Origin of the sequence: Clostridium celatum DSM 1785 (genome assembly GCF_000320405.1) — a bacterium.
Lineage (GTDB): Bacteria > Bacillota > Clostridia > Clostridiales > Clostridiaceae > Clostridium > Clostridium celatum.
On sequence record NZ_KB291615.1, the window covers coordinates 1 to 57671 of the forward strand.

At 27.5% G+C, this 57671-nt stretch carries 61 protein-coding genes, 1 pseudogene and 2 riboswitches (1 of these 64 running past the window's edge); of the genes and pseudogenes, 11 read left to right on the forward strand and 51 right to left on the reverse strand.

Annotated features, from left to right (window positions below):
* Positions 1-315: 315 nt before the first annotated feature.
* The 16 genes from HMPREF0216_RS16225 to HMPREF0216_RS02925 all read right to left on the reverse strand — a co-directional run bounded on the left by HMPREF0216_RS16225 (position 316) and on the right by HMPREF0216_RS02925 (position 15561).
* A complete protein-coding gene (locus HMPREF0216_RS16225) occupies positions 316-1395 on the reverse strand; it encodes a M28 family metallopeptidase (RefSeq protein WP_005210918.1) in 1080 nt (359 codons plus the stop codon).
* A gap of 256 nt (positions 1396-1651) precedes the next feature.
* The gene (locus tag HMPREF0216_RS02860; protein WP_005210924.1) at positions 1652-2578 is read right to left on the reverse strand and encodes a DNA-3-methyladenine glycosylase family protein; all 927 of its coding nucleotides are present in this window, start codon (positions 2576-2578) and stop codon (positions 1652-1654) included.
* Between the two features lie 171 nt (positions 2579-2749).
* On the reverse strand, positions 2750-3421 hold the full coding sequence (locus tag HMPREF0216_RS02865) for an MSCRAMM family protein (protein ID WP_005210925.1): 672 nt from the start codon (positions 3419-3421) through the stop codon (positions 2750-2752).
* A 48-nt stretch (positions 3422-3469) separates the two neighbouring features.
* Complete coding sequence (locus HMPREF0216_RS02870; RefSeq protein ID WP_005210927.1) at positions 3470-3661, reverse strand: hypothetical protein; 192 nt, start codon at positions 3659-3661, stop codon at positions 3470-3472.
* A gap of 130 nt (positions 3662-3791) precedes the next feature.
* A complete protein-coding gene (locus HMPREF0216_RS17870; RefSeq protein WP_005210929.1) occupies positions 3792-3926 on the reverse strand; it encodes a hypothetical protein in 135 nt (44 codons plus the stop codon).
* 210 nt (positions 3927-4136) lie between these two features.
* Complete coding sequence (locus HMPREF0216_RS02875) at positions 4137-4484, reverse strand: carbohydrate binding domain-containing protein (RefSeq protein ID WP_005210931.1); 348 nt, start codon at positions 4482-4484, stop codon at positions 4137-4139.
* A gap of 358 nt (positions 4485-4842) precedes the next feature.
* Positions 4843-5268 (reverse strand): C-GCAxxG-C-C family (seleno)protein, encoded by a 426-nt coding sequence (locus tag HMPREF0216_RS02880; protein ID WP_005210933.1) that lies wholly within the window; start codon positions 5266-5268, stop codon positions 4843-4845.
* 45 nt (positions 5269-5313) lie between these two features.
* Positions 5314-5697: a PH domain-containing protein gene (locus HMPREF0216_RS02885; protein ID WP_005210935.1), complete on the reverse strand. Its 384-nt coding sequence runs from the start codon at positions 5695-5697 to the stop codon at positions 5314-5316.
* 414 nt (positions 5698-6111) lie between these two features.
* Positions 6112-6960 carry a 3-hydroxybutyryl-CoA dehydrogenase gene (locus HMPREF0216_RS02890; protein WP_005210937.1) on the reverse strand — a complete coding sequence of 283 codons (849 nt, stop codon included), beginning with the start codon at positions 6958-6960 and terminating at the stop codon, positions 6112-6114.
* 323 nt (positions 6961-7283) lie between these two features.
* Positions 7284-8306: an electron transfer flavoprotein subunit alpha/FixB family protein gene (locus HMPREF0216_RS02895; protein WP_005210942.1), complete on the reverse strand. Its 1023-nt coding sequence runs from the start codon at positions 8304-8306 to the stop codon at positions 7284-7286.
* A gap of 22 nt (positions 8307-8328) precedes the next feature.
* Entirely contained in the window at positions 8329-9108 is a 780-nt protein-coding gene (locus HMPREF0216_RS02900; RefSeq protein ID WP_005210943.1) for an electron transfer flavoprotein subunit beta/FixA family protein, read from the reverse strand.
* A gap of 16 nt (positions 9109-9124) precedes the next feature.
* Positions 9125-10264: an acyl-CoA dehydrogenase gene (locus tag HMPREF0216_RS02905; protein WP_040418685.1), complete on the reverse strand. Its 1140-nt coding sequence runs from the start codon at positions 10262-10264 to the stop codon at positions 9125-9127.
* 158 nt (positions 10265-10422) lie between these two features.
* On the reverse strand, positions 10423-11232 hold the full coding sequence (locus HMPREF0216_RS02910) for a short-chain-enoyl-CoA hydratase (protein WP_005210946.1): 810 nt from the start codon (positions 11230-11232) through the stop codon (positions 10423-10425).
* A gap of 372 nt (positions 11233-11604) precedes the next feature.
* Positions 11605-12240, reverse strand: coding sequence for a redox-sensing transcriptional repressor Rex (locus HMPREF0216_RS02915; RefSeq protein WP_005210947.1), 636 nt, complete (start codon positions 12238-12240; stop codon positions 11605-11607).
* A 438-nt stretch (positions 12241-12678) separates the two neighbouring features.
* Positions 12679-15162 carry a heavy metal translocating P-type ATPase gene (locus HMPREF0216_RS02920; protein ID WP_005210949.1) on the reverse strand — a complete coding sequence of 828 codons (2484 nt, stop codon included), beginning with the start codon at positions 15160-15162 and terminating at the stop codon, positions 12679-12681.
* A 39-nt stretch (positions 15163-15201) separates the two neighbouring features.
* Entirely contained in the window at positions 15202-15561 is a 360-nt protein-coding gene (locus HMPREF0216_RS02925) for an ArsR/SmtB family transcription factor (RefSeq protein ID WP_005210952.1), read from the reverse strand.
* A 459-nt stretch (positions 15562-16020) separates the two neighbouring features.
* On the opposite strand from HMPREF0216_RS02925, the gene HMPREF0216_RS02930 reads away from it, so the two are divergent.
* The gene (locus tag HMPREF0216_RS02930) at positions 16021-16323 is read left to right on the forward strand and encodes a hypothetical protein (protein WP_005210954.1); all 303 of its coding nucleotides are present in this window, start codon (positions 16021-16023) and stop codon (positions 16321-16323) included.
* A gap of 93 nt (positions 16324-16416) precedes the next feature.
* Here HMPREF0216_RS02930 and HMPREF0216_RS02935 read toward each other — a convergent pair whose 3' ends face one another.
* The 13 genes from HMPREF0216_RS02935 to HMPREF0216_RS02990 all read right to left on the reverse strand — a co-directional run bounded on the left by HMPREF0216_RS02935 (position 16417) and on the right by HMPREF0216_RS02990 (position 28292).
* Entirely contained in the window at positions 16417-16761 is a 345-nt protein-coding gene (locus tag HMPREF0216_RS02935) for a hypothetical protein (protein WP_005210956.1), read from the reverse strand.
* A gap of 74 nt (positions 16762-16835) precedes the next feature.
* The gene (locus HMPREF0216_RS02940; RefSeq protein ID WP_005210957.1) at positions 16836-17804 is read right to left on the reverse strand and encodes an ABC transporter ATP-binding protein; all 969 of its coding nucleotides are present in this window, start codon (positions 17802-17804) and stop codon (positions 16836-16838) included.
* Positions 17797-18858 (reverse strand): ABC transporter ATP-binding protein, encoded by a 1062-nt coding sequence (locus HMPREF0216_RS02945; RefSeq protein WP_005210960.1) that lies wholly within the window; start codon positions 18856-18858, stop codon positions 17797-17799. The genes HMPREF0216_RS02940 and HMPREF0216_RS02945 overlap by 8 nt, the downstream gene beginning before the upstream one ends.
* Positions 18859-18871: 13 nt before the next feature.
* Complete coding sequence (locus HMPREF0216_RS02950) at positions 18872-19789, reverse strand: ABC transporter permease (protein ID WP_005210961.1); 918 nt, start codon at positions 19787-19789, stop codon at positions 18872-18874.
* A gap of 17 nt (positions 19790-19806) precedes the next feature.
* Complete coding sequence (locus tag HMPREF0216_RS02955; RefSeq protein WP_005210964.1) at positions 19807-20766, reverse strand: ABC transporter permease; 960 nt, start codon at positions 20764-20766, stop codon at positions 19807-19809.
* Between the two features lie 112 nt (positions 20767-20878).
* Entirely contained in the window at positions 20879-22591 is a 1713-nt protein-coding gene (locus HMPREF0216_RS02960) for a peptide ABC transporter substrate-binding protein (RefSeq protein WP_005210966.1), read from the reverse strand.
* A 340-nt stretch (positions 22592-22931) separates the two neighbouring features.
* On the reverse strand, positions 22932-24695 hold the full coding sequence (locus HMPREF0216_RS02965) for an aminopeptidase P family protein (protein WP_040418690.1): 1764 nt from the start codon (positions 24693-24695) through the stop codon (positions 22932-22934).
* A gap of 217 nt (positions 24696-24912) precedes the next feature.
* Positions 24913-25479: a YeeE/YedE thiosulfate transporter family protein gene (locus HMPREF0216_RS02970; RefSeq protein ID WP_005210969.1), complete on the reverse strand. Its 567-nt coding sequence runs from the start codon at positions 25477-25479 to the stop codon at positions 24913-24915.
* A gap of 4 nt (positions 25480-25483) precedes the next feature.
* Entirely contained in the window at positions 25484-25903 is a 420-nt protein-coding gene (locus HMPREF0216_RS17465) for a YeeE/YedE thiosulfate transporter family protein (RefSeq protein WP_083875372.1), read from the reverse strand.
* The gene (locus tag HMPREF0216_RS17470; protein ID WP_005210972.1) at positions 25900-26061 is read right to left on the reverse strand and encodes a hypothetical protein; all 162 of its coding nucleotides are present in this window, start codon (positions 26059-26061) and stop codon (positions 25900-25902) included. The genes HMPREF0216_RS17465 and HMPREF0216_RS17470 overlap by 4 nt, the downstream gene beginning before the upstream one ends.
* 289 nt (positions 26062-26350) lie before the next feature.
* On the reverse strand, positions 26351-26920 hold the full coding sequence (locus HMPREF0216_RS02980; protein ID WP_005210974.1) for a xanthine phosphoribosyltransferase: 570 nt from the start codon (positions 26918-26920) through the stop codon (positions 26351-26353).
* Positions 26921-27038: 118 nt separating this feature from the next.
* A riboswitch (purine riboswitch) is annotated at positions 27039-27139 on the reverse strand.
* A gap of 104 nt (positions 27140-27243) precedes the next feature.
* Entirely contained in the window at positions 27244-27747 is a 504-nt protein-coding gene (locus HMPREF0216_RS02985; protein WP_005210976.1) for a DedA family protein, read from the reverse strand.
* A gap of 14 nt (positions 27748-27761) precedes the next feature.
* Entirely contained in the window at positions 27762-28292 is a 531-nt protein-coding gene (locus tag HMPREF0216_RS02990; RefSeq protein WP_005210977.1) for a phosphatase PAP2 family protein, read from the reverse strand.
* Positions 28293-28457: 165 nt separating this feature from the next.
* A riboswitch (Fluoride riboswitch) is annotated at positions 28458-28530 on the forward strand.
* Positions 28531-28578: 48 nt separating this feature from the next.
* Between HMPREF0216_RS02990 and HMPREF0216_RS02995 the strand changes: the two genes are divergently transcribed.
* Complete coding sequence (locus HMPREF0216_RS02995) at positions 28579-29811, forward strand: cation:proton antiporter domain-containing protein (RefSeq protein ID WP_005210983.1); 1233 nt, start codon at positions 28579-28581, stop codon at positions 29809-29811.
* Between the two features lie 95 nt (positions 29812-29906).
* On the opposite strand, the gene HMPREF0216_RS16235 is transcribed toward HMPREF0216_RS02995, so the two are convergent.
* The 13 genes and pseudogenes from HMPREF0216_RS16235 to HMPREF0216_RS03060 all read right to left on the reverse strand — a co-directional run.
* On the reverse strand, positions 29907-31193 hold the full coding sequence (locus tag HMPREF0216_RS16235; RefSeq protein WP_005210986.1) for a murein hydrolase activator EnvC family protein: 1287 nt from the start codon (positions 31191-31193) through the stop codon (positions 29907-29909).
* Positions 31194-31468: 275 nt separating this feature from the next.
* Positions 31469-31843 carry a hypothetical protein gene (locus HMPREF0216_RS03005; RefSeq protein ID WP_005210988.1) on the reverse strand — a complete coding sequence of 125 codons (375 nt, stop codon included), beginning with the start codon at positions 31841-31843 and terminating at the stop codon, positions 31469-31471.
* Between the two features lie 193 nt (positions 31844-32036).
* Entirely contained in the window at positions 32037-32993 is a 957-nt protein-coding gene (locus HMPREF0216_RS03010; protein ID WP_005210990.1) for an N-acetylglucosamine kinase, read from the reverse strand.
* 11 nt (positions 32994-33004) lie between these two features.
* Entirely contained in the window at positions 33005-34099 is a 1095-nt protein-coding gene (locus HMPREF0216_RS03015) for a DUF871 domain-containing protein (protein ID WP_005210992.1), read from the reverse strand.
* A gap of 176 nt (positions 34100-34275) precedes the next feature.
* Positions 34276-34584 carry a PTS sugar transporter subunit IIB gene (locus HMPREF0216_RS03020; protein ID WP_005210993.1) on the reverse strand — a complete coding sequence of 103 codons (309 nt, stop codon included), beginning with the start codon at positions 34582-34584 and terminating at the stop codon, positions 34276-34278.
* Positions 34585-34739: 155 nt separating this feature from the next.
* Positions 34740-35441, reverse strand: a complete 702-nt coding sequence (locus HMPREF0216_RS16240) for an alpha/beta hydrolase (RefSeq protein WP_005210994.1) — start codon at positions 35439-35441, stop codon at positions 34740-34742.
* 96 nt (positions 35442-35537) lie between these two features.
* Positions 35538-36815, reverse strand: a complete 1278-nt coding sequence (locus HMPREF0216_RS03030; RefSeq protein WP_005210995.1) for a PTS sugar transporter subunit IIC — start codon at positions 36813-36815, stop codon at positions 35538-35540.
* Positions 36816-36974: 159 nt separating this feature from the next.
* Positions 36975-37358 (reverse strand): hypothetical protein, encoded by a 384-nt coding sequence (locus HMPREF0216_RS03035; RefSeq protein ID WP_005210996.1) that lies wholly within the window; start codon positions 37356-37358, stop codon positions 36975-36977.
* Between the two features lie 2 nt (positions 37359-37360).
* Positions 37361-38512, reverse strand: coding sequence for an anhydro-N-acetylmuramic acid kinase AnmK (gene anmK, locus HMPREF0216_RS03040; RefSeq protein WP_005210997.1), 1152 nt, complete (start codon positions 38510-38512; stop codon positions 37361-37363).
* A gap of 94 nt (positions 38513-38606) precedes the next feature.
* On the reverse strand, positions 38607-38939 hold the full coding sequence (locus HMPREF0216_RS03045) for a PTS lactose/cellobiose transporter subunit IIA (protein WP_005211000.1): 333 nt from the start codon (positions 38937-38939) through the stop codon (positions 38607-38609).
* Positions 38940-38951: 12 nt separating this feature from the next.
* Complete coding sequence (murQ, locus tag HMPREF0216_RS03050) at positions 38952-39860, reverse strand: N-acetylmuramic acid 6-phosphate etherase (protein ID WP_005211002.1); 909 nt, start codon at positions 39858-39860, stop codon at positions 38952-38954.
* A 211-nt stretch (positions 39861-40071) separates the two neighbouring features.
* Complete coding sequence (locus tag HMPREF0216_RS03055; protein ID WP_040418692.1) at positions 40072-40908, reverse strand: MurR/RpiR family transcriptional regulator; 837 nt, start codon at positions 40906-40908, stop codon at positions 40072-40074.
* 220 nt (positions 40909-41128) lie between these two features.
* A pseudogene (locus tag HMPREF0216_RS03060) lies at positions 41129-41599 on the reverse strand (mannose-6-phosphate isomerase); the annotation flags it as partial.
* Between the two features lie 81 nt (positions 41600-41680).
* Between HMPREF0216_RS03060 and HMPREF0216_RS03065 the strand changes: the two are divergent.
* From HMPREF0216_RS03065 to HMPREF0216_RS17010, 3 genes are read left to right on the forward strand one after another with little or no spacing between them, the layout of a single operon-like run.
* A complete protein-coding gene (locus HMPREF0216_RS03065) occupies positions 41681-42043 on the forward strand; it encodes a helix-turn-helix domain-containing protein (RefSeq protein ID WP_040418694.1) in 363 nt (120 codons plus the stop codon).
* A gap of 4 nt (positions 42044-42047) precedes the next feature.
* Positions 42048-42371, forward strand: a complete 324-nt coding sequence (locus HMPREF0216_RS03070) for a hypothetical protein (protein ID WP_005211010.1) — start codon at positions 42048-42050, stop codon at positions 42369-42371.
* Between the two features lie 48 nt (positions 42372-42419).
* Positions 42420-42557: a hypothetical protein gene (locus HMPREF0216_RS17010; protein WP_005211011.1), complete on the forward strand. Its 138-nt coding sequence runs from the start codon at positions 42420-42422 to the stop codon at positions 42555-42557.
* A gap of 100 nt (positions 42558-42657) precedes the next feature.
* Here HMPREF0216_RS17010 and HMPREF0216_RS03075 read toward each other — a convergent pair whose 3' ends face one another.
* The 9 genes from HMPREF0216_RS03075 to HMPREF0216_RS03110 all read right to left on the reverse strand — a co-directional run bounded on the left by HMPREF0216_RS03075 (position 42658) and on the right by HMPREF0216_RS03110 (position 52184).
* Positions 42658-43563, reverse strand: a complete 906-nt coding sequence (locus HMPREF0216_RS03075) for a hypothetical protein (protein ID WP_005211014.1) — start codon at positions 43561-43563, stop codon at positions 42658-42660.
* A gap of 294 nt (positions 43564-43857) precedes the next feature.
* A complete protein-coding gene (locus HMPREF0216_RS03080) occupies positions 43858-44058 on the reverse strand; it encodes a hypothetical protein (protein ID WP_005211016.1) in 201 nt (66 codons plus the stop codon).
* 1 nt (position 44059) lies between these two features.
* Positions 44060-44704 (reverse strand): hypothetical protein, encoded by a 645-nt coding sequence (locus tag HMPREF0216_RS03085; RefSeq protein ID WP_005211018.1) that lies wholly within the window; start codon positions 44702-44704, stop codon positions 44060-44062.
* 20 nt (positions 44705-44724) lie between these two features.
* The gene (locus HMPREF0216_RS03090) at positions 44725-48066 is read right to left on the reverse strand and encodes a DEAD/DEAH box helicase family protein (RefSeq protein WP_005211020.1); all 3342 of its coding nucleotides are present in this window, start codon (positions 48064-48066) and stop codon (positions 44725-44727) included.
* Between the two features lie 109 nt (positions 48067-48175).
* A complete protein-coding gene (locus HMPREF0216_RS03095; protein ID WP_040418696.1) occupies positions 48176-48817 on the reverse strand; it encodes a coiled-coil domain-containing protein in 642 nt (213 codons plus the stop codon).
* A 79-nt stretch (positions 48818-48896) separates the two neighbouring features.
* Positions 48897-49073: a hypothetical protein gene (locus HMPREF0216_RS17015; RefSeq protein ID WP_005211030.1), complete on the reverse strand. Its 177-nt coding sequence runs from the start codon at positions 49071-49073 to the stop codon at positions 48897-48899.
* Positions 49074-49147: 74 nt separating this feature from the next.
* Positions 49148-49426, reverse strand: coding sequence for a hypothetical protein (locus HMPREF0216_RS03100; RefSeq protein ID WP_005211032.1), 279 nt, complete (start codon positions 49424-49426; stop codon positions 49148-49150).
* Positions 49427-49511: 85 nt separating this feature from the next.
* Complete coding sequence (locus HMPREF0216_RS16245; RefSeq protein ID WP_005211033.1) at positions 49512-50720, reverse strand: restriction endonuclease subunit S; 1209 nt, start codon at positions 50718-50720, stop codon at positions 49512-49514.
* Positions 50721-50723: 3 nt separating this feature from the next.
* Positions 50724-52184, reverse strand: a complete 1461-nt coding sequence (locus HMPREF0216_RS03110) for a type I restriction-modification system subunit M (RefSeq protein WP_040418698.1) — start codon at positions 52182-52184, stop codon at positions 50724-50726.
* 365 nt (positions 52185-52549) lie between these two features.
* Here HMPREF0216_RS03110 and HMPREF0216_RS03115 point away from each other — a divergent pair, with 365 nt between their 5' ends.
* The 6 genes from HMPREF0216_RS03115 to HMPREF0216_RS03140 form a co-directional block, all read left to right on the forward strand.
* Positions 52550-53035 carry a hypothetical protein gene (locus HMPREF0216_RS03115; RefSeq protein WP_005211035.1) on the forward strand — a complete coding sequence of 162 codons (486 nt, stop codon included), beginning with the start codon at positions 52550-52552 and terminating at the stop codon, positions 53033-53035.
* A gap of 341 nt (positions 53036-53376) precedes the next feature.
* Complete coding sequence (locus tag HMPREF0216_RS16250; protein WP_051040655.1) at positions 53377-53775, forward strand: helix-turn-helix domain-containing protein; 399 nt, start codon at positions 53377-53379, stop codon at positions 53773-53775.
* A 317-nt stretch (positions 53776-54092) separates the two neighbouring features.
* Positions 54093-55826: a recombinase family protein gene (locus HMPREF0216_RS03130; RefSeq protein WP_005211043.1), complete on the forward strand. Its 1734-nt coding sequence runs from the start codon at positions 54093-54095 to the stop codon at positions 55824-55826.
* On the forward strand, positions 55726-57399 hold the full coding sequence (locus HMPREF0216_RS03135) for a recombinase family protein (RefSeq protein WP_005211045.1): 1674 nt from the start codon (positions 55726-55728) through the stop codon (positions 57397-57399). Before HMPREF0216_RS03130 ends, HMPREF0216_RS03135 begins: the two co-directional genes overlap by 101 nt.
* A 66-nt stretch (positions 57400-57465) precedes the next feature.
* The gene (locus tag HMPREF0216_RS17020) at positions 57466-57639 is read left to right on the forward strand and encodes a hypothetical protein (protein ID WP_005211047.1); all 174 of its coding nucleotides are present in this window, start codon (positions 57466-57468) and stop codon (positions 57637-57639) included.
* A gap of 19 nt (positions 57640-57658) precedes the next feature.
* Positions 57659-57671, forward strand: partial view of a recombinase family protein gene (locus tag HMPREF0216_RS03140; RefSeq protein WP_005211049.1) — the 5' end (the start) only. 1595 nt of this gene lie beyond the right edge of the window; 13 of the gene's 1608 nt are visible here — the first part of the coding sequence; the start codon lies at positions 57659-57661; the stop codon falls past the right edge of the window.

Consider the following 57671-nt stretch of genomic DNA (forward strand, 5'->3'; position numbering starts at 1 on the left):
TATTTTTTCATATCAGCTTAACAGATTCTATTAAATATAATTTTTATTATGTATTACCAAATCAAGATTTTAATTAAGATAATACTAGCACTCTTTTATTTTATAACGTATTTGCAGTTATTGTCAATTTATTACATTTTTATCATAATTACTTTTTTTGCAATAACAAAGTTGTCATTAAATATAATTTTCTTGGTTAAATTAACAATACCTAATAAGAATTGCTATATGAATTTTTATCTTTATATATTGAAATTAATAAAATCCTAATGTATAAAAAAAAATTTAAATACATTAGGATTTTTACCTATAAATTTAATATATTTTTGAATCTGATTCTATTATAAATTCTACTAAAACATCTTTTATTTCATTTATTAATTCAACATCAATAATTTCCATACTATCATTGGTAGTATGAACTACATCTGAAATTCCACATTGACCTATTATTAATGATGCGCTATCATACTTGCTAAATACTGCATGATCACTAGTTCCTACTATTCTTCCATCTTCATTCATTGCATATGGCACCATTTCATAATTAACATCATTTTTATCTAAAACATCAATAAAATCATTATATAATTCTTGTGATCGTTCAACATTATTTTCAACGGCCAAACCACCTTCATCTTTAATGCCAATACAATCAATATTTATGTTATACCATTTATCATAATTATCCTTAAATTCTTGAACAAATGCCATACTCCCTATTAGTCCTAACTCTTCTGCATTAAATGCTGCAAATATAATATCATGAGCTGGCTTTTTATTTTTATAGTATTTAGCCAAATCCTTTGCACTTTCAAGTAGTGTAGATACTCCAGATGCATTATCTACAGCACCTTGAAGCTTAGTATTTTGAGCATTATTTAATATTATATGGTCAAAATGAGCTGATATTACTACTGCATTTTTATTATCTTCACCCTTTATAACGCCTATTACATTCTTAACATCTGTATTATTAGGAACTCCTAGCTGATTTAACAACTCTCCTCTCATTCCTCTAACATCATGATAATAGTCACCATTGTTAAAAGGTTGTAATCCAATAGCTTCAAAGTAATTTTTTATAAATTTCATAGCCTTTATATTTTCTTCTGTTCCTACTTTTCTTGATAAATATGTATCACAAGTAAGTTGCTCCATAATTCCCTCAATATTTAATTCATATGCATTAGCGCCATCCTTAAAAGTTGTGGAATCTTCGTCTAAAGATTCTATCTCTTCACTTATTACTTCTTCAGCTACTAATTTATTTTCACTCTCTATATTACTATTCTTTCCTAATTTATCTTTATCATAAAACTTATATCCTGATAAAATTAAACTTAAAACTAATATACTTGATAAAATACTTATTATTTTATTTTTAATATTCATGCTTACCTCCTATTCTAAATTGCTTTTATACCATTAATTTACATTATAGATGTTTGATTATACTCCGTCTATATAATTTGAATTATTATCCAAACTACTATAATCTAACTATTTTTATATTATGTAATATAGTTAGAATTTATTTAATTATTGATTAAATAAAAAATGTGAGATTATTAAACCTCACATTTTTAAATATTTAAACTTATATCAAATTTTCTAATTCATATATTAATTAAATTATATTCAAGTCTTTTTACTCTTCAATCTTTATATTGTTTTCTCTTGCATAATAAAAAAGATATTGCTGAGCAAGTCCTGATAGTTCTCCAAATTTTTCTCTACCAAAAACTCTAATTTTATTTAAAGAAACATCAGGTGCTAAGTAAAAATGAATCATTGCTCTTTTTATCCAAACATCAACCGGAAATGCTGAATGTTTGCCCATTGAAAATAACATTATACAATCTGCAACTTTAGCTCCTACACCCATAAAGTTTTGAAGCGCCTTGTGGCATTCAGCACTTGGTAATGATTTTATATAATCAAGATCAAACTGTCTTAATTCTTCTGTTAATTCTCCTTTTTGCTTTGCTTCAATAGCTGCATTTACATTTCCAATAGTATCAACTATATATTTACTTCTAAAAGATGCTCCTGTTTCTTTAATTTCATCTAATGTAGCTTTTTTTAATTGTTCAGGAGTTGGAAAAGCGTAATATATATTTCCCTTATACTCTAACTTATCTCCCCATTTTTCTGAAATCTTTTTAATAGTCTTCATTATTGATGGAATACTGTTTCTAGCAGATATTATAAAACTTATTAATATTTCAAAAGGATCTTGATTTAATATTCTGATTCCATAACCAAATTCCACACTCTTTCTTAGCAATTCATCTTTTGATAATTCTTCTTTAATTACTCCATAATCTCTATCTAAATCAAAATAAGATTTCCATATTTCATTAAAATCTTTCATGTTTGTGTTATATATTATAACTTTGTTTCCTTCTTGAACTACTTCTATTACTCTTCTAAACGCAACTATTATGTAATTTGTATCAGTTATTCTTTCCCATCTAAAGCATTGTCCACACTCAAGAATTTGTTTTATATTAAAGTCTTTTACATCCTCTATTATTATTGAATTTTGTTGTTCTACTACATTTGTGTAATTCATTTTTCACCTCTCCTATATAATAAAAGTATAGCTATAATATTATAACCATACTTTTACTATATATTATTATTTATTTGTGTATTCATTATACCTATTAATTATTTTTAATTAATAATTATTATCTTTAATTTTATATTAAACAATCATTCTTTTCAATATTATAATAAGTTATTAATAACTTTTATTAGATATATTTTTAGGTCTATAAAAACCAACAAATGCCGTTTCAATATCTTTATTCTTTAGATTTATTTTTATACTATTACTTATAGGATTTGCCTTAGATCCATAATAAGTTTTCCTAGGTTTGCAAACCTTTAATCCTTCTATACATTCAAATTCTATTCTATATCTTCCCGGAGCTAAATTATCAAATTCAAAATATCCATTAAAAAATTTATTCTTACCTGTTACTGTTAAATCAATAAGCTCATTTTTTTCATTATAGATTTTCATTATTATATTATTTATCCCACTATCAACATTTTCATAACTACAGTTCCTATTGTAATCCCAAAATACTACCCCTAATATTTTAAATAACTTTCTAAGACCTACAATAATATTTATTCCTTCCTTATTATTATAAATTCTATCAGATATAAGTGTTTTAGGACTAATATTTGAATACTCTCCCTTTTCTAATAAACCATATCCATTTGGAACCTTTATTCTTATATAATATTTATTTAATTCTATATCCTTAAACTCATAATATCCATTGGAATCTGTTAATTGTATTCTAAATGGTTTTTTTAAATTATCATAGGTATATAGTTCTACCTGTATATTTTCCAAATAAATATCTCCTTTATCTTTAACATTGTCATTATTAATATCCAAATATACAACTCCACTTATTGGATAACTTTCTTTTTCTATAGCCTTTTGTTATTTATTTTGTCTACAATTACTATTGTTTTTTATACCTTTACTATTATTTTTTGTAGCTTTTTTTTTATTTTCATTTATATTTTTTTTATCTATATTATTTCTACTTACTTCTCCTATAATTGATGGTTCAAAAGATATTTTAGAATCAGAATCAGAAATGATATTACTTGAAAAATTTATTATTGCCATTTTTCCTCCTATTAAAAATTAAATATGATGTATATAATACTACTTTTTTTAATCTTTAATATAAATTATTATTTAATAAATATTAATAGTAATAGAGCAAATAGCTATAAACTATTTATCCTATTAATTTTTAAATTATTTCAACACAGTCTATACCTAAATATCCAGCTGTACCTTGATCTTTACCTGTAATAGTCATTCTGATAGTAAATTCTCCATCAGAAGGAATTTCAAATTGCCATAATCCCCATCTGTTTTGATACACATTAGTTTTTAAATCTATACTATCTATTAGAGTGTCTCCTGAATCAAAAAGCTCTACTTTTGCTATCTCAATTTGTCCTGGTACACTGATTTGTGCATACCCTTGAATCCTTTTTCCTTCACATGATTCAAAGCTTTGTTCAATATAAAGTTCATCATCAGAATTTGATTGTAAAAGTGCAAAATAGTCTCCACATTCTGCTGTAGGAATTCAACCTCCATTAGTTGTTACTGTAGCAGTTGCCTCTTCTGATTCACCTTCTACATTCCATCCATCAAAATTTTGTGTTTCAAAACTTCCATTTACTATTTCTTCACTTACACAATCATCCGGACATTGAGGACAAGCTGGAAACTCTATTTGGAATAACATTGAAACACAGCATATATAATGGCAAGGTATATCAAAATATGGAGTTGCTTCTCCATCATCTACTTTTTTTCTTAATTGAAGCGTATAATTTCCTGGTTCAAAAATATGACATCTTTCTACTTGATAATCTGTACCGTTATCACTAACAACCCAAAGTTCATAATCTTCTCCAATGCATAAGCTCATTAATTTTAGGCGAATTGGATCTTGTATCTCTAAAGTATCTTCAACAGATGGATTTTCATTAGCTTCATCATTTTCACATGTTATTTCACCATCATTTCCAAATACTAATACAAAACTAATATCATCACCTTTTCCGACTGTAGGATTTCCTTGATCATCATTAGGATTTTCAATATGAAAATATTTTTCACGCCATAACTTTACTTCTGCAAGAACAGGAATATTTATAATTATCTTGTTTCAAAAAAATAATATGTAAATATACTTTCAAATTATTCTCTTCTCAATAAATAAAAAAACCAGCAGGTCATATTTTAAATATTCCTACTGGCTTTATTATTAAGTTTAATTCATATCTCTATCTATATACTGTATATTTATCTTTATTTTTATATATTATATCATCCAAAGTTATTGCTGCCACTTCCATCATTTTAATACATCTATTTTCTGTATCCTTATAATGCATTTCTTTTAATGGAATACAATCAATTGCTCCTAATTTTTTATTAAATTCATTGATAAATTTAATTGTCATTTCTTTAACTTGAGGACTAGCATGTCCTCTATCTTTAGTAAACATAATACCAAGTACTGCAATACATCCTGTAATAGCTCCACAAACAGACCCTATTCCCATTCCACCACCAAATGCTGACATTGATTTTATAGCTACTTTAGGTAATCCTAAATCATATTCCTCATTTGCAGCAGTTAACATACACTCTGCACAATTTAAATCATACTTCTTATCATAATATTTTTTCATAGTTTCAACTAACACTTTATAAAAACACCTCTTATTAATTAAACTTTTGTTTTCACTTATTTACATTGTTACATAATTATTTATAACATCAAATACCTTCTTAAGTAACAAATCCATATTTTTCCCTTTTAAAAATTTCATTTCAACTTCTATTCCACCAGTTAAAAATAATTTTATTTCAGAATCCATATCAAAATGACCTGCTGTTTCTATTGCATAAGTAACTATTTTACTATATGGAACTGCATAATATTCCACCTTTTTACCAGTAATCCCTTGTTTATCGCATAACAATATTTTTTTATCAGTAAATAATGCTACATCTCTAACTGTTTTTACTGCAAATAATGGTTGTTCATATTGTCCAACAAATCCAATTAAGTGTTTTGGAATATCAGTTTCCCCATAAAAGTTAAAAATCTTTTTATTTCCTATTTGCTCCATGACTTTCCTCCTAAATTTATTTACATTACTTTTAAAACTTTTATTTTAATAATTTTTGAATTCAACTCTTTATAATAATATAATTCAATTATAGTATACTTTTGATATTTTTTTCTTGTACAACTGCAATAAATATATAGTTTTATAATAATTCTTATTACATTTCTTTTCTCTTTTATTTTATAGTAAAAATAAAAGAAGATAACCACCCGTCGATAGTTACCTTCCTCTATTAAAATAAAGCTCAAAAATTAAATTTTCTTTTCAAATATATTATTATTTCTCTTCAAATATTATTTTAAATTAATATAGTAAAAACTTTTTATTAATTCTTTTCTTTTTATAAACTTGTATTATTAACCTTGAAATACTTTAAAAAAATATTTCTTTCTTAATTTTATATACTTAAATAAATTAAGCGTTATAGTTATAGAATCCTCTTCCAGTCTTTCTACCTAACCATCCAGCTCTAACATATTTTCTTAATGTACTGCTAGCTCTGTATTTAGTATCACCAGTTTCATTATATAAAACATCCATTATTGCTAAACAAACATCTAATCCTATTAAATCTCCTAAAGCTAAAGGTCCCATTGGATGGTTTGCACCAAATTTCATAGCTGTATCTATGTCTTCAACTGATGCAATTCCTTCTTGAAGAATAAATGAAGCTTCATTAATCATTGGGATAAGTATTCTATTAACTACAAATCCTGGAGCTTCTGCAACTTCTACTGGTTCTTTTCCAATAGCTAAAGATAATTCTTTTACAGCATCAAAAGTTTCTTGAGATGTTGCCATTCCTCTAATAATTTCAACTAGCTTCATAACTGGAGCAGGGTTAAAGAAATGCATTCCTATAACCTTATCTGGTCTCTTAGTAGCTGGTGCAACTTCTGTTATTGATAAAGAAGATGTATTTGAAGCTAAAATAGTTTCTGGCTTACAAATAGAATCTAATTCAGCGAATATTTCTTTTTTTATTTTCATGTTTTCAATTGCAGCTTCAACAACTAAATCACAATCTGCAGCTAAAGACATATCAGTTGTTCCTGAAATTCTAGATAATATATCTTCTTTAGTTTCTTCAGTCATCTTTCCTTTAGCTACTTGCTTAGATAAACCTTTATTGATTCCTGCAATTCCTCTTTCAACAAATTCATCTTTAATATCTCTAACTATAACTTGATAACCCTTTTGAGCAAAAGCTTGAACTATTCCAGCACCCATAGTTCCAGCACCTAAAACAAATATCTTTTCCATATTTTAACCCTCACTTTATACTATAATTCTCAATTTCTATACTCATACATTTTTATATTATTTATATGAATAGATTACTACTTTAAAATTAAACATAATTCATACACTAAAAGATTTTATTCACAATTATTAAAAATATTATAACTAATTTTCCACAAGCACTGTTTATAAAATAAAACTCCTAGGCTGTTTTACTTTATAATACATTAATCATAATTGGCCTTTTATAACTGCTTACTTATAAATTTATATTATTTCACTTTAATTTGTTATTAGAAGCTCTATTTCTGAGTTTCTTTTTTAAAATCCTATAGTCTTTTAAATTATACTAATACTTCTACGGCAGCTTCATTCATTGCATTTAATTTATTGATCATTTCTGGTAATACTTTATTTATATCTCCAACAATTGCATAATCTGCAACTTTCATTATTGGAGCTGTTTCATCTTTATTTATAGCAATAATCACATCTGATTCTTGCATACCTGCTACGTGTTGAATTGCCCCTGAAATACCACACGCAATATAAATTGTTGGTCTTACAGTTTTACCAGTTTGTCCAACTTGGTAATCTCTTTCAATCCATCCTTTATCAACAGCACCTCTTGATGCTCCAACTACACCACCTAAAATATCAGCTAATTGTTGTAAAAGTGCAAAGTTTTCTTTACTTCCAACACCCCTACCACCAGCAACAATAACTTTAGCTTCTCCAATATCAACTATGTCTTTATTTGCTTTTACTACTTCTAAAACTGTAGTTCTAATATCAGTTAATTCTAAGCTTACAGAAACATTTTCTATATTAAAGTTTTCTCTTTTTTCGTTAACTTTAGAGAACACTCCTGGTCTTACTGTAGCCATTTGTGGTCTATGATCTGGGCAAGCAATAGTTGCCATTAAGTTACCACCAAATGCAGGTCTTGTTGCAAGTAAATCACCATTTGTAACATCTACAGCTAAAGAAGTACAGTCAGCAGTTAATCCTGTTGAAAGTCTAGCTGCAACTCTTGGACCTAAATCTCTTCCAATGAAAGTTGCCCCAATAAATAATATTCCTGGTTTTCTTTCATTAGCTAACTCACAAATAACTTTTGTATATCCATCAGTTGTATACTTTTCTAATAATTCATGTTCAGCAACTAATACTTCATCAGCACCATGTTCACCTAAAATGTCTGCTAAAGCTGATACATTATTCCCTAATAATACAGCTGTTAAATTAACTCCTAATTCATCAGCTAGTCTTCTACCTTCTCCTAATATTTCTAAAGAAACCTTTTGTAATTCACCATTTCTTTGTTCAGCGAATACCCAAACGCCTTTATAATCTGCTATATTCATCGTAAATACCCTCCTACTACCTTTAGATGTAATGTTTTTCTTTTAATTTTCCTAAAACATATGCTACTGCTTCTGGAGCTGATTCTTTAACGATTTCTCCTGCGCCTTTAGCTTCTTTAGTCATTGATTTCTTAACCTTTGTTGGAGAACCTTTTAATCCTAATTCTTCAGCTGGTACGTTAAGATCTGCTGCAGTCATAACTTTTACTTCTTTATCTACTGTATCAAAGATATATTGAACATTCATATATCTTGGATGATTTAATTCTTCAATAGCTGTTAAAAGTACTGGAGTTTGAACTTTTATTAATTCATATCCATCTTCTAAAGCTCTGTTTATTACTAATCCATTTTCTTCAACTTCAACACCTTGTACATATGTTACTTGAGGTACATTTAAGTGTTCTGCTATTTCTGGACCAACTTGTGCAGTATCTCCATCAATGGCTTGTCTTCCAGCAAATATTATGTCATATTCTAACTCTTTAATTGCTGATGCAATTGTTTTTGAAGTTGCTAATGTATCAGCTCCTCCAAATGCTCTATCTGTTAAAAGAATAGCTTCATCAGCTCCCATACATAAAGCTTCTCTTAATGCATTTTTAGCTTGTGGAGGTCCCATGCTAATTACAGTCACGTGCGCTCCATGATTTTCTTTTAATTGTAATGCAGCTTCTAAAGCATGCTTATCTTCTGGATTTATTATTGAAGGAACACCATCTCTTATAAGAGTCCCTGTTTTTGGATCTATCTTTACAGCTGTTGTATCTGGTACTTGTTTTACACAAACTACTATCTTCATTATTAATGCCTCCCTATTATCTTAATGCAGCGCCTGCAATAACCATCTTTTGAACTTCTGAAGTTCCTTCATAGATTTCAGTTATCTTAGCATCTCTCATCATTCTTTCAACTGGATATTCCTTAGTATATCCATATCCGCCATGTATTTGAACAGCCTTAGTTGTTACATCCATAGCAACTTCAGCAGCAAATAATTTTGCCTTAGCCGCATCTACTGAATATGGAAGCTTATTTTGTTTAAGCCATGCAGCTTTGTAAACTAATAATTTAGCTGCTTCAATTTTTGTTTCCATTTCAGCAATCATCCATTGTAATCCTTGGAATGCTGATAATGATCTACCGAATTGCTTTCTTTCCTTCATATATTTAACAGCTTCTTCATAAGCTCCTTCTGCAATACCTAATGCTTGAGCAGCTATACCAATTCTTCCTCCATCAAGAGTTTTCATTGCTATACCAAATCCTTTACCTTCTTTACCTATTAAGTTTTCTTTTGGTACTACACAGTTTTCAAATATAAGTTCAGTAGTAGAAGATGCTCTAATTCCTAGCTTGTCTTCTTTCTTTCCAATTGAGAATCCTGGGAAGTCTTTTTCAACTATGAAAGCAGATATCCCTCTAGTTCCTTGTTTTTTATCAGTCATAGCAAATACTATGAAAGTATCTGCAACTCCACCATTTGTTATGAATATTTTAGAACCATTTAATATATAGTTATCGCCTTCTAAAACAGCTGTTGTTTGTTGTCCTGCAGCATCTGTACCTGCACCTGGTTCTGTTAAACCAAAAGCACCTATCTTTTCACCTTTTGCAAGTGGTACTAAATATTTCTCCTTTTGAGCCGGAGTTCCATTTTCATATATTAATGAAGCACAAAGTGAAGTATGAGCTGAAACTATAACTCCATGTGTTCCACAAACTTTTGATAATTCTTCAACAGTGATAATATATGATAATACATCTCCGCCAGCGCCACCTAATTCCTTAGGAAATGGTATACCCATCATGCCTAGCTTAGCCATTTTTTCTACATTTTCCATTGGAAATCTTTCTGTTTCATCAATTTCAGCAGCTATTGGTTTTACTTCATTAACTGCAAATTCTCTAACCATTTGTCTTACTAACTCTTGTTCTCTAGTTAATCCAAAATTCATTGCTTTTTTACCTCCCTGCAATACCCTTATTGTGTAAATATATATACACAACTTACTTATATATTTGAATAAATCAGTAGTCTTTAGCTTGTACTTAGTAGTTTAAGATGAAATATCCAAACCCTTAACCCTAACCTCTAACTGCTAATTATTAATCCCTAATTATTTTTAAAGTTCTTTGCTCTTCTTTCTAAGAAAGCTGTCATTCCTTCAACTTGATCTTCTGAGTCAAAGCATTTACCAAAGTCTTCTGCCTCAATCTCTATAGCTTTATCCATATCTACCTGCATTCCTCTATTAATTGCATCTTTACAAAGCTTTACTGCAATTGGAGCATTAGCATTTATAGCTGCTGCCATTTTCTTAGCTTCATCCATTAAATTTTCTAACGGAACAACCTTATTAACTAATCCAATTCTTAAAGCTTCTTCAGCATTAATCATTGCACAAGTATAAATTAATTCTTTAGCTTTACCTAGTCCAACTATTCTTGGTAATCTTTGGGTTCCTCCAAATCCTGGAGTAATTCCAAGCCCTGCTTCCGGTTGAGCAAATTTTGCCTTTTCTGATGCAATTCTTATATCACATGCCATAGCAAGTTCACAACCTCCACCTAATGCAAATCCTGAAATTGCAGCTATTACAGGTTTATTTAAAGTTTCTAATCTTCTAAATACTTTATTACCTAAAAGTCCAAACTCTTCTCCACCCTTAGAATCTAAATCTTTCATCTCAGCAATATCAGCCCCTGCAACAAAAGACTTTTCTCCTGCTCCTGTAAGTATCACACAATAAATATCGTTATCATTTTCTATATTAGTAATAGCAACATCTAAATCCTTTAAAGTGTCAGAGTTTAAAGCATTTAATGCTTTTGGTCTATTTATTGTTATAATTGCTAAATTCCCCTCTTTTTCAAGAGTTACATTTTTTAACTCTTCTTCTAAGATTACATTTTTAATTTCCATGATTCTTCCTCCCTTTTATACCCAAATTCATTTATACCCTATAATTCTTTGTTAATTATGTAACAAATAAATCAAAAAAAATAACTCATAATCTCATCTTTGGTTAGAAGATTCTGAATAATCTTAACCTACTTATAATTATAATAGCTAAATTTAGCATTTGAAATTAATATTTTCTTTTTTAGTATATTAATTCTTTATTTTCAATTTTTTTCTTGGAATACGTTTACTATTATCTCTTTTTTCCCTTTATTTTCTTTTGTATAATAAATAACAATTTAAATATTAAATTACACATTAAAAACGTATAATAGACTTAAATTTTAATAATAAAAAAAATAGCATACATCTTAAATCATGTATGCTATCATTTTACTTTTCATCTTTATTCATTAAATATACCAAAGTTAATAAACTTTCTGAAAGGTGTACATTCTCCACAGTAACATCACTTGGTACTGATAAATCTACAGGTGCAAAATTCCATATAGCTTTTACTCCACCCTTAACTAATATATCACTAACTTTTTGAGCATTTATTCTTGGAACACAAATTACTCCAATATCTATAGTATTACTTTCTAAATACTGTGCTAATGTATCAATATCGTTTATTTCTACATCTCTAATTTTCATTCCTACAAGCTTAGGATTTGCATCAAATATAGCCTCTATTGATAATCCATCATCAGAAAATCTTCCATAGTTTGCAATTGCTTGCCCTAAGTTACCTGCTCCAACTATTACTCCTTTATAATCCTTATCTAATCCTAAAATTAAACTAATTTGTTTATATAATTCTTTTACATTGTACCCATAACCTTGTTGACCAAAATCTCCAAAATTATTTAAATCCTGTCTTATTTGAGATGCAGTAAATCCTATTTTTTCTCCCAATTCTTTGGAAGAAATTCTATCTACTTCATTTCTCATCAACTCTTTCAAATATCTATGGTATTTTGGTAATCTTTTAATTACTGCCATAGAAACATTTTTTTTCTTCTCCATAGTATATGAATCTCCTTATTCTTTTAAAAATTCTCTATTTTACCAACCTAACACTTTGATAATATAATAACATACTTTTTATTTTAATTCTATATTTACAAATATGATTTAAAATTTTTAAATACTTATATAATTTAAATTAAAACTCATTTTTAATTTAAATTTAATTTTATTAACTTTTAACTTAAAAATATTTTATTTCAATTTATATATTTTTTCAATGCTTACTTTCATCTCAAACTTATTTTTGCCTAAAAATAGAGACTTATGTATAACGTAGCAGATCCGTTATACATAAGTCTCATTTAAATGCAAAGTTAGATTCTACAATCTAACTTTATACAAGAGTCAAAGCTGATCTTGTATGCTACACCCTTATGCCTTAAAAATGTTCTCGACTTAAATTATTATAATTAACATAATATATTTTGTCAATATTTATCGAATGATTCTCATTGAATTTAATACTGCTATTAAGGTTACTCCAACATCTGCAAATACAGCTGCCCACATGTTTGTTAAACCTAAAACAACTAATATCATTACTGCAATCTTAACCCCTAGTGAAAAAATTATATTTTGCCATAATATTTTACTTGTTCTTTTTGAAACTTGTATAGAATCAACTAATGAATAAATATTATCTTGCATTAATACAACATCAGCAGCCTCAATTGCTGCATCTGAACCAACGCCACCCATAGCAACTCCAATGTCAGCTCTCGCTAATACTGGTGCATCGTTTATTCCATCACCAACAAATACTACTTTTCCTTTTGTATCACTTCTATTTAATAACTCTTCAACTTTCCCAACCTTATCTCCAGGTAATAACTCTGAATATACTTCATCTATTCCTATATTCTTAGCTACCTCTTCTGCAACTAATTTATTATCTCCAGTAAGCATTACTGTCTTTTTAATCCCTGCTGATTTTAATGACTTTAAAGCTTCTTTTACATTTTCTTTTATCTCATCAGATATAACTATATTCCCTTTATATAATCCATTAATAGCAACATGTACTATAGTTCCAATGGATTTTTTTTCTTCATAGTTTATATTATAAGATTTCATTAGCTTACTATTTCCAATTAGTACGTTATTATCCCTTATACTAGCTTCTATACCATATCCGGAAATTTCTTTATAATTCTTTATCTCTTCTTTATTTATATCTTTTCCATAAGCTTGTATTATTGATTTTGCAATAGGATGATTAGAGTGACTTTCTCCAATTGCAGTAATCTCTAAAAGCTCACTTTCACTTATATTTTCTGTATTTATTTCAGTTACTTTAAACACACCTTTTGTTAAAGTTCCGGTTTTATCAAAAACCACTACTTCACTTTCTTTAAGTGCTTCTAGATAATTTCCTCCTTTAACTAGTATACCTTTTTTAGATGCAGCCCCTATTCCAGAGAAAAATCCTAAAGGAATTGATACCACTAAAGCACATGGACAGGATACTACTAATATGGATAATGCTTTATAAATCCATTCTGAAAATGTAGCATCTTTTAGTATTAATGGTGGTATTATTGCTACAACTATAGCTACTATAACTACTATTGGAGTATATACCTTTGCAAATTTTGTTATAAACTTTTCTGTTGGTGCTTTTTTATTTGAAGCATTCTCAACTAATTCTAATATTCTTGCTACGGTTGATTCACCATATTCTTTATTTACCTTAACCTTTAATACTCCATTGGTATTTATAGCTCCAGATAATATTTCATTTCCTTCTTTAATTTCTCTTGGAACTGATTCACCTGTTAATGCAGCTGTATCTATAAAGCTTGTTCCTTCAATTACTACACCATCTAGAGGTATTCTTTCACCTGGCTTAACAATTATAATTTCATCGATATAAACATCCTCTGGTGAAACCTTTATTTCTTTATTATCTCTTAATACATTTGCATAATCTGCCCTTATATTCATAAGAGATGAAATTGATTTTCTAGATTTATTTACTGCATATCCTTGGAACATTTCTCCTACTTGGTAGAAAAGCATAACAGCCACTGCTTCTGGATATTCACCTATAAAAAATGCACCAATTGTAGCTATACTCATAAGGAAATTTTCATCAAATATTTCTCCTCTAGCTATATTTTTTATTGCAGTTAAAACTACATCTCCTCCTATGATCAAATAACTAGTTGCAAATAAAATTATTGATAATAAATTTCCATCCCCTTTAAATATTAATGCAATGACATACGCTACTATACCTATAATTAACCTTAAATTGTCTTTAATATAAAATAATAATTTATTATCTGTGCTCCCTGAGATTGCTTTTATTTCAGAAGTATCATTATTAACTTTACATTTATTATCATTACATATACTATTATTTGCTTTCGTATTCTTATTGGTATAAATTTCTTCAACTACAACATTAGGTTCTAAATTTAAAACTATTTTTTTTATTTCATTTATCGTATCTTTCTTGTTATAGCCTTCTTTTATTTCTACATTTAATGTTGTTGTAGTAAAATTTAAAATTGCTTCTTTTACACCTTCTAATTTACTAGCTTTATTCTCAATTTTATTTGCACAATTTGCGCAATCTAATCCCTTTAGTTCTAATTTAAATTTTAATTCTTTGTTGTCATTATTATCTTCTAAATCACTACACTTAATATTTTTACATATCTCTTTACTACTATTTATTGTTTTATTTTGTTTTCTTTCCTTAACATTAACATGTGGCTCTAATTTGTTTACTATTTCTTTAATTTGATTTATTATTTCATCCTTCAGACTTTCTTCATGAATTTCTGCAGTTAAAACACTTGTTGAAAAATTCAAATTTGCTTCTTTAATTCCATTTAACTTACTTACTTTATCTTCAATTTTATTAGCACAATTAGCACAATTTAATCCTTCTAATTCTAGTTTTACTTCCAATTATATTCCCTCCTTATCTTTAATAACTAAAATAAATTTTTATTCAGTTATATGTTTTAATCCTTCATCAAATATATGCTTTATATGTTCATCATCTAATGAATAATATATAACCTTTCCGTCTCGTCTAAACTTAACAAGCCTTGCTGATTTTAAAACTCTTAATTGATGTGAAATAGCTGATTGACTAATACTTAAAAGTGCTGATAAATCACATACACACATTTCTGATTCAAAAAGTGCACATAAAATTTTAATTCTAGTACTATCTCCAAAAACCTTAAAAAGTTCTGCTAAATCATATAATGTTTCCTCCTTCGGTAGCTTTTCTTTCACCTTAATTACAGTATCTTTATGTATTACATTACATGAACATTTTTCTATATTATTTTCCACCATTTAACTACTCTCCCTTTAACTTTTCATTAAAACATATGAATAATTGTTCATATGTTTATATTTATATTATATGCATTTCATATCATTTTAGTCAACATTCCTAGAAATTTTTTTCATTTAAAAATTAAAAACTTTTAATTTTATATTACTGATAAATCATCATTTTTTAACAAATATACCCTTAAATTCTTATTTATATGTATCCTAATAGGAACTTATAATAAATTTTTACATAATTCTAACTTTATTGTATTTTCTTAATTGTATTTTAATGGTATAATTAATACATAAACCTACCAGGCAAAAAATAGGTTTAAAACGAAGGTAGTCTGCTAATGCCTTCGTTTTGTTTTTTGTAAACATTTTAATATTTTAAGTAAACGTTTAAAGGAATTATTGTATTCTCATTGAAATATATATGTATAAGGGTATTTTTAATATATAGAAATGAGGTGTATTATGGAGGGCATATACAAGCATAATGAAGATTGCTTTGACGTATTTATTAATGAAAGAACTATTACTGATCCAGATGAATTTTTAGGAAAAGTTCTATTATATCTAAAAAATAGTGGCTATACAGTTTCATTAGAAGGTTTTGATAAATATAACAGACCATTAGTTTCTGTAAATGGTGTATTGCATACTGCAGACAAAAATTTTGCTGCTTGTGTTGTAGAAAGGTTTATTAATGTGAAATCTACCGTTTCATTATTTGAAAATAAAGAACGTTATAATAAAATTATTGAATATATTCAATAATTTTTATATAAAAAAACAAAGTACTATTCAGTGTTATAGCGCCCATTGAATAGTACTTTGTTTTGACTAAATATATAACTACAATATTACTTTTTAAATTTGATATAAAAGCCAGTCTAAAAACACACCATAAGAAAGTATAACAAATCCATTTAAAATTATTACTGTTTTATATGAAAACTTTTTATACTTTTCTTTCCACTCTTCAATATGTTCCAATTCTTTTTCTGATCTTTTTTTTAAGATTAGCATAGACCCTAAAATTACAGCTAAGCTACCTATCATTAATAGTGCTCCTCGTATGATATAAACACTTTCTAAAATATTTCCCTTATTAATCAAAAGTCCTATTATTCCCATTAAAACAACTATAATTAATGAAAGTAAACTTCCAAGCTTTATACATTTAAGGCTATCACTAATTATTCTTTTGTACATATTATATCAACTCCTGATCTTTAATTAATGCTTAGGTAAATCTAAAATTAAATTTACCTAAGCATTTCATACATCTATTTGCATAAATGACATGCTACAAAGTGATCTTTTTCCACCTCTTTTAATTGTGGAGCTTCTTTCTTACAAATATCCATAACTTTACTACATCTACCTTGGAATTTGCATCCTGGTGGAGTATTAATTGGACTTGGAACATCCCCTTCAAGCATTATTCTTTGTCTGCTTTCTTCTACATCTGGATCTGCAATCGGAATTGCTGACATTAATGCTTCTGTATATGGATGTTTTGGATTTTCATATAAAGTTTCTGATGCAGCAACTTCAACCATGCTTCCAAGATACATAACTGCAACTCTATCTGATATATGTTTAACCATAGCTAAATCATGGGCTATGAAAAGATATGTTAATCCTAATTCCTTTTGTAATTTGATTAAAAGATTAGCAACCTGAGCTTGAATAGAAACATCTAATGCTGAAATAGGTTCATCACAAAGAATAAATTTTGGTTCAACAGCTAATGCTCTTGCTATACCTATTCTTTGTCTTTGTCCACCTGAAAACTCATGAACGAATCTATTAGCATGCTCCTTATTAAGCCCTACCATTTCAAGTAGATTAAATACTTTTTCATCTCTTTCTTTTGAATTTTTAGCTAATCCATGAATGTCTATTCCTTCTGCAATAATATCTGCAACAGTCATTCTTGGATCAAGAGATGCATATGGATCTTGGAATATTATTTGTACATCTTTACTAAAAGCTTTCTTTTCTTTTCCTCTTAGTGCATGCACATCTTTTCCATTATATAATACTTGTCCGCCAGTTTTATCATACATACCTATAACAGTTCTACCACACGTAGTTTTACCACATCCTGATTCTCCAACAAGTCCTAAAGTTTCACCTTCTCTTATTGAAAAAGAAACATCATCAACTGCTTTAAGAATTTGATTTTTTCCTACTTTAAAGTGTTTTTTTAATCCTTTTACTTCCATTACAACTTTACTTGAATTACTCATTGATGTTACCTCCTGTAGCTGCAACTTCTAAAACTCCCTTTGGAGCATTTTCATGGTATAACCAACACATAGCCTTATGACCTTCTTCAAAACTATATACTTCTGGTTCTTCTTCTAAACATATATTCATGCAATATTTACAACGTGCTGCAAATGCACAACCTTTTGGTGGTGCTATTAAATCTGGAGGAGTTCCTTTTATTGTTTGAAGCAATTCTTTATTCTTCCATTCAAGCTTTGGAACAGAATTTAATAATGCATGTGTATATGGATGCTTTGGATTATAGAATATTTCATGCTTAGCACCACTTTCTATTATTTTACCAGCATACATTACAGCAATCTTATCTGCCATACCAGCAACTACACCAAAATCGTGTGTAATTAATATAACGGCTGTATTTAATCTATCTTTTAACTCTTTTATAAGTTCTAATATTTGTGCTTGTATTGTAACATCTAGAGCCGTTGTTGGTTCATCAGCGATTAATATTTTAGGATTACATGCTATAGCAATAGCTATCATAACTCTTTGTCTCATACCACCTGAAAATTCATGCGGATATTGATTAACTCTCTTTTCAGGTGTAGGGATTCCAACTGCTTCTAAAAGTTTAATTGCTTCTTTTTTAGCTTCAGCTTTACTTAATCCTCTATGCCCTATTAAGTTTTCCATAATTTGAGTTCCAACTTTCATTGTTGGATTTAGTGAAGTTAATGCATCTTGGAATATCATTGCACAATCTCCACCTCTAAAATTTCTTATTTCTTTTTTATCAAAATCTAATATATTATTACCATTGTAAAGTATTTTACTTTCTTTTTTAATTTCTCCTTGAGGAGCTTGGATAAGAGACATTACAGCTCTTGAAGTAACACTTTTACCACATCCTGATTCCCCAACTATTGCAAGAATTTCTTTTTCATCTACATCAAAAGAAACTCCTCTAACCGCTTGCACCTCTCCAGCATAAGTATGATAAGAAACTTTTAAATCCTTAACCTCTAGTAAAGGTACTTTCTTTATATCTTTAGATTTTATTTTATTTTCCATTAGCCAATACCTCCTAATGTCTTAATTTAGGATCTAGAGCATCTCTAAGCCCATCACCTAAAAGGTTAAATGATAAAACAAGTAAACATAATACTATTGATGGAAATAGTAATTGATATGGATAGAATGACATCGTTGCTTGTCCTGCTGATAATAATGATCCTAAACTAAATTCTGGTGGTTGAAGACCAAGGCCTAAGAATCCAAGTACAGTTTCACTAAATATAATTCCTGGGATAGATGATGCTACATCTAATATTAATAATCCAATTGTGTTTGGTAATAAATGCTTAATTATTACTCTCATATTTGAAGCACCTAATGCTTTTGATGCAAGAACATATTCACTTTCTCTAAGCTGCATAATTTGTCCTCTTATCATTCTAGCTGTTGAAGTCCATGCAGTTATACATAAAGCAATTAATAAAGGTACATATCCATTACCAAGTACAACTATTATAAGCATTGTTAAAATAAAACTTGGAATACTATTTAAAACTTCAACAACTCTCATCATTATTTCATCTACAACACCACCAGTATAAGCCATTACAGCTCCATAAAGTGCACCTATAACAACTTTAATTAATGTTGCAACTAATGCAATTATTATAGAAATTCTTGCCCCTGCCCATACTCTTGAGAATAAATCTCTTCCTAGAGCATCAGTACCAAACCAATACTCTGAATTTGGTGATTGATTTTTAGCACCTGTAACTATAGTTTCATAATCTAATCCTCTAAGTTTAGGACCTATTATTGTCATAATAATAATAGCTATAAGCATAAATAATGCAGTCATGGCTACTGGATTCCTTTTAAGTCTTCTCCATGCATCTTGCCAATAACCAACATTAGGTCTAACTACTGCATCTGCATTTAACAATGATGTATCTACAAATTCAAATCTTTTATCTTTTAGCGCATTCATTTTATTCTCCCTTCTGCTTACCCTTTAACTATTTTTATACGTGGGTCAACAACTGTATATAATATATCTGTCACAAAAATTACTACTAAATAAATTGCTGAGAAGAAAATAGTTTGTCCCATAACCATAGGTATATCTCTTCCTTGTACAGCTTCAACGAAGTACTTACCAATACCCGGTATAGCAAATACTCTTTCTATAAATAATGAACCAGATATTACACCTGCTATAGTCATTGGTAATACAGTTATTATTGGAATAAATGAATTTCTTAAAATGTGTCTTGTAACTACTTTAAATTCAGATAATCCCTTTGATCTTGCTGTTAAAACATATTCTTGATTTATTACATCTAGCATACTTGTTTTCATTAATCTCGCATATGATGCTATATATCCACATGCACCAGCTATTGTTGGAAGAATTGTATATTCCCAGCCTCCAAACCATAAATCTTTTCCACTTGGCCATCCTATGATAGGCAAATTAAAGAAATTTGAATTTGCTGCTCCATATTTTTGTAGTAATAAAGACAACACCAGGGATGGCATTGATATAAGTATCATTGCGACTACAAGTATTATGTAATCTATTGCAGTAGCTCTTTTCATTGCCGCTATAATTCCTAAAATAATTCCTAATGTAACTCCTACTGCAACTTGTTGTACTCCTAATCTTGTTGATATTGGCATCTTATCTCTTAATATTGTATTTAAGCTTTCACCTGGTCTATTTACTGATTGTCCAAAATCGCCTTTAAAAATCATATTTTTCATAGTTATAACATATCTTTCAAGTAATGGCTTATCATATCCATATTTAGCTAGCATTTGTTCTTGAATTTTTTCTGGGAATTTTTCAATTTTACCTGTTAACGCATTACCAGGTATTACACCTAAAAGAAAGAATGTTGATGTTGCTATTAAAAATAAAGTTAATATCATTTCACCAAATCTTCTTGCTATATATTTAGTCATTTTTCCTTCACCTCTTTATTTTTGTCGCTTATTTAAGAAATAAGGCTGATGCAAATAAATCATGCACAGCCTTTTAAGATTATTTGTTTTTTTAGTTTAAAATCTTAACTTCCTATTTACCTTCAATATGTGCCCATCTAAATTCATAGCTTGGCCCAAATACTGGCATTTGGAAATCTTTAACATAGTTATGCTTAAAGCTTCTATTATCTCTGTAGAATAATGGTGCTATAGCCATATCACTTAATAATACTTCTTCTGCTTTAGCATAAGTTTCTTTTCTCTTTTCTTCGTCATTTTCTGTCTTTAATGAGTTAATTAATGTATCATATTCTTCACTTGAGTAACCAACTGAATTGTTGCTTCCACCAGTAACCCACATATCTAAGAATGTCATTGGGTCATTGTAGTCTGCTGTCCAACCACTCATTAAGATATCATGCTTATTTTGATTTTTAGCAGCTGTGAATAATGCGTAGTCACCTTCAACTTGAACATTAACTTTGATTCCTAAGTTATTTTCAATTTGTTGCTTCCACCATTCTTGTCTTTGCTTTTCTAACTCACTATCACCATAAGTTAAGTAAGTAATTTCAATTGTGCTTAAGTCATCTGTATCTTTACCAAGTTCTTTTAGACCTTCATGTAATAAAGCTTGTAAAGCTTCTGGAGTGTTATATTTTTCTGATGGTGCTTTCATTGGCTCTTCTACTACATCTCTATAAAGATCATCACCTATGTTAATAACACCTGGTACAAATCCATAAGCTGGAGTATATCTTCCATATAATTCACTAGTTAATTCTTCTCTGTCTAAAGAATAAGCAATAGCTTGTCTAACTTTTTGGTTTGACATTAATCCAGTAGATCCACCATTAACTTGGTTAAATTCAATATAGAATACTGATGGTGCTTCACTAATGTTAGCTTGGAATTGTCCTTCTTCAGCAGCCTTCATCCATTTTTCAACATATTCATTAGTTGCACCACTAACGTCTAATTGCTTAGCTTCAAATAATTGAGCTTGAGTTGCAAACTCTTTTATTTCAGTCATGTTAACTGTTTCTAACTTAACATTTTCTGAATCCCAGTAATTTTCATTTTTAGCGAATTTAATATAGTTTCCACTTTCATATCCTTCAATTACGAAAGGTCCATTGAATACACCCTTAGTGTAATCTGTAGCATAAGCATCACCAGCAGCTTCAATTACGTCTAATCTAACTGGCTTAAATACTGTATATGATAATTTAGATAAGAAATATGGTACTGGATTTTCTAAAGTAATTTCTAATGTCTTTTCATCTAAAGCTTTAATTCCAACTTCATCAGCAGTAGCTTCTCCATTATAGAAAGCTTCACCATTCTTTATATCAAATCCAAAGAATGCATATGGGAAAGCACTTTCTGCATTTAATAGTCTGATTACAGAATCAACATAATGTTGAGCTACAACATCTTCTCCATCTGACCATTTATTATCTCTTAATTTAAATGTCCATACTAATCCATCTTCTGATGTTTCCCAGCTTTCTGCTCCTGCTGGTTCAATAGTATCTTTAGTTCCATCGTTTGATATTCTAACTAGCCCTTCGTATACTGCCCCTAATACTGTAGTTGAGTTTGAATCATAACATGCATTAACATCCCAAGTTAACGGATCAAGCATAATTAAGTTTAATACTTGTTCTGAATCCGATGTTTGAGTTTGTGATGCGTTATTATCTGCACTACCTTCATTAGTTGTTTTATTTCCACAACCGGCAAAAATCGATAATGTTAAGACAGATGCCATTAACATACCTAAAAGTCTTTTTCTTTTCATAATATTTCCCCCCAATTAATTTTATTTAATACTATTATTTTTTTTAATAATAGATTTTTTGACTAAATTTTACCTCAAAAATATATTTTTGTTAATTATTTATAAATTTTAGAACTATATTAAAAACTTGTCAATACATTTTTTATCAATTTATTACTATTTTGGCTTATTTACTAATTTTATAGAATTATTATCATTTTATAATTTTATTTTCTCAAACTAGTTCAATAATTAGTACCGTGTGACACGGACACTTTTTTAGGTGCTTTTTGTCACTTTCAGTATCTGTCCGTCTCGCTTATAACTTTAAATAAATATGTTTGTTTTAAAAATAAGTTTTCTAAATTTCTCTTGTTTCTTGTTTTAAAAATTCAACTTCATCTTTGCTTAAATATGAATTAAGCTTTTCGAAAACAGTTTTATGATAATTATTTAGCCAATTTTTTTCTTCTTCAGTCAACATATCTACTACAACTGCATTTAAATCTATTGGACAATATGATATAGTATCAAATTTGTAGAATTCTCCACTTTCAGTTTCTCTATCTTTAACAACTAAAAGTGTATTTTCAATTCTTATTCCATACTTTCCTTCTTTATAAACTCCTGGCTCATTTGTAATTATCATTCCTGGTTCTAAAGTAACAGTATTTCCATAAGGTCTAATACCTTGTGGGCCTTCATGAACACTTAAAAAGAATCCTACTCCATGACCAGTACCACACTTATAATCTAATCCCTCATCCCATAATGGTTTTCTTGCTAAAATATCTAGTGTAGAACCATTTGCACCTTTTAAGAACTTAGCTTTTGCTAATCCAATATGTCCTTTTAAAACCAATGTATAATTTTTCTTTTCTTCATCAGTTAAATTTCCTAAAGCAAATGTTCTTGTAATATCTGTAGTTCCATCTAAATATTGTCCACCTGAATCTAATAAGAATAGCCCTTCTTCTTTAAGCTCATAATTACTTTCTTCAGTTGCAGAATAATGCATCATAGCAGCATGATCTTTATATCCAGCAATACTTTCAAAACTATCCCCTTTAGAATTTTCTGCTGTAGCTCTTAAAGCAGATAACTTATTAGTTGATGAAATTTCAGTAATTTTTTCTTTTCCTATATTTTCTCTAAGCCACTTAATAAATTTGACCATTACAACACCATCTCTTACTTGAGACTTTTCTATATTACTTATTTCAACCTTATTTTTTATAGCTTTTAAGGTAGTAGTTATATTAGTACCCTCAATAATCTTTACCTCTGGGTTTATATTTGAATAAATTCTTGCATTTGTTTTTGCTGGATCTATTAAAATTGAATCTTTTATCTCTTTTATATCATCAATTATTAAACTATAGTCAATAATTTCTATCCCTTCAGAATTTAAATTTTCTTTTACTTTAGTATTAACTTTATTAATATCTATATATAATTTAGCCTTTGTTTTGCTTATTAAAGCATAAGAAATTGCTACTGGAGTAAATTTAACATCAGTTCCTCGTATATTAAATAACCACGCTATATCATCTAAAGATGAAATTATATAATTCTCTGCCTTTAACTTTTCCATCTTTTCTCTAACTTCTTTTATTTTTTCACTTGCAGTTTTTCCTGCAAATTTTGAATCATGAAGGAATATTTCATCACTAGGTAAACTCGGTCTATTTTCCCAAACTTGTTGCAATAAATCTTCTTCCATTGCTATATTAAATTTGTTTTTTCTTGATATTTCTAATAATTTTTTATAGTCATTGCAACTATAACAACTTCCATAAAAACCTACATTTTCATTTTCATTAACGTTATTTTCTATCCATTCATTTAAAGTTGGATAACCTTTTTCATTCATTTTCATTAAATCAATTCCAGTACCTTTTAATTGATTTTCTGCTTGTATAAAGTATCTTCCATCGGTCCAAAGCTTTGCTGAATCTTCTGATACTAAAAGGGTTCCGGCTGATCCAGTAAACCCTGATATATAAGCTCTCCCTTTGTAATATTCAGCAACATATTCACTTTGATGAGGATCACTACTTGTAATTATGTAATGATTTATTCCTTTAATATTCATAATTTTTCTTAATTCTAATAATTTATCCATTTTTCTACCTCCTCTATTTGAAATAATTATACCCATATTTTTCTATTTGTTACAAGATATAATTCTTTCTTAGTTTATCTTTGTTATTTTTATTTAAACATATTTAATATTTCAATAAAAAAATATAGAACCAAATTAAATATAATTATCTAATTCGGTTCTATATTTTTATTTTCTTATCCAATTTTATAAGTCTTATTTCTATTTGTTTTCTAGCTTATTTTAAAATTCTTTTTGGCATAAAATAAGCGCCTATCATAAACAATATTCCTACAATTAATAATCCAATATATCCACTTTCAAAAACAGATGGATATTTATCACTTATATTAAATAAAGTTATTTTACCGTAATCTAAGGTGTTAAATAGTCCCATATCTTTAAATGCACCATAAGTCATGGAAAATGTAAATGCACCTAGCAATCCACCTATAATTGCACTTATAGCTTTCTTAATTCCAAATACTCCTCCTATAGAACCTACACAAGTACCTGGACATGTTCCAGCACCACCAAATCCAACTCCAAATATAAGTCCACCAATAATAACACCAAGATTCATTGATTTAACGCTTAAATGTGAAACATTAAATATACCTAATAGAGCAGACATTGATAATAATGTACTTGATAATCCTATAGCAAATAAAATAATTTTTGCTAATGATAAATCCTCTAGTCTAAGCATTTTAGATATATTACTAAATCCTGTTGCCCCTACATAATATAATGCAAAGCCAAAAAATCCACCTAATAATATTGCAAGTAAAATGTTAATATTCATTATATTAAGCCCTCCTATTTTTCAGTTTCTTAACTATCAAAGCTGTTGGAATGGCAGTTGCAAAAGCCGCCGCTGCAAATATATATCCACTGACGCTACCTTGCATCATACCACTCATCATATGACCACTGGTACATCCATCTGCCATTCTAGCTCCAAATAATAATACGAATCCACCTATAAAAGGTATTATATAAGTGCTTAATATCGGTCTATTTTTTCCTATTTCACAATTTTCAACTTTTTCATCATCTCTTCTTTTTTTAGTTTTATTTTTTAATAGTAAAAAACCTATAAGACTTCCAATAGGTATTGACAATACAAATACATTGCTATAGTTTAAAGGTCTTTTTATTTCTTCAGCTATTTTTCCATCATCTTTGTCATAATAAGCATTAGTACTTCTATAACCACTTTCTCTTATGGGTCTGGTATAATTATGTCCTTCTCTATACTACTTTGAATTATTCCAGATAAAACTGAAAATTGAGTTGAAACTCCTACAGGTTTTACAATAAATATAGCAAGAAAAAATGATAATCCTAATATTATTGCACCTTTCATCCATGAATTATCTTTCATATACTACTCCTCCCAAAAATTCATAAATAATATTTTTTAATATCTCTGACTTAGTATAAATTAATTTTTAATTAAAATTAGTGATTAAATCACATTTATAACAATACTTGTAGAAATTTATTTATTTTTCATATTTATATTATTAATAATTAAAATATTTTTATTAGCGTTAATACGTAATTTTGAAATTATAAAATAAAAAAGCATTAGTTAAAGAAAATATCTAAAACTAACACTCTTTTTATAAATATTAAATTAAATTATATATTAACTCTTTCTCAATATTACCCTAAATAAACTCAATGACTCCTTTATCTAATCTAGAAATTCTAGCTAAAGAATAAACATCATAGCCTTTCTTATTTAATAAATCTCTTCCTGGTTGAAATGACTTCTCTATAACAATTCCTAAACCTACAACTTTAGCTCCAGCCTCTTCAACTAATCTTATAGCTCCAAGTGCAGCTTCACCATTTGCCAAAAAATCATCTATAATTAATACCTTATCATTTTCATTTATAAAATCTTTAGATAAAGTTAATTCATAATCTAAATCTTTTGTAAATGAATGTACTGTTGTTTGATATACATTATTATTTAAAACTTTTGAAGTTTGCTTTTTTAATATAACCATAGGTAATTCCATTTGCATTGCTGTCATTACAGTTGGTGCTATACCAGAACTTTCTATAGTAAATATCTTTGTTACACCATGGTTTTTAAAATACTCTTTAAAATTTTCTCCTATTTCATACATAAGTCTAGCATCTACACCATGATTTAAAAACGAGTCAACTTTCAATATTACTTTACTTAATGCACGACCTTCTTTTAAAATACGTTCTTTTAAAATCTCCATTATCCAAATTCTCCTTATATGATTCTAAACAAATTCATTTCTATAAATTGTTTTTTATTAAACTAAAGCAGCACCTCAAACAAAATTGAGGTGCTGCTTCTTTGCAAATATTTATAAAATATTTATAACAGATCCTCGTAGTCTGCTATTTTACGGTTAGCAGGTAGAAACACTCGGACCATATTACCGATTTATACGAGTTTTTTGTAATATATGTATATTACTATTATATCACGAACATTTTTATTGTAAATATAATTTTTATTTGTATTTAAAATTCTTTACTTAACTTTAAAATCACAAAATAATTTTTCTAATTCGTACTATTTCAAAAATAAATGTCCAAATGCATATCCTAAATATATAAATGCACAATTCCAAATTGCTATTCCTATAGTTGAGTAAATTATAAACTTTATAAAATCAACATCAAATGCCCCTGCTACTAATGATATCAATGTTCGTGCCACAGGAATAATTCTAGAAATTAATATTCCTTTATTCCCATATTTATTTATACATTTAAATGTTTTATCTATAGCATTTTTTGATTTAGGAAACTTTTTTTCAAATTTACCTATTATGGGTCTTCCAAAGTAATGCCCTAATGCATATAAAACCAAACTACCAAGTAATCCGGCAACAATCGAAATAATTATTGTAATAAAAAGATTTAAATTACCTGATTTAATTAAAATTCCTGCAGCTGGCATTATTATTCCAGCTGGTAACCCTGGTAAGTTTAAATACTCCAAAAAAACTACTATTCCTAAAAATAAATATCCATACCTACTAAAATACTCTAATACATTTTGTATATTGTTCATTTTTATCTTCCTCGTTAATATACCTTCCCCAAAAACAATACAACTGTTAAAACTCCACAAAAAAAACCTATTATTCCTCCACCAATAACATCTGAAGGATAATGTACTCCTAAATAAACTCTAGAAAAAGCAATTAAACTTGCCAAAACTATTATTTCAAAAGAAGCTACATTTTCTGTTTCAATAAAAATGGCCGCTACTGCAAAAGATGATGCTGTATGACCTGATGGAAATGAATATGTAATTGGTCTTTTTATTAATAATTGCTTTTCTTTATCTTTTGAAAAAGGTCTTTCTCTTTTTATTATGTGTTTTATTATTCCTTCTCCTATAATTGTTGTTATTATAAGAGCCGTAATTATCATTTTTCCTAATAACCTATAATCTCTCTTAGCCAATAAAAATACCGAAATAATAACCCATACTATTCCTAAATTTCCTGCTGCAGTTATTATAGGCATTATCTTATCAAAAGATTTATTTCTTAAATTAACATTTATCCATTTTAAAATTTTTTCATCAATTATTTTAAAATATTTTCTCATTATGTGCTCACTTTCAAAGTAATTTTTATACTAGTTATTATTTCCACATACTATTCATCTATTCACTTAGTATTTATATCTAAATTAATAATTTTCACCTTATTACGCTCTCTATTTATATATCTTTTTAGCTCTTGAAGTGTTGAATTCATTTTGATATAATTATTAAACATAGGGAATGAAGTTCTCCCTTGATATCTATCAAAATCGCTAATAAGCTAATGACTTCTACAACCTTTTTTGTTGTAGAAATCATTAGCTTTTTTTATTATTTTAGGAGGTCATTATGTTTATTAATTTTTTAGTAATTATAATTAGCTTAATTTTAATTGGAATCTTTTCAAATCTCACTGGTAAACTTACAGAATTTATTAAATTGCCCTCACTTATAGGTATGATTTTTTTTGGAATGATTATAGGTCCATCTTTTCTAAATATTGTTCCAAATATAACCTTAAAAATATCACCATATATTAAGGATATAGCTTTAATAACAGTTTTATTTATAGGCGGTCTTGGAATAAGTCTAAAGCAAATGAAACAAATAGGTAGACCAGCTATTGCATTAAGTATTATTCCTGCTACGCTTGAAGGTCTTACTATTAGTATTTTATCAATGATATTTTTAAAATTTACTTTTGTTCAAGGTGCAATTTTAGGTTTTATAATAGCTGCCGTAAGCCCTGCAGTGTTAGTTCCATCTATGGTAGATTTGATAAACAGAAAAATAGGACAAGATAAAGCAATTCCACAAATGCTTTTAGTTGGAGCTTCAGCTGATGATACTGTAGCAATAACTCTATTTACAACTTTTTTAGGAATATATATGTCTGGGATTAGTGGTCAATCATCTTCTATAATAAATGAACTTATTTCAATTCCATTTACTATATTTATAAGTATACTAGTTGGATGGATACTAGCTTTAATTACTAAGAATCTACTAAATTCTATTAAAAATAATAGTATTAGAGTGGTTTTTTCATTAGTTGTCTGCCTAGTTATTAGATTTATAGAAAATAAATTTAATTTTAAAATGTTTAATTCCTTATTAACTATAATGATTTATGGATTCTTTTTAAGAACATATTTAGGGGATTTAGCTAAAAAAATTCAAGATGAAATAAATATAATTTGGAAATATGGTAAATTATATTTATTTTCTTTTGTTGGAATGGCGATAAATCCTCATTTAGTCGGAGAATATTTATTAATTGGTATAATAATGCTTATATTATCATTAACTATTCGTTCTATAGGTGTATTTATTTCTTTAATAGGTACAAATTTAACTTTAAAAGAAAAAATATTTTGTGTAATAGCTTACTTACCAAAAGCTACAGTCCAATCTGCTAAGGCAGGAATCCCTCTTCAAATGGGAGTTATAGGTGGTGAAATAATGCAGGCTATTGCAATCTTAAGTGTATTAATTACTGCACCTATTGGGGCAATAGGCATTAAACTTACCTCATCAAAGTTCTTAAATCAAAGTATTGAAGAATCCTCTATTATTGCTTAAAAATTTATAATTAAATATGAAAACAGGTGAAATTTCAAAATTATTAAGAAATTTCACCTATTTTAAAAGTATTTGATATTTATAAGTAGATATTATTAGTATGGGATATAATCATATGGATCTACACGTTGTCCATTAACTATTATTTCAAAATGTAAGTGTGGTCCTGTACTTTGACCTGTGCTTCCAACAAAAGCTATTACCTCTCCTTGAGATACAGTTTGTCCATATGTCACATTAAATCCTTGAGCATGTCCATATAATGATTGTACTCCATTACCATGATTTAATATTACAGTATTACCATATCCTTCAATCCAACCAACATATTCAACAACACCACTCTTTGTTGCTAAAATTGATTCTCCAAAACTTCCTGCATAATCCATACCATTATGATTACCTGGTAAACCTGTAACTGGATTTATTCTTGGTCCAAAATATGTAGTAATTTCTCCACCAACTGGTCTCAAAAATCCACTTTCGCTTGGAAGTTGATCCACCTTATCTTGATTTTCTGAACCATTGTTAATATTATTTATTATACTATCTATCTGTGCTTGTAACTCCTGATTGTAAGCTAATAATGAATCAATTTCCTCATCTATTTCTATTCCATCATTTTCAAGTGCAATTATCATCTCTTGCTTTTCTGCTTCCATTGCTGCAAGTTCATCATAATACCCTTGTTCTTCAGCTTTTTTAGCCAATACTTCATTTTGAGAACTTACTAATTCTTTTTGCTTTACCTCAATTAGTTCTTTATTAATTTCTTGTTCTTTAATCTTTTCATCAATAGCTGCTATTTCATTCTTTATTTCTTTTTGAGTTTCTTTCAAATTTGCGATTAAATCTTTATCGTATTGCAATATTTTTCTTATTGTATTTAAATTTTGAAAAACCTCACTTATACTTTTACTAGTTATTATCATATAAATATATTGGTTAGCTAAATTTAATTTATAAACACTTCTTACTCTAGCATCTAATAATTCTTCTGTTTTAATCTCTTCTTCTTCTAATTTTTTTGCGTTAGCTTGTCTCATTTCTATTTCAATTTGACTCTCTTCAATTTCAGCTGTTACATTATCTATTTCGTGTTGTAGTTCATCAATTTGTTCTTGATATTCAGATATAATATTGTTAACCTCATTTATTTTAGCTTGTTGAGCGTCAATTTTTGCTTGAATATTACTAACTTCTTGTTGTCTTTCTTCTATATCATCATTTATATCATTTCTTTTTTCTTCTAAATCTTTGATAGCCTCATTATTACTATCCATTTCCTGTTGAAGTGAATTAGTATATGTTGCAAAAGCATAACTAGTATTTACTAATAACGATATAACAATTATTCCTGCTATTTTTCTCTTTAGTTGCAATTTTTAACCCTCCATGTATATATCTATTATATTACTTTACTAAAAGTTTTATATTTTATAATTAGATAAAACTACATTTTTATCTAATTAACGTCTCTAAATAATTTATCACTATTAAGGTAATCATATTATAAACTAGCTTAATGATAGTTACAATTGAATATAATTCACATATAGGTTATTTTTAACATATGATTTTAATTCTTTTATTTTTTATATTTAATTCTTAGTTAACCTTTACCTCTTAAAGTATCTATACTTCAATTTTTTCTAATTTAATATATTAAAACTAAATCCATTAATACATTGGTATAATAAGTTAATTTTTTAATATCACAGCGATCTATATTAGACAATATTCCTTCTATATTAATACATAAATCATCTAAATACTTTATTAAATATTTTTTACTATTTGTATATCCTTTAATATTATCGTCATCTTTTAATTTATTAGATATAGGTTTTATAATATTCAATACAGATTCAAGTCGTCTTTTATTCCTTATTTCAAAATTATCATCAACAGATGAAGTTAATATAACAAACCCTCTTATTTCTTCACCTATCTCTCTTAAATTATAAATTGAATCATCTAAATCAACAGAATCTTTTTTACCGATAAGTTTTAAAATTAATCTTCTATCCACATCTATCCTCTCCCTTCAATTATTCATTCTATATTTAGTTTAATTATATCAAACATGTTAGTACGTAGGAATTTATTAATAAATAAAAAAGATGATTTCTGAGTTTAACAGAAATCATCTTTTTATCGTGTGTGAACCTTTATTTTAATTATTATTTATATCTATACAATTTATTAATTATAATGATTTTATATTATTCATATTCTTTCATTTTATTAATTATTGCTTGACTTATTATATTCCCACTTTTAATATACGCAAGTAAACAAGCCCCTAAATGCGGTGATAATACCGGTGGTATAAGTTTTATATTATATTTCATTAAAGCAGTTCTTATAGGATTTAATATTAATTCTTCTGATTTAAATACTCCCCCTGTATAAGAAACTAAAACTACTTCATTTTTGTCAAAATTTCTTATAAGAACTTTTATAATTTCAGCAAGTTCTTCTCCTGCTTCTTTAAAAATATTTATAGCATTTTTATCACCATCTAAAGCTGCTATAGAACAAAAACGTGCAAGTTTTGCAATTTCTCCTCTATCATTTTTGATAACTTCATTCAAAAATGTAATTATTTGATTTTCATCATCTAGATTAAGTTCCTTCATAAAAACATCATAAAGAGCACCTTTTTCTAATCTTCCATCACATTCTTTACTAAAAACTTGTATAGATTTTTTTCCTATCCAAAAGGCTGAACCTTCATCTCCAACCGAAGGTCCCCACCCTCCACATCTATTAATTTTTTCTCCATTTATAGAAAGTCCAATTGATCCTGTTCCTGCAATTACATTTATACCATCTTTTCCACTTAAGGCTCCAGCTATAGCAACTCTAATATCACTATCTACAGTATATTCTAAACCTTTAAAAGCCGCCTTTGCTGCAGCCTCTATTTTAGGTTTAGCCTCTTGAACCTTCCCATATCCAGCTAGTCCTAAAAAAGAATGTTTAATTTCTTCTTTAGATATATTAGCTTCAGCAATCATATCATTTAAGCCAATTTTTAGAAGAATTTCAAGCCCCTCAAACCCTATCTGATTAAAATGACAAGTTCCCTTTGTTATTGAATGTACAACTTCCCCATTTTCATTTATTAAAGTAAAGGTAGTCTTAGTTCCTCCACCATCAACGCCTAAAAAATACATATTACTTCTCCTTATTTAGCTTCTTTAAAACTGAATTTTTGCCATGGTTTAATATAATCTAATATAAATACTTCTTCTTCTCTTATGTGTCCTACAACATTTGATTTACCACTATTAACCATATCATTTAATGCAATTTGAACTTCTCCTGCATAATGTCCATATTCACTACTTTCTATTATTACATCTCCTCTTTTTATTATTTCTGGAGCATTAAATAATGCAAAATAGTGACCTTTATATTTAACACGACTTTGAGTAGATCTTAAGAAATTATCAGATACATCACCTCTATTAAAGTGCATTTCTTCAAAAAGAATTTTTCTTTCAATTTCTGGTGTATTTTCATTTAATGTTATATCAAATGTAACCATATCTTTTCTCATTGATCCAATAGATTCTAATTCTTCATCTGTTGGATAACAGTTTGAAATAATTATATCATTAATATTTCCTAAAGCTATTAAGTGTTTAGCTTGAACATCTATAGGTAAATTTCTGTGTAATTCTAAAGTTGGTAATCCATATGCTACAGGCCATGGTCCAAATGTACCTTCTTTTTGGCTTGTTATAAATGCAGCTGTTCTTAACCCATACTTAGTGAAATTTTCTGTACATTTCATAAAATGATCGAAGTTTAATCCACTATAATTGTGGGGATAGAAGTTATGACAACCAATTAAGTTATCTTTGTTTGGCATATAATCCATTATCGTATCTATATAATGAGTATTATTACTCATGTTTATTTCTATTTTTAAACCTTGTGGGTTAAATGTCATTAATGATTCTTCCGAACCAGTAAATCCTGCATCTAATCTTAATCCATCTGCTCCTATTTCCTTAAAAAAACTTAAATCATTATAACTAATTCCTAAGTTTTCAAATATTCTTGGACTCACATCTACAATTATTTCAAATCCTCTTTCTTTTGCATATTGATTAGTTACTTTAAATTTTCTTACTATTTCTTTTTTGCTCTCTTCTACTGATAAAAGACAAGAGAATATTCTTGAAAATCCTTGTTTTGCAGCTCTATCTATGTAATCTAAAATTTCTCTTTCCGTTGATTTTTCTTGATATATTGATATCCCTAATTTTCCCATCCTAGTTCTCCTTTTTTATTTCAAAATTTTAATTATATGTATTTTATATAATTAAAGTGATGAACAAATATTCATCACTTTATATTAATTATGAAATAACTTTTTTCTGTGGCTTAAAGTTGTAAATTCCATTTATTAAATCAAATATTTAGAATCTTATTTATGTTTAACATTTATTATTTTCCTAATATTTCATTAACTTGCTTAAATAGCTTTGGTCCACCTAATGGACTGTAAGCTTGCGGTTGAATTAAGGCACATGGAACTCCAGCATTACTTGCTGCTTCCTTTAATATGTCAAATCTATGTCTAATTTGTGGAGCAACCATTGATACGTCCCATCCATTTTTAACTTCTTGCTCAAATTCTTGAGTACTTACTGCAAGAACTTCCATTTCAACACCGTTCTTTTCTGCTTCTTTCTTTAACGCATTTACTGCTATGGCACTTGACATTCCTTGTGAACAAACAAATAATACTTTCATCTCTAGTCCTCCTAAAATTAAGCTTTAAATTAAGCTTTTTGAAATCATTTTCAACTTACTTAAATTATAATTCTTTTTTCTTAGTTTGCAATATATTTTTTATATTTTTTATAATTTTAACGAAATTTTATTTCATTAACTTTTATCTATCACTTTTAAAATATTATTTCAAAACTTTTCTTTAACCCCTCAGCAACAACTTTACTATCATGATTTCCTTCTACATAATAACCTTTTATATAAATATTATTTTTATTACAGTAATCTACAAACTTATAACAATTTGAAATGTCAACTATTTCATCTTGTAATCCATGAATTACTATATACTTATTTTTATTTAAATTTTTTATATTTTTAAACCAACTGTTATTCATCCATTTTTCTTCATCAAAAGGTCTTCCAAAGGCACACATCTGCCTAACACTACAATTTTCTGGTGGTACTGGATTCCATATTGCTGGCGAAATTAATATTATATTCTCAAATAGGTCTGGATATTTTAATGAAAGCCTTAAAGCTCCAAATCCCCCCATTGATACTCCACCTAACGTAATGCCTCTAATATTAATATTTTGCATTAAAAATGGAATAAGATCATTTATTATAGCTTTTTCTACTTTATCTAAATAATAAGAGTTAAATCCATTTGGTAATATAATTATTTTATTCTTATATTTCTCTACTATTTCTTGCATTGGAACTCTATCAACTAAAGTTCTATTATTTCCATTAGTTCCATGTAATAATATTACTACATCATACTCTTTTTCTTTTAAATAATTCCCTGGATAATAAGCTGTAAAACACCAATCCATTTCTAATGCTGTCGAATATATAAAGTCAGTTGTAATCATATTTATTACTCCTCATGCTATTTTCTTTTATTTATTCTATTAAAAAACATTTTATTATATAAAAAAAGAAGACTTATAAAGCCTTCTTTTTTATTTCTAAGCTGCTTCGTTTTCTTCACCTAATTCTTCAGCTAATAATTTCTTATCATACATTTTGAAGAATGGGTAGTAAACTAAAATTGATACAAATACTAAAATTAATGCTAATATAGCGGCTTTCCAGCTACCACCTGTTGCCATCCAAGCAAATAGTGGTGCAGGTAATGTCCATGGTGCAGCTATGTGCATTGATGGTACAATACCAGAAACTGTTGCTCCCCATGCTATTACTATATTAATTATTGGAGCAATTATGAATGGTATTATTAATATTGGATTTAATACTATTGGAGCACCAAACATAATTGGTTCATTAATATTAAATAGTGATGGTATTACTGTAGTTTTTCCTAACATCTTACCATATTGTGATTTAGCTCTTACAGCTAAAAGTATTGCTAATCCTAAAGTAGCACCTGCTCCTCCGATAAATACATATCCTTGGAAGAATTGTTCTGGGAATATATGTGGTGCTGCCTGTCCAGCTGCAACTGCTGCTGAGTTGTTATCTAATAATGTTAACCATAATGGTCTAGCTAAAGATCCTATAATACTCATTCCATGAATACCAAATGACCAGAAAAATCCTATTAGTGTTGAAATAAATATAGCTGATGGTAAACTATCCGCTGCTGATACTAATGGTGATATTACTTTTCCTATTATTCCATGCCAATCGATACCTAAGAAATATGTAAATATCGCAAAAAATGTTATTATAATTGCTGCTGGTGTTAAAGCTTCAAAACTTCTTGATACTGATGCTGGAACTTGTTCTGGCATTTTTATAACTATATTTTTAGTTTTAGTAAATCTTAAAACTTCAACTGCAAATATAGAAGCTAAAATTGCTACGAACATTCCTCCACCACCAAGGTTAGCCATAGGCATTGCCCATCCCATACCCTCAACTGTTTGTGGAACTAAAGTTAATAAGAATGATGTAGCTGCTAAAGTTCCCCCAGTAACTCCATCAAGATTATAAGATTTAGATAAACTATATCCTATTCCCCATGCAGCATATAAAGACATTATATACATTGTCATTCTATATGGTAAAAGAATAGTTCCTGCATGCTCACTTAACCATGATTTTATAGCTGTTCCTTCTGGAAATGGAAACAGTGCTATTATTAAGAATAAACTCCCAACTATTATAAGTGGTAAAGTTGAAATTATACCATCTCTTACTGCTCTCAAGTGACGTTGTTCCGCTAATTTAGCCATTGGTGTTGAAAGCTTTTCATCTAAAAATGTACTTAATTTTTCTAACATATTTTTTCCCCCTTGTTCGATCTATATTACTTTATGAAATTGTTTTCTTCAATTTACAAATTCATTTTAACACTTTATGAAATTGTTTGCAATATTTTTTTGGAATTTTTCTATTTTTTTTGAAATTTTATTTCTAAAACTTTTGAAAAGTATTTTTATTTATACATATACGCTCATAATTAACCATAAGAACCCTATAACGCAGAATGATACTGCAAAAATTAAATATGTATACCAGAACTTTTTGCAATAACCTTTTTTACTTTCAATAAAATACCTTGAATATGCTACAGCATAACTTGTAATTAAGGTATTTGCTATTATAGCAACCACTTCAAAATTCAATCCAGTAAATTGTAAAAGCATAGGTATAACTATTGTGGATACTATAGCAGCTCCTACTATCAACAAAGCACTTTTAAAACCAAATGTAGGAATATCGTAATCAGTTTTTGTTTTTCTCATATCTCCTACTGGCATTTTAAAACCTTTTTGATTAGATATTATACTTGTTTTTCCTTTTGTTAACTTTTCTTTACTCATTTTTACACTCTCCTAATTGGATTTGGTGTTATGTTACCTAATATAACTTTTTCTTTTGCTCCTGTGGCACTTGGAACATTAGAAAAATTATTATTTAAAGTTTCATTTCCTAATATAACAAAAGCTATAGCTTCCTTTGCATCTGATGATAAACCTATGTCATCTTGAGTAACTATACTTACATTAGGTAACTCATTTTTTAAATATGATAATAAAGTTTTATTATGTGCACCACCACCACCAATAATAACTTTATTTAAATTAACTTTATTCATTATGAAATTCTTATAATTTACTGCAATAGATTTTGCAGTAAACATAGTTACAGTTGATAAAATATCTTCCGGCTTTTTATTATTATATTTTTTTAATAATTCATCTACAAACTGCTGTCCAAACTCTTCCCTTCCAGTAGTTTTAGGTGGAAAAGCATTAATATATGAATGAGACATTAAATCATCTAATATATCATTTTGAATTTCTCCATTAGCAGCAATTTTTCCATCCTCATCGTAATTTAATTTAAATAATCTTTGACACACTTCATCTATTATCATATTTCCTGGACCAGTATCAAAGGCGAATATACTATTAATATCTCCACCTTTAGGAATCACTGTAACATTTCCTATACCCCCAATGTTTTGAAGTGCTATATTTTCTTCATCACTTCCATAAATAATATATTCACTATATGGCACTAACGGAGCTCCTTCTCCACCTGAAGCCATATCCATAACTCTAAAATTAGATACAACTTTTACTCCTGTTTCATAAGCAATTATAGCTGGTTCGCCAATTTGTAAAGTAGACGGTATAAAACTGTCTCTACTTTTAGGTAAATGATATATTGTTTGACCATGAGAAGCTATAAAATCTAAATTTTCTAAGGTTATGCCTGCTTTATTACAAACGTTTTTTGTAGCTTCTGCAAATAAATATCCTAGTTTAAAATTTAAACTGCATATTAAATCTACTGATGACTGTTCTTCCGAACAAGCTCTCTTAATTTCATCTTTTACATCTAATGGTATGGATGTAGTTATAAACTCAATTAACTTAATCTTTGTTTTTTTTCCAAAGTTATCAATTTCAACTAAAGCTGCATCTATTCCATCTAGAGATGTTCCCGACATCAATCCTACTGCATACATAAGGACCTCCGATTAATTTTAATATTCCAAAATTTATATAATTTATACTGCTTTTATGTATGGAAAAAGGATTGTTTAAAACAATCCCTTTTATTTACTTTAAATTAGCTAATTTAGTATCTATTATTTTATACATCTTAATCATTTTTTCTATTAGATTTCTAGCCTCAATAGCTGTCATTAAATGATCTTGAGCATGCACAAAAAGAACTGAAACTTCTGTATTTTCTCCTCTAGCTTCTGCTTGAATTATATCAGTTTGAACTTTATGTGCTTGGTTTAAAGCTTCATCTGCTTCTTTTAATAACTTTTCAGCTTCTTCAAAATCTCCATTTTCAGCAGCTGCTAACGCTTCATATGCTAATCCTTTAGCTGTTCCACCTGTACTTATTATTTCAAAAATTATTAATTCCATTTGTTCTGTCATCTTAAACTCCTCCTACGTATTAATGCTTTCTAAAGCTTTTCTTATATTGTTATCGTTTTTACTTAAAAATTCTATACTTTGTTCTTTATCTAAGTCTGATAGTATCATAAATATCGAAAGACGGACATCATCCCCTGTAATATTCATGTATTCTTCAGCTACTTCTCTTGTACATCCTGTACATTTCATTATTATTCCCTTAGCTCTTTCAACAAGCTTTTCGTTAGTAGCTTTAACATCTATCATAAGGTTTCCATAAACTTTACCTAGTTTAATCATTACCCCTGTTGAAATCATATTAAGAACCATTTTCTGTGCTGTTCCTGATTTCATTCTTGTTGATCCAGTCACAACTTCAGGTCCAACTATAACCTCTACTGGAAAATCTGCAATCTTTGAAATTTCAGAATTATTCACACAGGAAATTGATCCAGTTCCTGCCTTAATCTTTTTAGCATATTCAAGACCACCAATAACATAAGGTGTTCTTCCTGAAGCAGCTAAACCTATAACCATATCTTTTTCTGTTAAGTTTATATCTTTCAAATCTTCTACTGCTAATTCTTTAGAGTCTTCAGCTCCTTCTTTAGCTTTAAACATAGCGTCTTTTCCACCAGCCATTATTCCTTTAACTAATTCAAAATCAACTCCGTAAGTTGGAGGACATTCTGAAGCATCTAAAACTCCTAATCTACCTGATGTACCAGCACCTATATATATTAATCTTCCACCTCTTTTTAATCTATCATAGGTTTCATCAACAACAGATGCTATATTAGGAATAACATTTTCTACAGCTAATGCAACTTTTTTATCTTCATTATTTATAGTAGTAATCATATCAATAGTTGATAAACTATCAATACTCTTTGTATTTTCGTTTACTTGCTCAGTATCAAGTTTCTTTAAATCTATTTCCATATATGTCACCCCCGCGTTTCTTACAATTCACATTATATACACTTTCGAATAAAATTTCAATATTTTTTAAAATTTTAAGAAATTTTATTTCTGTAAACATATTCTTTATTCTTTTCTATTTTATTTTTCTTAAAAAAATAAAATGGATGTATAGAAATATATTTCTTCTTATAAATATATTTCTATACATCCATATATAATAAATATAAATTTATTTTATACTATTAATTGCCTCTCTAGTGCTCTTTATATATTCTTTTGTTTGCTTAAATTCATTCCTTGCAACACCAAGATATAAAATATCAACTATTGTTAAAGCATCTATTCTTGATGTTATAGCTCCAACTCTAAATTCTTTTTCATAATTAGGAAGATATATAGCATAATCTGAAATCTTTGAAAGAGAATTTTTATTATATCTTGTTATCGCTATAGTTTTTGCACCTTTTTCCTTTGCTATTTTTAAAGGAACATTAACCTCTTTGGTTTCTCCACTATAACTTATTCCTATTGCAACATCTTCCTTTTCAATATGAACAGCTGATGCAATTTGAGTGTGTGGATCAATTTGATATAATGTACTTTTATTTATTCTAAGAAGTTTTTGCTGTAAATCTAGTGCAACTAACCCTGAAGCTCCTATTCCAAATAAATATATTCTTTTTGCATTTATCATAGCCTCTATAATGTTTTTCATTGTATCAACATTCATTAAACCTATAGTTTCATCGATACTTGATATATTAGAAACTTTAACTTTTCTTATTATATCTTTTAAAGAATCATCTTCATTTATAATTACGCTAGTTTCATCATCTCTTTCATCTCTATCTTTAGCCAAATCTACTTTTAGTGCAGTAAACCCTTTATATCCTAGAGTTTTTGAAAATCTAACTACTGCTGCTGGTGAAATATCAGCCTTAGAAGATAATTCTTGAGCTGATAATCCTACAACCTCATCCTTATTCTTAATGATATACTCTGCTAATTTTTTTTCAGTATTTGTAAAGCTATTAAACCCTTCTTTAATTTTAAATATACAACTCATAAAATCACCTTTCATTAGTTTACTTTTATTTTAAAATCACTCTCTATCTCACTATGTTTAAATCTTACTTTATTTATAAACTCTATAGTTTATATTATCTTTTAAATATAATTTCTGCAATATTTATATTTTTAATTTTCTCTATTTCCATATGTAAAAACTAAAAAAGTAGCAAATTATAGTTATGATTTAACCTTAATTTACTACTTTTTACTCTTCATTAAATAAATGCCCCGTAATCATCAATTTCGTTGATATCATTAAGAAGATGTTTAATTTCTTGATCTTTATCCTTATCCATAACAAGTATAACATCACCGGCATCAACAACAACTAAATCTTTGACTCCAAAGCCTATAATAAGTTTTTCATCGCCTCCGAATATAGAACAATTTTCACAGTCTTGAATATATACATTGTTACTTATTTTATTGTTTCTATATTCATTTAAATATCTACTTAATGCATTAAAGCTACCTATATCATCCCACTTAAAGTCACCTTTTATTACATAAGCCTTTCTTGTTCTTTGCATTACACCAAAATCAATAGATATTCCATCTATTAAATTGTATTCCTCATTTACTACTTCTTCTTCATCTTTTTCTCCAAGATGTTGATATATATTCATTAAAGACTTATACATTTTAGGCAAATACTTTTCAATTTCTCTTAAAATAACATCTGCTCTCCTTACCAAATTGCAATGCTTGGACACCTTGATTTTAACTTATTTGATGAGCTTAAAAAACTTAGGATTTATGAGGCTTACATGGATAAAGTCATTAGTCGTGGCATTAGTTTTGAACAATTTTATGACTCCACTAAGGCTTTAATGGAAAGTACTAAAAATCTTGATTTTGATTGTGGATTTTTAAAGCCTAAAGACTTTAAGAACTTCTGCTCATTACTAAATATTGATTTTAAATATCTTTGTGATGAGTACTATGAATTTGTTCTTATTAAAGATTATCCTCAAATTATTTTAAATAATAGGCTATCTTTAAATATTACTCAAAAAGAATTAGCAGCTCAATGCAAAATTAGTCCAGTTACTATAGGTAAGTTAGAAAATAAATTAAGGTATCCATCAAGAATCCAATTTTTAAAGTTGAAGGAGGTGATGAAGTTTTAACATTATGAAGCGATTTTATTTATTAGTACATAAAGATACTAAAAAGACTTTTATTTTAAAGCTCCCTAAAAAGCATTTTTCTTTTATAGTAAATGACTATTATTTCTCTTTTGAAAAGAATAAAGAAGAGTTTACTTTAGAAGAAAAGCTTTGTTTACTAAATCATTCACAAAATATTACTTGGAAGCAAATATCACTACCTGAAGTTATATTTAGAAGTGTATTTCTAAATATAACTACTCCTGTTGACTTTCAATTATTTCTTAATAGAAATAAAGTTAATATTTTAGTAAATGGTAAGGTCCAAGGAAAACTGATTATAAAGTAATTTTACTTATTTTATATTTTAGTAATTTATATTGAAAGGAGGTACTCTATGTCTATAAGTTATGATAGATTAGCAGAAAGAATTGATGATTTAATTTTCGAATTATCATTAATTAATGCTGAATTAAATGAATTAAGAAAAAGAATATGTCTATTAGAAAAAGATTCTTTCAATTCAACTAAATAAAATTTATTAAAGGTAATATATATTAATTATATATTACCTTTAACCTAGTTATAAATAACTCTATTATGATAACTAAATATATTTACTTCAATTTTTTATATTACCTATTAATTTTTGAGTAAACCCAGAATAAAATACTATCTGTTAACCTCAATGAAAATAGTGCATCTTCTACCGTTGGATTTTCATTTTCCTGTTCACTTCTATGAGTCCCATAGTCTGACATCATTGAATATATCATATATATAGCTTTTGTTTTTGTTAATTTTCCACTTCTATTCTCTTTAAAAAAGTCTGCTAAATCATCTTTATTCAAATCTTTTTTTAATGCTTGTGATAAATCCTGTTGTGTATATTTATCACTATCACCACTAATATTATATACTCCTCTCACCCATTTAGAAAAACCTTCTGTTCCTTTAAATTTTGAAAAAATACTTACAATACAAGTTCTGCATGATTCTATACAAGCTCCAGAATGCCCATGCATATATGCATCAATTGCAGCTTGATAAGCATCATAAACATCTGAATAATTACTCTTTAACCAATATTCAACAGAAAATAACTCGCCTACTCTTTCTATATCATTAGACATACATGTTGAAACCAATATTTTATCATCTTTTAATTTAATACTGAGACCTAATACCTCATACATCTTGGCAAGTTCATCAAAATCATCTATCATATCCTCTGAAATAGATACTACATTAAATGATTTAGTCAGTTCTTTCAAAAGATTAATTATTTCTTTATGCTTACCAGCCTGATATAATTCTGAAAATATTCCATCTAACCCTAGAAAAACATTGTATTCATTCCTATGGTTTTCAAATGTTCCCTTATACTCATATGGAGTAAGGTAATTAGAATATTTATCAAAGTACTCTCCTAACCCTACACATCTTAATGTTGCTTTAAATGTTGAGTTATTTTTTACTATAAAATATTCCCTATTCATAATTTCAGCAATTCTTGAAAGAATTATTTCCCTATTATCCATTTTTATACCCCCTATACCTTATATTTATCATACTCTTAATATAAAATCATATTATAGTGTAACATTGTTTAATAATTTAAATCAATAATAGTAAAAAACAGTAGGGGGATAGGTTGGTAACGGTATGCCGTTACCAACCTATCCCCTTTTATTTTTAATATCTTATACTTAATATTTATTAATAATTTTTACTTAATAATACTATCAATACCTTTTAAATAGACAACACTTTACATTGTTCTTCTAGCAACTATTTACCTCCTCAAATATCTTTAAAACCTTTATTAAACTCCATCATTTTTCTCTATCTCTTTTATTTTCAAAACGCATATAGGATCTTGTTTTACCCGGAATCCCATCAGAATCATCTTCACCTTTAGAATTAAATATCACCTCATTATTTTTCATCTTTGCATATTTAGCAATAACTTTAAATCTATTAGGTCTTATACGAATTATGTTTACTTTTTTTCTTCCATTTCTTCTTTGTCCCATTTTACCCTCCTAAAATAACAATTCCTACAATACTAATAATAAAAAGTGCTAAAAGAAACCATATAATTGCTTTATTCAAATAATGATTCTTAGCATAATTTACATTGTCTATACCATTTATTGATGTATTAATCGATTTTGAGATTCGTTCATAAAACTCTTTTGCACTTCTCATTTCTTTTACATGTTTAATTATATTATCAACAGATGGTAAATCGTGAAAAGCTTCATCTTTAATTACTACATCATATTTTTCTTTCATCATTTTTTTTACAAAACCATATTTAAGAATATCATCTCTTTGTACTAATATAGTGAAAAAAATCGATATTATCATAATTACCAATAACACTATTAGAATTATTTTTTTTATTAGATTTAATTCATCTTTAGGAATAATTGCCAAATAAATTGTAACTACAATCATTTGTCCCTGCAAAAGGTATAATCCTTTAGTTTCTATATGTCTTTTTCTATCATACATTTGCTCTAATTGTTTTAAGGCATATTGATATATTTCACCAAATACATACTTTCCTTCATCACTTTTTAGAAATATACTTGATAAGTCCTCTTTTAGCTCTTTAATTTCTTCTGATTTCTGTAATAACTCTTTTTCTTTCTCCTCTTTATTCTCACTACACATTTACTTTACCTCATTCATTACTAAACTATTTCTGCATTAACCTTTATATCATTTATAATTTTAATTATCTTTCTTGCATCATCCATGTTATCTTTAAATAATGTTGTTATGCTTCCAACTGTTCTAAATGGGTCCTCCTGAAGAATTCTATTATCTTCAATAAATCCATTAGCTACTACATAATCGACTATTAGCTTAACAAAGTGAATTTGATTCATATTTAAGTTTTCATTATTTAAGAACTCTGAAAATGCTTCATTAGCTGCTTGTCTATCTAGTCCTACTAATTTTCTTACAAGCTTTCCTACTGGCATATTTCCAAATTCTTTTTCATAATCAGCATTTGTTCCTAGCTCATTCCACATTATAAATTCTAAAGTTTCTACATCTTGTTTAGTTAACTTCTTATTATTTCTAAGTTTAAATATTGCTAAGTCATCTTTATGAGAATTTAAATAATGTTCAACTTTCTTTCTATAATTTTTAAGGTCATTTGTATTATACATAGCTGCATTAGATTCTTCAGCAATAATAAAATCATCAAAGCTTGTATAATAAATAGTTTGAGTTTGTCGTTGAAGATATTTTAATAATTCTCTTAAAGCATCACGAACTTCTTCTAATTCAAATACATCAACATTTTCCCAGAACTCTTCTGTTTTAACCTTTTCAATTATATACTTCTTCTCTTGAACTTGAGGAATAGTTCCTAACTTAGAAAGTTCTTCAGCAGTTTGGATAACACTTCTTATTGGTTTGTTAGCATTTGCCCCTTGAAGGCTTGCAAGTTCAATTGTATACATAACTAAATCAAATCTTTTAGCAAGTTCATCATCTTTAAGTGAATTTATTAATGGTGAAATATTTTGTTTTATTTCATTTACATTAAGACTTCCAAGAGCATTCCATATTTCTTTATTCTTATATTTATGAACAAAGTTTAAGTGCATTCTAACTCTAAAGTTATCTTCATTTAAACTATCAACACTAGTTAATACATTTTCTAATAATTCTGCTCTGTAATTCTTATAATCTTCTTCCTCATACTTAATATCTTGTAACTCTTTTATAAGCTCAACTTTTTTATTAAATATCTTTTCAGTTAAAGACTCACCTAAAACTCCATCAAAGCCTTTTGGATTTGCTCTAAAGAATTCAAAGTTATTACAAAAATCAAATATCAAGAACTCTTCTTTATCTTGACCTAATCCAAGTAAATCTGGACAAAGTCTAGTTCCTCTACCTATCATTTGCCAGAACTTTGATTTACTTCTTACTTTCTTAAAGAAAACAAGATTTAATACTTCAGGAATATCTATTCCTGTATCAAGCATATCTACTGATACTGCTATTTGTGGTAGCTTATCTTTATCAGAAAAATCATCAATTATTGTATCCACATATTTAACGCTATAATCCACAACTTTAGCAAAATCTCCTCCGTATTGTGGATAAATTGTATTAAATCTTTGTACTATAGCTTGAGCATGTCTACTATTTTTAGCAAAGATAATAGTTTTACCTAATTTATCTCCACCTTCAACTCTTAAACCATTATCCATTAATTTATTTAAAACTAAATCTATAGTATCAGCATTAAATAACCATTGATTTATAGCACTATTAGAAATTTCTTTATCTATATTTTCATCATCATCAAAAGTATCTTCAAATTGCTCTTTATCTTCTGGTGATAAATCATCATAATTAATTCCTGACTCCATTATTTTAGATTTAACTTCTAATGTTTTATAATCTACTAAATAACCATCTTCTACTGCCTTTTCAAGCTCATATGCAAAAGTAGGAACTCCACTTTCAAGGTCAAATATACTATAAGTATTTTTATCTATTTCATCTTTTGGTGTTGCTGTAAGTCCTAATAATAATGCATCAAAGTAATCAAAAATAGCTTTATACTTTTTGTAAATACTTCTATGAGATTCATCTACAATAATTAAATCGAAATGACCTGGAGTAAATAGTTTTTTACCATCTTTTGTTTTAGTGTCATCTATTGCATTCATCATTGTAGGATAAGTTGAAAATATCATTCTTGCTTGCTCTGGATTATCCTTGCTATCTAATAAATTACATAATGATAAATTAGGTAATAGTTTAGAAAAGTTATTTTTTGCTTGTTTAACTAAAGCTGTTCTATCCGCTAAAAATAATATATTTTTAACCCAATTATGCTTTGAAAGTACATCAACTATTGAGATTGCAGTTCTTGTCTTACCTGAGCCTGTTGCCATCACAAGAAGTGTCTTTCTTTGATTTTTACTTAAAGCATCACATACAGAAAGTATTGCTTCCTTTTGATAATATCTATTAGAAATATCATCATTTATCTTTACATTAGTAAATGGCTTCTTTTCAAATCTTCTATCTACAATTAGTTGTAATTCATCTTTTGTAAAGAATCCATAAACTCTTCTTGGAGAATAATTATTGTAGTCATCCCAAATATAAGTTTCAAAACCATTAGTATAGAATATTACTGGTCTTTGTTTAAATTCTTTTTCCAAACAATCAGCATATAATTTAGCTTGTTGTTGTCCTATTTTAGGGTCTTTACTACTTCTTTTCGCTTCAACTACAGCTAAAGGCTTTCCATTTGCTCCATATAAAACATAATCCACAAAACCTATTTCAGAATCATTCGGCATTCCTGAAACTTCCACTTCTTCTCCAATATCTTTATTAAACTCCCATCCAGCAAGCTTAAGTTCAATATCTATATATCTTTGTCTAGTTTCAAATTCACTTATTTCATCTACATTGAAATCATAGTTTTTAGAATTATTCTTCCTCTTTTCAGTAAGCTCTTTTCTTAGCTCTTCATTTTGTTTTCTTATTTCTTCAAGTTTTTTATCTTTAGAGCTTAGCTTTTCATAAAGGTCTTTAAGCTCCTCTGGTCTAGTTCTTTTATCTTCTCCTTGCATTAAAAGTTGTTCATTAAAAGGTTCTGCTTTATAATCCCCATAACAGTAATCAATCCAAGCTACAAATTCATGAAGATTATGAAGAGCAAGTACAGCTTCTTCTCTTTTAATATTTGCATTAGTATGAACAGCGACATTACCAAGTTTAACTATATATTTAATAAGTGGTAATAATTTAGAGTCTATTGTTTCAATAAAATTATTATCATGTATTAAGCTTGATAAATTATCTTGATAAGGAACATAAAGACTTTCATCAAAGCTATAAACCCACTTTACTGCAAGTTCTAATGCTCTTCTTGTAAGAATTGCAGTAGTTGCAGGACTAACTAATATACTTTTTTCAGCTTCAACACAAGCATTATAAAAACTTTTGAATATATCATTATCTTTTAAAAAGTTAAAATTTCCACTCATATTTTCCCCTTGATATCCTAAAATTGTATTTAATTTAATTATACCATGATTTTATATTTTAAAGCATAAAAATAAGCACCTACATAAGTAAGTGCTTATTTTTTATAAATTATTCATATGTATAGAATTCTCCACTACCGTCATAACTTACAGTATTATATATAGTTGTTCCATCTGGTTCCGTCCAAGAGAAATAACAAGAAGGAATGCATTCTGATTCATGAGCAGTAAATATTAAAATCTCATCTGGCTTTAATTCAGAAACTAAATTTCCTTTATTCTCTATACCGCATTCTTCAAGATACATTTCTATATTACATCCAAAATCTCCAATAAATTTATCACCTAAAGAATTAAGTGTTATATCCTTTATTGTTTCAGTTGTTCTTATTATAAATACTCTCTCTCCTGCTATTTTTTCATGAGCAATCACTGTCTTTCCCTCAGCTTTAGCCTTTTCTTTAACTGATTCTATTAACTCCTCATACTTATCTAAAGTAGGTAAATAACTAATAGTAATTTGTGCTGCTATCTCCTGCCCTTCACCTGTATATGCTTGTAATTTTATATCACCAGAACTATTTATTTTATCAGATAGTTCATCAACTTTTTCTTCTAATTTATCAATTGTAGCATATGCATCTTCTAGTTTTTTATTTACCTCCTCAAGTTCTGCATTTGATTTTGTACCACATCCTACTAATGATAATGTCATTGAAGCAATAACAACACTTAAAACTAATTTCTTCATCTTTCGTCCTCCTAAAGTCTTCATTCACTACTGTATTTTACCATTATTTATATATAACTTAAATATTATAATCTATATTTTACTTATTTGGTATATTATACTCATAATCTTTTCTAAATTCTCTTATTTCTTCTAATGATAAATCACACTTCTTTGAAATAATTTCATCATTTAATATATCTATTAGATTTTTAGATATTTTTCTTTGAGCTTCTAATCTTCCTTCAATAAATATTTTTTCTCCTAACAATGACATATTTCTATCTTCTTAATTATTTCCCAACCTAATATATAAAATAAGCACCTACTGATATGTAAGTGCTTACAATATTATTTAGTTAATATAACCTCTATACCTTTATCATTTAATCCCCATGATTTAACTTCATATTCACTATATAAAGTACCAGCATCAGCTTTTATAAATAATTTAACTTCTAAATTCTTATGTTTTTCATAAAACTTTTTAGAGTAATCAAATGAATCAATACACAATTCAGCTCTATTTTCTTTCCAATATATTTTATTAACAGCTTCTTTATTATTATTTACTGCCCTTTCATTTATAAATAATCTAACTTCATCTTCAACTACTCTATACCATCTCATATACCCTTAGATAGAGCTATATCTTCTTTTTTTAAATTAGTTCTTAACTTTTTCATCTTAATCCTCATCCCCTATAAAAATTTATTTAGTTAAATAATTCTCCCTTGAAAGCTTTTTGCATTAAGGAATTAAAGTTATCTTCTAATTTCTTTAAACTCTTTTCCATTTTAAATTTCAATTTATCGACTTGTTTAACAAAATTAACAAATTGATTCTGCAATTCTATTGGAGGAACTATTAACATAAACTGTCTTAAATCTTCCATATTTAATTGTATTAATGTTATACCTTTTGATAATGCCTTCAATTCATGCTGAATTCTATATGACTCAAATTGATATTTTAAAAATATAGGATTAATTTCTTCTTTAACCCTTATTGGTACAATTCCTCTCCCAACATTACACCCTTTAAATTCTTCATCAATAACACATACATCTCCTATATTAGCTCGTACTGTTATTAACAATTCATTCCCTTGCAATATTGTTTTTTTATATTTATTTGAAATTTCCTCTGTAGTCTTCTTTAATTCTTCTAATTTAGGCTTTCTATTATTAACTATATCTACTGGTCTAAATACTGGAATACCTTGTTTCTGCTCCTCACCAGTTTGAACAATTCCATAACTAATAGTACAATCATCAGTTACAAGCTTATTTAGAGGCTGCTTTTCCCACATTTTTGTATTAGAAAAAGGTTCTCCAAATATCTCGATAAATTGTGATTTAACTAATTCATCTAAAGCTTCTATTTGTTCTTTTCTTTTATCTATTAACTCTTGTGATTTATCTAATATATTTACTATTTTTTGTTGAATCTCTCTTGATGGCATTGGTATCAATAATTCATCAATATGTTCATTTTTTAAATTATTAATATTTGCACCACAAACTAAATTAGAAATTGTGGACCTATAATATGGGGTCCTAAGAAAATATCCTACATATCTCGGTTCTATTTTTTCACTACATCTAACAATCTTACAAAAGGCTCCAAAAGTAAAATTAGTATTATCTTTTATTTGTACTGACTTTCCTACTATCTCCTTACTTCCACTTGAAGCTGCTATAAGAATGTCATTTTCTTTTATTATTTGATTTTCCTTAACTAAATCCTTATTGACGTAAATTAAATCTTCTAGTATAAGTTTATTATTTTTTATACTATTAGCTCTTAAAACCGCCATGTGTGTATCTATAGGCTCTTCGCTAATATCTGTCGGTTTATATGAAATACCTCTTACTTGAACTATATAGTCACCTAATTTTTTAACTTCATATTTAGAATTCATAATCTATTCTCCAATCATCTCAGCTAATTCTTCAATTCCAGCAGTAATATCCATTTCAAGCTCTCTAATTCTTAGCATTATTTCTTGTGGAGAATCATATTTCACTTCTTCATATTCAATCTCTTTATACTTATTAATAGATAAATCATATCCATTATCTCTAATCTCTTCTACTGATACAAAGAAGCTTTGTTCTGTTCTTTTTCTGTCTACTTCTTTATCTAAATTACTAAATCTTTCAACTATATCATTTATATCATTATCTTCAATTGGATTTCTCTTATCATCTAAAGAATATCCATCAGCTTTCATATCATAGAACCAAACTTTATCAGTTCCACCTGTTCCTGTTTTTGTGAATATCATAATTGCTGTTGATACTCCTGCATAAGGCTTAAATACTCCACTTGGCATTGATATTATTGCTTCTAACTTATGATTTTCTACTATTTCTTTTCTTATAGATTTATGTCCACCAGTTGAACCAAATAAAACTCCATCTGGAACTATAGATGCACATCTTCCTCCAGTTTTTAATATTCTTAAGAATAAAGCTAAGAATAAAAGCTCTGTTTTCTTAGTTTTTGTTACCTTTAAAAGGTCTGCTGATACTTGCTCATAATCTAAACTTCCTTTGAAAGGTGGATTTGCAAGAACTAACGAGAACTTATCCTTATCTGTATTTGCTTCTGATAATGAATCCTTATATTCAATATTAGGATTATCAACACCATGAAGCATCATATTCATAGCACCTATTCTAAGCATAGTTCTATCCATATCAAAACCATAGAACATGTTATTATTGAAATGTTCCTTTAGCCCTTGAACTAAGAATAAATCTGCATGATTTTGTCTTAAATAAGCTTGTGAAGATACTAAAAACCCTGCTGAACCTGCTGCTGGGTCAACTATAACATCTTGTGGTGTTGGCTTCATAAGTTTAACAATCATATCAATAATATGCCTTGGAGTTCTAAATTGACCATTTGTACCTGCTGTTGCAACCTTTGAAAGTAAATATTCATAAAGGTCTCCTTTAGTATCCTTATTTTCATCCATATCAATATTATCAATTCCATCAACAATTTTACTTAGCATTAATGGTGTAGGAACCTTAAATATTGCATCTCCCATATATTTTGCATAAGCAGAGTCCTTATTAGTATGAAGATTCTTTATAAAAGGGAATACCTCATTTGCAACTATTTCATACATAGTTTCAGCTTCAAAATTCTTAAACTTACTCCATCTTAAGTTTTGTTTATCTTCCGGAAAAGTTCTATCAAAATCTACTCCTAAAAGAATAGCATCATTTTCTTTGATTACTTCTTTATCATCTAACCCCTTAATAAATAAAAGATATGTAAACTGTTCTATTACCTCTAATGGATTAGTTATCCCTCCAGTCCAAAAAGTTTCCCATATCTTATCTACTTTACTTCTTAATTCACCATTTATCATATTATCCTCCATTAATATTTATTCTTAAATAATTATTTAAAAATAATATATATATATTCCATATATATTATATATATTTTCTATATATTTTTCTTGTTTTTCTTATTAAATCATTCAAAATATTTACAACATTACTCTTAATTTTAACTTATATAAATTATATATAAGATTTATATATAATTTATATACAACATATATATCGCTTATATACTTTTTATATATAATACTCGACAGCTTTATTTTATTGAATATTTCATTTCTCATTTATAATAATAAATTTTTTCATTTTTTTTAATTTTACAGGAATAATTTTAATTTCTCCTAAATAAATTGAAATATAACTCAAATTCGGGGGGTAATTAATTATGACAAATAAAAATTCAAAATTTCAAGAAATTTATACATGCATTTCTAATGATAAAAATATACAAGATAAACTAATTTCATTTAGAGGAAAAGCTTTAAAAGTTCAACTAAATAACCTATTTCCAGAATTATCAATCACACCTCATGCAATTCGTAAAATTACAAATATATTAACAACACTTAATACTTCACAACTTGAAATATCTGCTGAACTTGACAAAGAAGAACCTAATAAGAAACCTATTATTAATGATGTAGAAAATAAAACTATTAATGAGAACGTAATTATTGAAGAAGAAGGAAATGAAACTATTAATGATGATTCAGTTGTTATAGAAGATATAACTATATCATCAGAAGAAAAAACTAAAGAAATTCCTACTGTAATTATTAATGCTGAAGATGCTTTAAAGTTTAATGACTCAACTAAATGTATTAATGAGCTAATATCCCAAAATACCTATTTAGAAAATCAATTAGCATAACCACTGATGAATTAATAGAATATAAAAGTAAGTTAGATTATCTTCTTAAGAGAAAAGATACAGATATAGATAAAGTTTTTGAAATGACCACTAAATTTTCAAAAACAAGTAAACCCGTTGACATAAGCGAATCAATGCAACTTAGTACACTCAATGTTTTAGCAGAAAAGAAAATAATTGATATACCTGCTTTGGCTAAACAAGGTGTAAATCTTCCTGCTTATGTTGCTTCATTTGCATTTTGCTATCTTCTTTATAACTTAACAATAATCTAATTGTATATTTCCTCCTTAACTTGTCCAAAATATATTGTAGACAAGCTTTTTAAGGAGGATACAACTTTGAATGAATTATTGATTAAATTAGGGAATTTAATACGTACAAATAGAAAATATAAGAAATACTCAACTAAAGAATTAGCTGATAAATTGCAAGTTTCTTCAGGTTTGATAAACAATATTGAAAACGCTAAAACTGACTCATTTAATTTAGCTCTATTAAATAATTTATCCACTACTTTAGAAATTGATATTATAGACTTTATATCATTAAATCTAAATAATACAAATCCACTTTCTTTTAATAATAAAGACATTGAAAATAAGTATATGCTACTTGCTTCTCAATTAAATAACTTAGTATTTTCAAACAAACTAGATGATAATACTATCATCATACTACTTGATAAATTATTAATTGAGTTAAATTATCTTGATTCATTGCAAGAATATAATAAATAAAATATATCTATATTAGATTAAAAATCGTCAATTTGAATGAATTTTATTAAAAATATATTCATTTAAATGAATATATTTTGTTTTATTGTCAATAATCTGAATAATATTCTTTTTAATATGCCATAAAATTTTATTAAAAGAATAAATATCAAACTGAATTTAAGGAGATTTTGATGAAAAATAAAATTTATAAACCTTACAAAACAAATATTAAGTTTACAAAAGATAATGATGCTTGTTTAAAGTTTCTAAACTCAATTATTAAAATCTTAATAGATAATAAGGAATATTTTAATTAATTTTATGGAGGTGTAATATTGCAAAACCTAAAACTTCTACCAACACTTAGCACAATAATTAACTCGCCAAAAAATTTAGCAGCAATATACGTCCGAAAATCACATCATTTAGATAATTATAGTGAAGATACTCAATATAATGCTTGCATTGAACGAATGTATTCTGAAGGATTACAACTATATAATTACTATTATGAAGTAGTTACAGCCGTACAAAAACACATCTATGAACGTAAGCAATTTAATAATTTAATACAGGCTGCAAAAAAAGGTTATTTTAAAACATTAATAGTTTTTAAACTAGACAGATTAGTTCGTAGAAAAGATGATTTGATGCAGGTTATTAACTTTTTAAAAAAATATAAAATAAGATTAATAATAGCTGATATTCCTAATAATATTGATATAAATGACCCCAACTGTCAACTTGAACTTAATCTACAAGTTCTTTCTGCTTTTAATGAAGCACAGACCACAAATGAACGAACCACAAAGGGTAAAAGAGAAAGTAGAGAAAGTGGACGTTATAATCCAGGACGTAATCTCACTATAGGATATATGAAATCAAATACTCCAAAAGAATATGAGATTAATGAATTAGAGAGTATTATAGTTAAATATATATATGATTTAGCTATTGATAATATAGACTATTTAAATGATATCAATTCACTTAAAATTAGTAATACAATTTCTATATTATTAAAAGAAATTCTAGAAAATTTTTCACTTAATAAACTTGAACAACTTAAATTTAAGTTTCCCAATGACTTAAGGCTAATTAATCCAATAATTTCATTTTTAAGAAGTAATTCATTTTCGAATGATTATAAAGCTAACATTGAGAATTGTTTATCTAAACTATCAAAAAACGATATAGAAAGAATATTATCCAATCCAGTATATGCTGGATTACATTACGTATCTACTGACCCTAATGCTAAAAATGCTAAGTTTGCTACTGAGTCAGTTATAAAAACAGATATGTCTCCTATTGGATATGCATTAAACTTAGATGTTTTTGTAGAAACAACTAATATCCCTGGCTTTATTGGCATTGATTCTTTTGAAAAAACTTATTGTTTTCTATTTGACCTTAAAACAAATAAAAAAAATGATACTATACCTTTTTTACTAGATAATAAAATTCGTTGCTCCTGTGGGAAAAAGTTAGTTCAAATAACACCTGGCATACTTCAATGTCCAAATAATTGCTATAAATATTATAAAGAAACTGTTTTAAAAATGGTTTTAAATCAAATAACTAATACACTTCTAACTGAAAATGTCGGAGAATTTGATAAGTTTATTGAAAATATAAATGTTAGTCTAAACTTACATCTTAGAAATGTTGAAAAATTAAGATTAAAAAAGAATAGGTTGGTAGGTTCATTTATTGAAAACCCTACACCTTCAAATGAAGAATTAATTTATTCTATTCAAAAAGATATTGAAAATCTTTCTAATATTACTGCTAGTCATATGGAAGTTCAATCCTTTTTAATTAAAATAAAAAACTTAATTATAAATAAAAATAATAATTTAAAGAATCATAAAAAGGTTGCCGAATTTCTTTGTAACTATATTTTATCTAACGAAAACTATTATGCTCCTATCTTTAAAAAATTTATAAAGGAGGTAAAAATTACAAATGCTAAAAATAGTAGAGCAATTAAATCAATCATTAAATTCAAATTTACCAGTTCTAAAAGTGGGTATTTATCTTCGTGTCTCAACAGGAAAACAAGATGATGGCTATTCTAAGGATATTCAATTATCTTCTGCTAATGACTATATAAAAAAATTTTTTAAAGATAAAGAAATCCACAAAATTATATACGATGATACAATGAGTGCATCTATTCCACCTCGTCAAAATAGATTGATTGATGACTTTCCTTCTGAATATGATTTTGAACTAATGTTATATAGACCAGAGCTTAAAAGACTTCTTAATGATGTAAAACATCATAATATAGATGTTGTATTAGTATATTGCCATGATAGATTGTCTCGTAATTCTTCTGAAGAGCATATCATAGAAAGTACATTATCTCTTTATAATGTTCCTATACATTATACAAGAGCAACTGAACAAAATTCTGAAAATAATGATATTCTTAATACACTCTTTTCATGGCTTTCAGTTCATGAAGCTCTTACTTTGAGTTCTAGAGCATTTACTGGTGGAAAAACAGCTACAGAAAATGGTACTTGGACTGGTGGACCTCCTCCATTTGGTTATCTATTAGAAGATATTCCTCGTAATGAAAGCAAGAAAAGAAGGTCAAGATTAAAAATAAATAAGCCCGAAGCAGATATCGTAGTAGAAATATTTGATTCCTATATCAAAGGAAAACTTCCAGAGCAAATTGCTTTAGAAATTTCAACCACACATACTGGTAAATCAATAACTAATCGTATTTGGTCTGCTAATTCAGTCTTAGATATATTGAAAAATCCAACTTATACAGGTTATCAAACTTATAATAAGCGTGGTGGAAAAAAACATCCCCAAAGACATGATTCATCAGTATTTATTAAAAGCTCTTTTAACGAAAAAATTTGTATTATCCCTAAAGATAAATGGGAAACTGTTGATAAAATTATTAAATCTAGTAAAGATATTTCCACTCACTTTTTATTTAAGGATATAGTTCGATGTAATTGCTGTGGAAGTATTTTAAAAGCAGACAATAATGGTAAAAAGGCTTCATATTATAGATGTGAAAATAAATGTCAAAATCGTAATTCTATAAAAGAAAGCAAACTTCATTCTAAAATATTTAAGTACCTAGAAGATTTATCTAATAAATACTTAAACGAAAATGATAGGATTAATATCCTTTATCACTACTATGTAAGTACATTTGAAGATAGAATTTCTGAAATTAATAAAAAAGTTAATATTATTGAAAAAAATATATCAGAAATAAAAAGTTCAATATTATTACACGACCAACGTATTAATGATATAAAATCAAAAATATCTAATAAAACGTATACTGCTGATATAAAGTTAAAAAAAGAATTTCTTATTACTAGTATTTATGAATCTAAATCTACTTATATTGAATTACTTGAAAAAAACACATCAAATTTATTATACCTTAAAAACTTAGCTGACATTGATATTAAGGATATCAGTGAATTTAAAAGCTTATTAAAATCATTTTTTGAAAATATAACATCTATACTTGATAATTCTGAAAATCTTGATACAAAAGTCTTAAATCGTTCTTTACGACTTTTATTCAAAGATACAATTGATTCAATTAATGTAGATTTAGTTTCATCATCAATAATTAATATTAATTTTAAATAAATTTTGATATTTTTCCCTCCTAACATGAATATATTTTAATATAGCATTTGTATTCTGGGGGGAAACATGGCAAATCAATATCCAAAAGTAAATCTTTTTATCGAAAACACAGATAACTATGATGAAGATATTTTATCGAAATTTCTTACTTTATCTGTTGCTAATCAAATAATAACAACACTTCCTAATGATAAAGAACTATTGAATTATTTTATTGAGGAAGTGAAAAAAGAGTTATAACTGTGGGGGTGATACTCTTGTGAGTAAGGCTG

Bases quoted from the DNA above. Each gene is read 5' to 3' on its own strand.
- HMPREF0216_RS17010 (WP_005211011.1), top strand. From the start codon at position 42,420: ATGTCTATAAGTTATGATAGATTAGCAGAAAGAATTGATGATTTAATT.
- HMPREF0216_RS16240 (WP_005210994.1), bottom strand. From the start codon at position 35,441: ATGATTACAACTGACTTTATATATTCGACAGCATTAGAAATGGATTGG.
- HMPREF0216_RS03075 (WP_005211014.1), bottom strand. From the start codon at position 43,563: ATGGATAATAGGGAAATAATTCTTTCAAGAATTGCTGAAATTATGAAT.
- HMPREF0216_RS03010 (WP_005210990.1), bottom strand. From the start codon at position 32,993: ATGTATTTTTTAGGCGTTGATGGTGGAGGAACTAAGACTACCTTTACT.
- HMPREF0216_RS03115 (WP_005211035.1), top strand. From the start codon at position 52,550: ATGACAAATAAAAATTCAAAATTTCAAGAAATTTATACATGCATTTCT.
- HMPREF0216_RS03030 (WP_005210995.1), bottom strand. From the start codon at position 36,815: ATGTTAGAAAAATTAAGTACATTTTTAGATGAAAAGCTTTCAACACCA.
- HMPREF0216_RS17470 (WP_005210972.1), bottom strand. From the start codon at position 26,061: ATGAAAGATAATTCATGGATGAAAGGTGCAATAATATTAGGATTATCA.
- HMPREF0216_RS02945 (WP_005210960.1), bottom strand. From the start codon at position 18,858: ATGGAAAATAAAATAAAATCTAAAGATATAAAGAAAGTACCTTTACTA.
- HMPREF0216_RS02950 (WP_005210961.1), bottom strand. From the start codon at position 19,789: ATGAATGCGCTAAAAGATAAAAGATTTGAATTTGTAGATACATCATTG.
- HMPREF0216_RS02910 (WP_005210946.1), bottom strand. From the start codon at position 11,232: ATGGAAATTAAAAATGTAATCTTAGAAGAAGAGTTAAAAAATGTAACT.
- anmK (WP_005210997.1), bottom strand. From the start codon at position 38,512: ATGTATGCAGTAGGATTGATGTCGGGAACATCTCTAGATGGAATAGAT.
- HMPREF0216_RS03045 (WP_005211000.1), bottom strand. From the start codon at position 38,939: ATGACAGAACAAATGGAATTAATAATTTTTGAAATAATAAGTACAGGT.
- HMPREF0216_RS03055 (WP_040418692.1), bottom strand. From the start codon at position 40,908: ATGAGTTGTATATTTAAAATTAAAGAAGGGTTTAATAGCTTTACAAAT.
- HMPREF0216_RS03080 (WP_005211016.1), bottom strand. From the start codon at position 44,058: ATGGGACAAAGAAGAAATGGAAGAAAAAAAGTAAACATAATTCGTATA.
- HMPREF0216_RS17020 (WP_005211047.1), top strand. From the start codon at position 57,466: ATGGCAAATCAATATCCAAAAGTAAATCTTTTTATCGAAAACACAGAT.
- HMPREF0216_RS16245 (WP_005211033.1), bottom strand. From the start codon at position 50,720: ATGAATTCTAAATATGAAGTTAAAAAATTAGGTGACTATATAGTTCAA.
- HMPREF0216_RS03035 (WP_005210996.1), bottom strand. From the start codon at position 37,358: ATGAGTAAAGAAAAGTTAACAAAAGGAAAAACAAGTATAATATCTAAT.
- HMPREF0216_RS03110 (WP_040418698.1), bottom strand. From the start codon at position 52,184: ATGATAAATGGTGAATTAAGAAGTAAAGTAGATAAGATATGGGAAACT.
- HMPREF0216_RS02905 (WP_040418685.1), bottom strand. From the start codon at position 10,264: ATGAATTTTGGATTAACTAGAGAACAAGAGTTAGTAAGACAAATGGTT.
- HMPREF0216_RS03135 (WP_005211045.1), top strand. From the start codon at position 55,726: ATGCTAAAAATAGTAGAGCAATTAAATCAATCATTAAATTCAAATTTA.
- HMPREF0216_RS03065 (WP_040418694.1), top strand. From the start codon at position 41,681: ATGGATAAAGTCATTAGTCGTGGCATTAGTTTTGAACAATTTTATGAC.
- HMPREF0216_RS02960 (WP_005210966.1), bottom strand. From the start codon at position 22,591: ATGAAAAGAAAAAGACTTTTAGGTATGTTAATGGCATCTGTCTTAACA.
- HMPREF0216_RS03015 (WP_005210992.1), bottom strand. From the start codon at position 34,099: ATGGGAAAATTAGGGATATCAATATATCAAGAAAAATCAACGGAAAGA.
- HMPREF0216_RS02895 (WP_005210942.1), bottom strand. From the start codon at position 8,306: ATGAATATAGCAGATTATAAAGGCGTTTGGGTATTCGCTGAACAAAGA.
- HMPREF0216_RS03070 (WP_005211010.1), top strand. From the start codon at position 42,048: ATGAAGCGATTTTATTTATTAGTACATAAAGATACTAAAAAGACTTTT.
- HMPREF0216_RS03100 (WP_005211032.1), bottom strand. From the start codon at position 49,426: ATGAGATGGTATAGAGTAGTTGAAGATGAAGTTAGATTATTTATAAAT.
- HMPREF0216_RS02985 (WP_005210976.1), bottom strand. From the start codon at position 27,747: ATGAACAATATACAAAATGTATTAGAGTATTTTAGTAGGTATGGATAT.
- HMPREF0216_RS02870 (WP_005210927.1), bottom strand. From the start codon at position 3,661: ATGGCAATAATAAATTTTTCAAGTAATATCATTTCTGATTCTGATTCT.
- HMPREF0216_RS02935 (WP_005210956.1), bottom strand. From the start codon at position 16,761: ATGTACAAAAGAATAATTAGTGATAGCCTTAAATGTATAAAGCTTGGA.
- HMPREF0216_RS02915 (WP_005210947.1), bottom strand. From the start codon at position 12,240: ATGGAGAAGAAAAAAAATGTTTCTATGGCAGTAATTAAAAGATTACCA.
- HMPREF0216_RS17015 (WP_005211030.1), bottom strand. From the start codon at position 49,073: ATGTCATTGTTAGGAGAAAAAATATTTATTGAAGGAAGATTAGAAGCT.
- HMPREF0216_RS02885 (WP_005210935.1), bottom strand. From the start codon at position 5,697: ATGGAGCAAATAGGAAATAAAAAGATTTTTAACTTTTATGGGGAAACT.
- HMPREF0216_RS02970 (WP_005210969.1), bottom strand. From the start codon at position 25,479: ATGAATATTAACATTTTACTTGCAATATTATTAGGTGGATTTTTTGGC.
- HMPREF0216_RS03020 (WP_005210993.1), bottom strand. From the start codon at position 34,584: ATGAAAGTATTATTTGTTTGTTCACAAGGAATGTCAAGTGCCATAGCA.
- HMPREF0216_RS02965 (WP_040418690.1), bottom strand. From the start codon at position 24,695: ATGGATAAATTATTAGAATTAAGAAAAATTATGAATATTAAAGGAATA.
- HMPREF0216_RS02990 (WP_005210977.1), bottom strand. From the start codon at position 28,292: ATGAGAAAATATTTTAAAATAATTGATGAAAAAATTTTAAAATGGATA.
- HMPREF0216_RS02860 (WP_005210924.1), bottom strand. From the start codon at position 2,578: ATGAATTACACAAATGTAGTAGAACAACAAAATTCAATAATAATAGAG.
- HMPREF0216_RS02925 (WP_005210952.1), bottom strand. From the start codon at position 15,561: ATGGTGGAAAATAATATAGAAAAATGTTCATGTAATGTAATACATAAA.
- murQ (WP_005211002.1), bottom strand. From the start codon at position 39,860: ATGGAAATAGATTTAAAGAAACTTGATACTGAGCAAGTAAACGAAAAT.
- HMPREF0216_RS16225 (WP_005210918.1), bottom strand. From the start codon at position 1,395: ATGAATATTAAAAATAAAATAATAAGTATTTTATCAAGTATATTAGTT.
- HMPREF0216_RS02955 (WP_005210964.1), bottom strand. From the start codon at position 20,766: ATGACTAAATATATAGCAAGAAGATTTGGTGAAATGATATTAACTTTA.
- HMPREF0216_RS02995 (WP_005210983.1), top strand. From the start codon at position 28,579: ATGTTTATTAATTTTTTAGTAATTATAATTAGCTTAATTTTAATTGGA.
- HMPREF0216_RS03085 (WP_005211018.1), bottom strand. From the start codon at position 44,704: ATGTGTAGTGAGAATAAAGAGGAGAAAGAAAAAGAGTTATTACAGAAA.
- HMPREF0216_RS02875 (WP_005210931.1), bottom strand. From the start codon at position 4,484: ATGAGCTTATGCATTGGAGAAGATTATGAACTTTGGGTTGTTAGTGAT.
- HMPREF0216_RS02980 (WP_005210974.1), bottom strand. From the start codon at position 26,920: ATGGAGATTTTAAAAGAACGTATTTTAAAAGAAGGTCGTGCATTAAGT.
- HMPREF0216_RS02900 (WP_005210943.1), bottom strand. From the start codon at position 9,108: ATGAAGATAGTAGTTTGTGTAAAACAAGTACCAGATACAACAGCTGTA.
- HMPREF0216_RS03090 (WP_005211020.1), bottom strand. From the start codon at position 48,066: ATGAGTGGAAATTTTAACTTTTTAAAAGATAATGATATATTCAAAAGT.
- HMPREF0216_RS02940 (WP_005210957.1), bottom strand. From the start codon at position 17,804: ATGAGTAATTCAAGTAAAGTTGTAATGGAAGTAAAAGGATTAAAAAAA.
- HMPREF0216_RS02890 (WP_005210937.1), bottom strand. From the start codon at position 6,960: ATGGAAAAGATATTTGTTTTAGGTGCTGGAACTATGGGTGCTGGAATA.
- HMPREF0216_RS03095 (WP_040418696.1), bottom strand. From the start codon at position 48,817: ATGAAGAAATTAGTTTTAAGTGTTGTTATTGCTTCAATGACATTATCA.
- HMPREF0216_RS02930 (WP_005210954.1), top strand. From the start codon at position 16,021: ATGGAGGGCATATACAAGCATAATGAAGATTGCTTTGACGTATTTATT.